The sequence below is a fragment of the Bifidobacterium scardovii JCM 12489 = DSM 13734 genome (assembly GCF_001042635.1).
In the GTDB taxonomy this organism is placed as follows: domain Bacteria; phylum Actinomycetota; class Actinomycetes; order Actinomycetales; family Bifidobacteriaceae; genus Bifidobacterium; species Bifidobacterium scardovii.
This window is the reverse complement of the sequence record NZ_AP012331.1, coordinates 230,686-288,356: the sequence shown is the minus strand read 5'-3', so window position 1 is coordinate 288,356 and position 57,671 is coordinate 230,686. Positions and strand designations below refer to the sequence as shown.

Here is a 57,671-nt window from a genome sequence, read left to right as displayed (position 1 = left end):
ATTGGCGATCATCGCCGATAGACCGACTGCATCCTGATGCACTTTATCGAGACCGGTCGGAGTACCATCATCCTCCACACCCAAATACACCGTGCCGCCATCTGAGTTCGCCAATGCCACAACTGCGTCAAGCAGGTCATCATCGGGCAAGCGCTTCAGGTCGCTCTTGAATTCCAATGATAACGTCTCTTTGCCGTATTCATGCGCCATATAGGCCCCAATCCGTCGCATTTTCTCGATACACTGAATTTTACACTGAATTCAGTGTTTGATAACTGAATTCAGTGTATTCAGTGAAAATTCAATGAAAGCAGTGCAGCAACGCCGTGATGGGCCCCGCCTATGCGAGCCGAACGCAGGTCACTCCCGGCCGGCGCGTTCCTTGACAAGCCGCACCATCATGTCCACGGCTTCGGGAGTGTTGTGGTCGAAGAATAGGCTGGTGCCGGTGTCGAGGCCGGTGATGGCCGTCATATCGTCATCGGTCAGCCGGAAATCGAAGATGTCGATGTTCTGCTCCATGCGATCCTTGTGCGTGGATTTCGGCAGGGCCACGATATCGCGCTGCATGAGCCAGCGCAGGATGACCTGTGCCGCCGATTTGCCATACCGCTCGCCGATGGCCGTCAGCGTCGGATTGGAGAACATGCCTGATTTGCCCTCGCCGAACGGCGCCCACGCCTCCTGGACCACGCCGCGCCGAACCATGTTCTCATGTGCGTCGATCTGCTGGTTGAACGGATTGGTCTCGACCTGACCGACCATGGGGGCGATCTCATTGAACGCGGCTATGTCGGCAAGTCGGTCCGGGGAGAAGTTGCTCACGCCGATCGCGCGCACGACACCCTCCCGATGCAGCTTTTCCAAGGCGTGCCATGCGCCGTAGTAATCGGAAAACGGCTGGTGCAGCAGCACAAGATCGAGATAGTCGGTCTTGAGCTTGCGCAGCGAGACTTCGACCGACTTGAGCGTGTTCTCGTAGCCGTAATTGCTGATCCAGATCTTGGTGGTGACGAACAGGTCCGCACGGTCGATGCCGGACTGAGCGATGCCGTCGCCGACTTCGGATTCGTTGAAGTACGACTGCGCGGTGTCGATGTGGCGGTATCCGGTCTCGATGGCCTCCCGCACGCACCGGGCGCAGTCGTCCTTGCTGATCTGGAAGACGCCGTAGCCGATCTTCGGCATCTCGACGCCGTTGCGCAGGGTGATGGATTCCATGATGAGTCCTTTCGTATGTTCGATGTTGTGTAATCCGTAGTTCCACAAACTATTTGCCGGTAGCTGCTACCGGTCAAATTGCGACATGCCGGTAGATACCACCGGTAGAAACAACCGATACAGTCGTGCAACGATAAGCGATATCGGGCGGACACCCGACCGCACAGAACGGAAGGACCGGTATGCCAGCAGCAACGAACGACCACGATCACCTGTTCACGATGAAACAGGCCTGCGAACGCACCGGTATGAACTACGAGGCGCTGAAGTTCTACTGCAACGAGGGACTCGTCCCCGGTATGCAACGGGACGAGCACAACCACCGCGTCTTCGCCGAACACGACATCGCATGGATCACGGGCCTCGGTTGCCTGCGCCGTTGCGGGCTGGGCATCGCGGAGATGAAGCGGTACGTGGAGCTGTGCGTGATCGGCGAGTCGTCCATCCCCGAACGCAAGCGGATGCTCGACGAAAAGCGGGACGCCCTGCTGGCCAAGCTGCAGGAGGTCAACGAGTCCATCGCCTACATCGACAACAAACAGCGTCTCTACGACGACGTGCTCGCCGGGCGCACCCCCTACCGCAGCAACCTGCTGACGACCTCGTGACCGGCCGCGGCGCCCGGCACGCGCACGGCGAACGACAGCCCTTCCGAGGCCTCCGTCTCGTAGGATGCACCGCACCCGCGGGCCCGCGCCTCGCGCCAGGCTCAGCGTTTTTTGGGTTTGCGGCTCTTGAAGTAGATGTCGAACACGATCCACGCGGATAGGATGAACGCGACCACGTAGCCCATGAACCCGACCACGGGGATACCGAAGATGATCGGCTTCATGCCGGCGAAATACACGATCGACGAGCCGACGAACAGTCCGACGACGATCAACGCCATCGTCAGTCGGTTCAGCATGTCGCTCAGCAGCTTCATCGGCTCCTGCGAGCCGACAAGCTCCATATTGACACGAAGCTGCCCGCGGGTGAGCATGCGCGCGGCCACCTTCGACTCGGTCAGCGCCGACAGCAGGCCGTGCAGCGCCTGATGACCCTCGACCCCAAGCGACTTGAGTTCGTCCTTCGCGGCCTGATCGACGCTCTTGCTGGTGGCGATGTGCTTCGAGATGATCTCGATCATATTGACGTCGGGAATGAACTCGTCGAGCAGCCCCTCAAGCGTGACCAGCGCGCGCGCCACCGTCGTCACCGTGCTCGGCACCTCGATGCCGTGCCGCTGCGCAAGCTGCGTCAACGCCGTCACGAACGCGGCGATGTCGAGTTCCGACAGGTCCACGGTGCCGTATTCGGCGACGATCACATCCAGATCGGCCAGCAGCGCCGGATAGTCCTCCGGCTCGGCCTCGGCTCCGGCGAAACGCAGCAGACCGTCGGCGAGCGCCGGCGAATCCTGCTTGGCCACCGCGAAGATCATCTGCTTGAGCACCGATCGCGTGGTGAGGTTGAGCCGGCCGGTCATGCCCAGGTCGATGAGCACGATCTGCCCGCCGGCGATGATGATGTTGCCTGGGTGCGGGTCGGCGTGGAAGAAACCGGCGTCCAGCACCTGCGTGGCGTAGTTGTCGACGAGCTTGGTGCCGATCTCCTTGAGGTCGTAGCCCGCCTCGACCAGCTGCTCCGGGTGGGATACGGAGATGCCGTCAACGTAGTCCATGACGACCACGTGCTCGGTGCACAGCTCCATGTAGGGCTTCGGGCAGTCCACGTACCGGTACGGCTCGCAGAAGCGTTTGAATTCGCTGAGGTTGCGCGCCTCGACCAGGAAGTCGGTCTCAGATTCGAAGGTGTCCCACAGCTCCTCGACCACGCCGCGCAGATCCACCACCTGCGCGCTGGGCACCATTTTGGCCGCGGCCTTGGCGATAGTGCGCATGATGGACACGTCCTGCGCCATGATCTCGCGCACGCCGGGGCGCTGCACCTTCACCGCCACGTCCTCGCCGGTCAGCAGTTTGGCCCGGTGCACCTGCGCCAGTGACGCGGACCCCAGCGGCACCGCGTCGATGTGCAGGAAAATCTCCTCGACGGGGCGGCCGTATTCATGCGTGAGCGTATCGAGCACGGTCTGGTACGGCATCGGATCGGCGTCGGCGCGCAGCTTCGCCAGCTCGTCGCAGAAGGACTGCGGCAGGATCTCCGAGCGCATCGACAGGATCTGACCGACCTTGACGAAAGTCGGACCCAACGCCTCCAGCATCAGGCGCATCTTGACCGGGGTCAGCCCGTGCACGACGTCGAATTGCCGGGCGATGCTGGTGATCTGCGCCAGCCGCTTGATCTTGCCGCGGCGCGTCAGGTGATAGCGTTCGGCGAACGTATCACGACGGGAGCCGAACAATTCGAGGGTTTCCCTCGATTGTTCGGCTCCTGCGTTCACGTCGGTACGATCGGTCACAACGATGGTTTCTTTCCGTCCCTAATCAGCGTTCGAGAATCCGTGTTCAAGCGGGCCGCGCTCAGTCCTCGGTCTTCTCGGAATCGTCCTTCTTGGACTGTTCCTTGACCTCGGCAGCCTTGCGCTTGAGCTCGGTGTTCAGCGCCTTGCCCTGCTCGACGGTCAGCTCACCCTTCTTGACGAGATCGTCGACGATCTCCTGGCTCTTCTCCACGGTCGTGGCAAGAGCGCCGACGCCCGCCAGAAACACCTTGCGCAGGCCGTCACCAAAATCGAAATCAGCCATGATACGCCTCCTTTGCTTGGATGGTCGCTTTCCAGCCTACTCTACGGTCGGAAGAAAAACACTCGGCCGCAAGGGTGATTATGCCGACGTTTCCGCGATATTCGCGCCAATCCCCGCCGATCGGCCCCAGCCTATCGCGGCCGGGACGCGGCGACGGCACGGGCCCGCTCGGCGGTCCGGTTGAGCCGGTCGAGTTCCGCCGCCAGCTCGGGGGTCTGGTACCGCTCGGGATCGAAGGCCCCGTAGCGCCGTTCGACGGCCGTGCGGATCAGGAAGTCCGCCACCGCGGGGTTCTTGGGCAGCAGCGAGCCGTGCATGTAGGTGCCGATCACGTTGCGCACGCGAGCCCCTTCGGTATGGTCCTGACCGTTGTTGCCGCAGCCTTCCGCGTCGACATGCCCGAACGGGCGCACGCCGTCGTGCAGGAAGGTCTGCCCGGAATGGTTTTCATAGCCGATCACGTCGCCGAACCCGTCGCAATGCTCGACCAGATTGCCGATCATGCGCACGTCCCGGCCGACCGTGTACGCGCCGATCACGCCGATGCCGTCGAGCCGCGCGCCGTCGACCGTTTCGAAGTACTCCCCGAACAGCTGGTACAGGCCGCAGATCATGAGCATCGGCGTGCCGTCCGCGGCGAGGCCTCGCAGCGTGTCGGCGCGGGCGAAGAAGTCGTCGATGATCTTCTTCTGGCCGGTGTCCTGCCCGCCGCCGCCGAGGATCATGTCGACGTGGTCGGGCCACGGATCGCCCTGATTGTAGGCGGTCACGCGCGGCTTGTACCCGTAGAGGGCCAGCCTGCGGGTCACGGTCAGCACGTTGCCGGAATCGCCGTAGATGTTCATGTCCTTCGGGTACAGGGACATGATGTCGATCAGGTTGCTCATATCGGCCTCCTCGCTCCCCTTCACTTGCCCACGCCGGCGTCGGATACGGCGGCGATCCGCCCGAGGGCGGCACGCGCCTTGAGCATCGCGGTGTACGTGCAGTAGATGTGCTTCGCACGCCCGGGATTCGCGCTCGCGAAGGCGATCACCGAGGACTCGAGATCCGTGTCGACCGTGCCGACCGGCACCTGGTCGTACTCGAGGCGCAGCGCCATATCCCACGCCCGCACGCCGGAGACCTGTTTCACGCCCGTTTCACGCAGGCTGGTGAAGTCCACGTCCCACAGCCAGCTCATGTCGCGGCCGTCCGCGTATTCGTCGTTGATCGCGATCATCGTATCGGCGCCCTGCGGCGGGAACGAAGCGAGCGACAGGCGGAAGCCCATCGGATTCTTGACCAGCAGCAGCTCGACCGGGCTGCCGTTCACGTCGATGACCTCGCCGCGGCCGAACGCCGGGGTGACGCGGGAGACGGCGGCGAGCAGCGCATCGCCGCCGCAGGACCGCAGGGCGCTGCCGTCGCGCGCGTCGCGCTGCACCGTGCGCACGACGGCGAGCGCCGCAGCCGCGTTGTACAGGTTGTACACGCCTTCGAGCCGGACACGCGTGGTGGCCGCCTTGCCGTCCATCAGGAAATCGGCTTCATGGTCGCCGACCCGGGTGAGCGTCACGTCGGCCGGCAGCGCGTGCCGGGCCTGAGCGGCGCCATCCGCGTCGCCGCGCCCGTCGCCGCCCTCCGTGCGCGGCGCACCCAAAGTGCACGTCTCCCCCTCCGCCGCAACGGTCGTCGCCATGTCGTCGTCGGACGGGAAGAAGGAGCGCAGATCGTCGGAAAGGCCGAAATAGCGCACCTGCGCGCCGGGCTGGACGAGCTCGGCGAGCCGCACGATGCGCGGGTCCTCGCGGTTGAGCACGACGGTGCCGGTCGTCGCCTCGGCGACATGGCCGAGCAGCCGTGCGGTGTTGTCGATCTCGCCGAAACGGTCGAGCTGGTCGCGCATCACGTTGAGCAGCAGCGCGTACCGGGGGCGGACCTGCTTCACGAAATGCACGGCGTACGCCTCGTCGAGCTCGAGCACGGCGATGTCCGCGTCGAGACGCCCGCCGAGCGTGACCTCGGTGAGCAGCGCGGACACGACGCCGCGCGTGAAGTTCGATCCGGTCGGGTTGGTGAACACCTTCAGCCCGAGATCGCGCAGCATCGAGGCGACCATGCGCGTGGTGGTGGTCTTGCCGTTCGTGCCGGAGACGAGCACCACGCCGAGCGGCAGCCGGCCGAGCGTGCGGGCGAGGAACGCCGGGTCGATCCGCTCGACGACCTTGCCGGGGAACGCGGAACCGCCGTGGCGCAGCAGCCGCGAGGCCCCGCGCACCGCCTTGCCGATCAGCGGCGTCGCGAATGAGTTCCAAGCCATGGCTTACACCCCCTGGTTGTAGTCCTGCGGCATGTCCTTGAATTTGGAGGTCGCGCCGAGGAACGCGAGATGGAATGTTTCGGTCGGGCCGTTACGGTGCTTCGCCATGATGATGTCGGCCTCGCCGGGGCGGTCCTCCTTGTCGTAGAAATCGGGGCGGTGCACCAGGAACACCACGTCGGCGTCCTGCTCGATCGAACCCGATTCACGCAGGTCGGACAGCTGCGGCTTCTTGTCGTTGCGCATCTCCGGGCCGCGGTTGAGCTGCGAAAGCGCCACAACCGGCACCTCCAGCTCCTTGGCGAGCAGCTTGAGCGCGCGGGAGAATTCGGAGACCTCCTGCTGGCGGCTCTCCACGCGCGTGCCCGAGCTCATGAGCTGCAGGTAGTCGATGACCACGAGCTTGAGATCGTTGGTCTGCTTGAGCCGTCGGCATTTCGCGCGAATCTCCATCAGGGACATGTTCGGGCTGTCGTCGATGAACAGCGGGGCGTCGTGCAGTTTGTCCCAGAAGCTGTTGAGCGTGTTCCAGCGCTCCGGCGTGATGTCGTCGGCGCGGCGCATCGCCGCGAGCGGGATGTTCGTCTCGGCGGAGATGATGCGCTGCGCGAGCTCCACCTTGCTCATCTCCAGGCTGAACACGATCGACGTCATGTTGTGGTGCAGGGCCGCGGCGCGCGCGAAGTCGATGCCGAACGTGGACTTGCCCATGGCCGGTCGGCCCGCCACGACGATCATCTGGCCGGGCTGCAGGCCCTGCGTCACGTCGTCGATGTCGCGGAACCCGGTCGGCACGCCCTTTTCCAGCTGGCCGTTCTGCAGTTTGTCGAGCTGGTCGAGCGCATCGTGCACCACGGGGCCGATCGCCGTGTAGTCCTGGCGCACCTTGCCGACGCTCATCTCGTAGACCTCGGCCTGCGCCAGGTTGACCACGTCTTCGGCCTGCGAGCCCTCGGCCGAATAACCGAGCTGCGCGATCTTGGTGCCGGCGGCGATCACGTTGCGCAGCACGGCGCGCTGATGCACGATATCCGCGTAGTACGTGGCGTTCGCGGCGGTCGGCACGGAGGCGACGAGGCTGTGCAGGTAGTCGGTGCCGCCGACCTTGTCGAGATCGCCGTCGGAGAGCAGCTGGTTGGCGACGAGCACCACGTCGACCGGCTGCGACGCGGAGAACAGGCCGATGATCGCCTCATAGATCGTCTGGTGCTTCGGCTGGTAGAAATCGGTGACATCGATCATCTGCGAGACCTCGCCGATCGCGTCCTTGCTCATCAGCATGCCGCCGAGCACGGCCATCTCCGCATCGTCGTCATGCGGGGGCACGCGGTCGAACAGCGCGTCGCGGATCTGCGCCTCGCCGTCATTGCGCGCATACGACGACCCCGAACCGCGGCCCTCCTGCGGGCGCGCACCGTCCCATGAATTTCCGTCTGCCATAGTTATCGAGTATAGGTTCACGGCCGGAAGGCGGCAGATATCGTCGCCTACCGGCCCCGAGGACGGTCTTTGCCGGGCGCAACAGGGAAGATCGAGGCATTACGGCGGCGCATGCACCGACAATAGGGGGAATGCGGTCCCGCTCCCGTCGGTTACGTGCCGTTAACCTCGCGGCTGTTTGCGCGACACGCTCGGACTGCTGCAATGTGGATAAGAAAAATGAGTTATCCACATTCTGGGGATTACACCGTGCACAATCCACCAAGTTATCCACATGATGGGGATAACTCTGTGCACAACTTGGGGATAACCTCTGGATAACTCATCGCGATCCAGCTGAATTCCCGTTTTTGTCCACACCGGGAACTTCGGCCGCGCGCCGCCCGGACCCCCGCCCCTCACGTATTCCCCCTATATCGGGGTCGGCTTCGCGGCTCGCCCGCGTGCGGCCGCCGGCACGGCTCAGCCGGGAGAATGACCGGTACGCCCCGGCGATGCGATGCTGCTAAGTTGAGGGGTATGTCTCAAGGGGAATCCACACATACGGCCGCCATGCCGGGCGGCGCATCCGGCGAGGACGGCCATCGCACCACCACCGACACCACCGACACCACCACCGACGCCCCGCTCGAACGCAAGGCGGTCAATCGGCAGATCCTCACGCTGGCGCTCCCCACCTTCGGACAGCTCATCGCCGAACCGACCTTCGTCCTCATCGACACGGCCATCGTCGGGCACATCAACGACGCGGCGCTGGCCGGGCTGTCGGTCGGGTCCACGATCATCCTCACGGCCGTCGGGCTGTGCATCTTCCTGGCCTACTCGACCACCGCGCAGGTCGCGCACCTGCTGGGCGCCGGACGCCGGCGAGAGGGGATGCAGGCCGGCGTCGACGGCCTGTGGCTGGCGCTGGGCATCGGCCTGCTGCTGGGCATCGGCCTGTTCATCGGCTCGGAGCCGCTGTGCCGCGCGCTCGGAGCGCAGGGTGAGGTCCTGACGCAAGCGGTCATCTACACGCGCACGATCGTGCTCGGCGCACCCGGCATGCTGCTGGTGTACGCGGCGAACGGCATCTTCCGCGGGTTGCAGAAGGTGCGCATCACGCTGATCGCGGCGGTCGGCGGCGCCATCATCAACACGGTGCTGGACGTGCTGTTCGTGATCGTGCTGCATTGGGGCATCGCCGGCTCCGGCATCGCCACGCTGATCGCGCAATGGTTCATGGGGCTGTTTCTGGTCGTCCCGGCGGTGCTGTGGGCCAAGGCCGACGGCGCCGATCTCAGGCCGCGGCTCAGCGGCATCGCCGCCGCGGGCGGTGACGGGCTGCCGCTGTTCATCCGCACGCTGGCGATCCGCGCGGCGATGGTGGCGACGGTCGCCAGCGCGGCTCGCATGGGCACCTCCGTGCTGGCCGGGTTCCAGGCCGTCAACTCGTCGTGGAATTTCGCCATGAACATGCTCGATTCCGTGGGGATCGCCGGGCAGACGCTGGTGGCGGCCGCCTTGGGCGCCACCAGCGTGCACCGGGCCCGCCGCCTGACCACGGCCACCGGCCGGGCCGGGCTGGCCACGGGAGCGGTCATCGGCACGGCGTTCGCTCTGGCGGGCCTTTTCGCCGGGCACTTCTTCTCGCCGAGCCCGCACATCCAGATGCTGGTGGCCGCCGGCATGGTGACGATGGGTGTGTTCTTCCCGCTGCAGGGATGGATGATGTCGATCGACGGCATTCTGATCGGCGCACGCGACTACCGGTATCTCGCCGCCACCTGCACCCTGACCGCGGTGGTCTATATCGCGCTGCTCGCGGTCCTCTCGCGCGCGGTGGCGCCGGCGCTGCCCGGCGACATGGCCCGCACGGCCATGGTCTGGATGGCGTTCAACGTCGTGCTCATGGGCGGGCGAGGCATCTGCAACGGCCTGCGCATCCGCGGCGACCGATGGATGACCGTCCGGGCCGATTGACCCCGCGCTCCCAGCGGGCTACGCGCCCGACCGGTTGAGTTTCCCTTGTCGGGCTCCCCTCATGGAGGGGAGCCCGACAAGGGAATATGCCGCGAAGCGTTATTTCATGTGGTAACGGGTGGCGGTGTAGATGGCCCGGACCAGGGATTCGCGCCATTTGCTCCAGCCGTATTGCTTGGTGATGGTCTCGCCGGCCGTGGCGCCGAGCGAGGACCCGTCGGCGCGGGTCAGATCGAACAGCATGTCGAGCAGGACCGGGTCGTGGTCGAGCCGGCCGGCCAGATCGGAACCGACCGCGGGATCGCTGGGATTGCGGCCCATCGCGAATTCGGACAGCGTCAGATGCTCGCGCACCAGCAGCGTGGCCCAGCGCACGATGTCGCGGTCGAATCCCATGCGATTCAGGATCACCGGCACATGCCGGGCGCCCTCGGCCGCGTGGTCGGCGATGAACGGGCGCTTGCCGATATCGTGCAGCAGACCGGCCAGCAGCAGCGCCGTATAGCGCTCGCCGTCGTACCGCCTTCCGCTGGCGGCCGACGTGCGGGTGAGCCGGGAGACGACCTCGACGCTGTGCCGGTCGATGGTGTACCGGTGGGCCGCCGACGCGCTCGGGCGGTTGCGGATGCCCAGCCACTCGGGCATCCAGCGGCCGGGGATGTCCACGAAATCGATCTCGTCCCACACGCGCATCAGCTCGGAGCCGCTGTCCAGCAGCCGCACGAACAGATCGCGCGATTCGTCGTTCCACACCGAATCCCTGATCGGGCTGCGCTTGAGATTGCCCAGCGTCGAGGGATTGATCGGCAACCCGGACTCGGCCGAGGCTACGGCCACCCGCAGCGGCAGCACCGCATCGGCGGCCGGATCCACGCCGGGAGCGAGCACGATCTCGTGCTCGTGCGCGACGACGCCGGGGGCGAGCGTCTCGAAGGTCGGCGCCTCGCGCCTGCCGCCGGCGCGCGGATTCATCATCTGGAAGAACGAGAACCGGGGCTTCTCGTGCGTGAGCGAATGCTCGGCGCGCGAGGCCGTGGAGTCGAGGGCGAAGGCGATCTGCCGCCCGATGCGCGCCAGCCTCGTCTGCAGATCGTCGATGGACTCCGCCTCGCGCTCGCCTTCGGGAAGCGTCGGATCGGCGAGGCCGAGCATCGCGGCGACCTTCGCCTGATAGGGTGCGAGCAGCAGGTTCGTGTCCTTGCCGGCGACCAAGTGGATGCAGTCGCGCACGTCGAGCAGCGCGTCGACGGCGTCGTCGTACACGCCGTGGGGGCGGTCGGCCAGCCATGACGCGGCGAGCGCGGAGACGAGCACCGAATCGCGCAGCCCGCCGCGCGTCTCCTTGATGTCCGGCTGGTTGATATACGGCAGGCGGCCAAACTCGTTGAGCCGGCTCTCCGCCGATTGCAGCAGCTCGGGCAGCCGCTTGCGCGCGGCCTTGCGCCACCGTTCGAGGATGGAGGTGGCCGTCGCCTCGATCAGCGCCCGGTCACCGGCGATCGGGCGCACGTCGAGCCAGCCCATCGCCGCGGGCAGGTCGTGGTCGGTCACCGACTCGCACTGCTGCCGGGTGCGCACCGAATGGTCGAGGTCGAGACCGGAATCCCACAGCGGATACCACAGCTTGTTGGCCAATTCGTTGAGCTGCCGGTCATTCAGCGCATGGGCGTCGTAGATCAGCACCAGGTCGAGGTCGGAGGACGGGCCGATCTGGCCGCGGGCGAGCGAGCCGACCGAGGCGAGCCCGATACCCGTGCCGGGCACGGCGAACGGCACGGCGTCGCACGCCTCGGCCCACAGCGCCTGCAGGCATTCCATCGCCAGTTCGGTGCGCGCCCGGCGCTTGGCCGCGCCGTTGCGGTAGATGCCGTCCGCATCCGGCCGGCTCATGTCCATGAAACGCCGCTTGAGGTTGTCCACCGCCGAAGTCATCGGGATCCTTGCCTTTGCTTGAGAGGAACTTGGGAAAATGCGAGCGCCGCGCCGCATACGATAATCCCCGCACGGCGCGAGGCACATGCGGGGATCTGTCTTATCGATAACCCGAACACGCCGGAACGCTTCGGGCCGCTTTATTGTCAGATCGCGGCGGATCCGGTCTCGCCGGTACGCACGCGGGTCACGGAGTCGAGCGGGGCGACCCACACCTTGCCGTCGCCGATCGTGCCCGAGCCGGCGGACTTGACGATCACGCCGACGAGCGTTTCGGCATCGGCGTCGTCGGACAGCACCTCGACGCGGATCTTCGGGATCAGATCGACGGTGTATTCGGCACCGCGGTAGACCTCGGTGTGGCCGCGCTGGCGGCCGTAGCCGTTGGCCTCGGAGACGGTCAGGCCGTGCACGCCAGCGGCGGCGAGCGCTTCCTTGACGTCGTCGAGCTTATGGGGCTGGATGATAGCGGTGATGAGCTTCATCTCACCTTACCTCCTTGAGAACGGAGCTGGCAGTACCAGCAAAATCGTATGCGCGTTCGCCCTGATCGGCAAGATCGATGCCACCGACCTCCTGGGCTTCGCTGACGCGCCAGCCGATGGTCTTCTCCAGGGCGAAGGCGATGATCGCGGTGATCACGCCGGAGTAGAGCATGGCGCACAACGCGATGATGACCTGCACGGCCAGCTGGCGCCAGTCGCCGCCGGCCAGCAGGCCGGTGCCCTCGCCGAAGAAGCCGATGAGGACGGTGCCGGTGAGGCCGCCGACGCCGTGCACGCCGACCACGTCAAGCGAGTCGTCGTAGCCGAACTTGAACTTGAGGCCGCAGGCGAAGCAGGTCAGCACGCCGGAGATGGCGCCGATGACCATGGCCCACAGCGGGGAGACCACATCGGCGGCCGGGGTGATGGCGACCAGACCGGCGACCATGCCCGAGGCGGCGCCCATCGCGGTGTAGTGGCCCGAGCGGATCTTCTCGGTGAAGCCCCAGGCGAGCATGGCGGCCGCGGTGGCCGCGGTGGTGCTCATCCACGCATAGCCGGCAGTGCCGTTCGCGGCGAAGGCGGAACCGGCGTTGAAGCCGAACCAGCCGAACCACAGCAGGAAGGCGCCGAGCATGACGAACGGGACGTTGTGCGGGCGGAACGGCTGCGTGCCGAAGCCCTTGCGCTTGCCGATGATCAGCACGATCACGAGCGCGGCCATTGCGGCGTTGATATGGACGACGGTGCCGCCTGCGAAGTCGTGGGCCGCGGCGCCGATCGCCTGGGAGATCGCGCCGTCGCCGGACAGCAGGCCTTTGTTCCAGACCATGTGCGCCATCGGCGCGTAGTCGAAGGTGATCCACAGCGCGACGAAGATCATCCAGGTGCTGTACTTGACGCGTTCGGCGAGCGCGCCGCAGATCAGGCCGACAGTGATCATCGCGAAGGTGACCTGGAAGGCGACGTCGATGCTGCCCGGGTAGGAGCCGGACGTGTCGGCGGCGGTGAAGACGCCGTCCTTGGCGACCATCGAGTCCTTGAGAAGGAAGCCGGTTGCGGGATCACCGAAGATTCCCCCGATCGACGTGCCCGCATAGGCGATCGACCAGCCCCACAGGGTCCAGATGACGGCGGTGACCGACAGCGCGGCCGCCTCCAGCATCAGCATGTTCAGCACGGCCTTGGCACGAACCATGCCTCCGTAGAAAAACGCCACACCCGGCGTCATGAGGAAAACCAGGGACGCGGATGTCAACATCCATGCAGCATTTCCGGTGTCCATGTCTACCTCCCTCTCTTGTATGTTTCACGCCAGCCCGTTATACGAACCGAGCGACTGAATGACTCTTGCGCCGTCCCCTGTACAGGGGCTAACACCATGGTATGGAACGCCCACCGCGTTTTCAACAAGTTACGCGAGGTTACGCGCATGTAAAACCCGGCGGGGCGCGAGGACCGCATACCATCCGGCGAAGCACCGATTGTACGCCAATTCGCCGGCATTTCCCGATATGCACCCCCTATTCCACGGCAAACGCCCGCCCCGATGAGGATCGGGGCGGGCGTTTCACGATGCGGTCAGTTCCCGTCGGCGCGCGTATGCCATCATGCCGCGGCGGGCCGGCCCGGCGTCAGGCAAGAATGCCGTCGACGAAGCCCTCCGGGTCGAAGGGGGCCAAGTCGTCGGGACCTTCGCCGAGGCCGACGAGCTTGACCGGCACCCCGAGCGCCTGCTGCACGGAGATCACGATGCCGCCCTTGGCGGAGCCGTCGAGCTTGGAGAGCACCACGCCGGTGATGCCGATCGCCTCGGCGAACACCTTGGCCTGGGTCATGCCGTTCTGGCCGGTGGTGGCGTCGAGCACGAGCAGCACCTCGTCGACGGGCAGGTTCTTTTCGGTGACGCGGCGGATCTTGCCCAGCTCGTCCATCAGATTCGCCTTGTTCTGCAGGCGGCCGGCCGTGTCGATGATGAGCACGTCGGCGTTCTCCTCCTTGGCCCGGGAGGCGGCCTCGAACGCGACGGACGCCGGGTCGGCGCCACCCTTGTCGGAACGGACAACCGGCACGTTCACCTTCGCGCCCCACGTTTCGAGCTGATCGGCCGCCGCCGCGCGGAAGGTGTCGGCGGCGCCCATGATGACCCGCTTGTCCTCGGAGACGAACAGGCGCGCGAGCTTGCCCGCGGTCGTGGTCTTGCCGGTGCCGTTGACGCCGACCATGATGATGACGGAAGGCTTGCCGGCGCCCTCCTTGCTGGCGTTGAGCCGGCGGTCGGTGTCGCGGCCGACCAGATCGAGCAGCTTCTCCTTGAGGCTGGCGCGCACCTCGGCCGGGTCGGCCTTGCCGGTGATGCGGGCGTCCTTGCGCAGTTCCTCGACGAGCCGCTCGCTGGCCTCGGCGCCGACGTCGGCGAGCAGCAGCGTGTCCTCGACGTCCTCCCAATCGGCTTCGGTGAGGTTGTCCTTGGTGAGGATGTTGAACAGCGCCTTGCCGAACGGGTTGGAGCTGTTGGCGAGCTTCGCCTTGAGGCGGGTGATGCGCGATGCGGAGGATTCCGGCTTCTCTCGGGTCGGAGCGGGAGTGGGGGTCGCGGGCTGCTTCGGCGCCTCGGGGGTCTTGGGGGCTTCGGGAGCTCCGGCTGCTTTATCCGCTTCCGCTTTAGCCGCTTCAGCCGCCGCAGCTGACGGGGCGGGCACCTCTTCGGCGGCACCGGCCTGGGCGGCGGCCCGTTCCTGCGCGATGCGCGCATCGGCCCTGGCCTTGGCCTCCTCCTCGGCCTTGACGAGCGCGCGCTTGCGCGAGCGGTCGAACAGCGAGCCGATCACGATCAATACGACGGCGATAACTACAACGGCCACAATGCCGATCATCACATTGGTATCCATATCTTCAGCCTAAAAACCGCAACGGACAGCGCCGCCTCATGGCGCGGCCGGGCGCCGGGCCGGCCATTAGGCAATCCGCCCCCGACTGACCGGATACGCGCCGCCACGCGTTCCGGCCATGGCGCAATCGGCCCCATACGCCGCCGAACATCCGGCGGCGGTGCCAAACTGGTGCCATGGCCAATGCTTCACGAATGACATCACTGCAACGCCGCGAACAACTGATTCAGGTTGGTCGCGCGCTGTTCGCGTCCAAGGGGTTCGAAGCGGTGAGCGTGGAGGAGATCGCGGCCAGCGCGAAGGTCAGCAAGCCGATCGTGTACGAGCATTTCGGCGGCAAGGAAGGCCTGTACGCGGTGATCGTGGATCGCGAGATGCGCGCGCTGACCACGGTGCTGACGAGCGCGCTCAACGATTCGACCGCGCACCCCCGCCAGATCGTGGAGCGGACGGCGCTGGCGCTGCTGAGCTACATCGAGCAGAACGCGGACGGGTTCCAGGTGCTGGTGCGCGATTCGCCGAGCACCGATCCGGCCGGCTCGTTCAGTTCGCTGCTGGGCGACGTGAGCCTGAAGGTCGAGAATCTGCTCATGGAGGCGTTCAAGCGGCAGAAGCTGCCGGTGAAGGGGGTGCCGTACTACGCGCAGATGCTGGTTGGCATGACCGTGTTCACCGGCCAGTACTGGGCGGACCGCCCGAAGGTCAGCAAGGAGCAGCTCGCCGCGTACATCGTCGATCTGGCATGGCACGGGCTGTCCCGGCTGGATGCCAAGCCGGAACTGCGGTTCGAGGGCCGCAAGGCCCGACAGTCCGCGAAGCGCGGGGCTCCCGACGACGACGCACGGCGCCGGGAGGCGCAAGGGGGCGAGACGGCCTCGCAAGACACGGCCTCGCAAGACTCGGCCGCCGCATCGCGCGAGGACACGGCACGGGACGGGGCGCCGGAAGCGGAAGCAGGCGACGACTCGAGGCCTGACGCGGCATAGTCCCGCAGGCCGCGGACCGTCGGTAAGCCGCGCATCGGATGCGGCGTATCACACGCTGCGTCACATCGCACGCTGCGTCACATCGGTCGCAGCGCCGCACGCCACGTCGCGTCGCCCACAGTCCGGACACGGGTCGTGGCACATATCAGCCGACATTCCCCCGAATCATGCCGTGCGTCGTCGGCGAGCAAAATCGGCATCGGCGATCCGCATACGGCAAGGAGATGCCCCCGAACGGCACCGATCCCACGGCGATCAGGGGAATATCAGGGACTCCGATCATGCGTTCAGGGATGCAGAACGTGTACAAACCACCTATCGATGCCCGCTAGGTGCTAGGTTTGGGGAAGGAAAACAGATGACCCGCCCTGGGCGGTACCGGTAGGTTAACGAGGAGCGTATGAAGCAGAACACCCCGGCAACACTGACGTTCGTGGTGCCCGCATACAATATGGAGACCTATCTTGAGCGCTGCATTTCCTCGCTGCTGTCGGCGAGCGACACCAGCGACATCGAGGTGCTGATCGTCGACGACGGTTCCTCCGACTCCACTCCCCAGCTGGCCGACACGTACGAGAAGCGCTGGCCGAGCGTGCGCGCGATCCATCAGCAGAACAAGGGGCACGGCGGCGCGGTGAACACCGGCATCGCCAACGCGCGCGGCACGTACATCAAGGTCGTGGACGCCGACGACTGGGTCGACCCGCAGTCGATCGACACGATGATGGCCACGCTGCGCGAGCAGCGCGCGTCCGGCGACCCGGTCGATATGGTCGTCACCAACTACGTGTATGACAAGGTGAGCAAGCGCCGCAAGCACGTCGTCAATTTCCGCCGCGCCATGACGCCCGGCGAAATCCAGGGATGGGACGATCTGGGCCGGTTCGGCATCGCCGAGTACATCCTCATGCACGCGCTCATCTTCCGCACCGAGGTGGTGCGCGCTTCGGGCATGCGGCTGCCGGAGCACACCTTCTACGTGGATTTCATCTACGCCTATCAGCCGTTCACCCAGGTGCGGACGATACTGTACCTGGATATGCCGTTCTACCACTACTTCATCGGCCGCGAGGGCCAGAGCGTGCAGACCGACGTGATGATCCGCCGCGTCAACCAGCTGCGGCTCGTGAACCGCCGCATGGTGGAGGCGACGCCGGAACCGGGCACCGTGCCCGACGGGCTGTACCGCTACATGATCCATTTCCTCGCGATCGAGAGCTCGGTCACCAGCGTGTTCCTGATCCTGTCGCGCGATCCGGAGAACTACAAGCTCAAGGACCAGCTGTGGGCCGACCTCGACGCCGCGTCCCCCGCGATCAGCCATGACGTGCGCAAGAAGCTGATCGCGCGTGCGATCAATCTCCCCGGTTCCGTCGGCCGCTGGATCATCCGCCAGGGCTACCGCATCGCGGAAGGCATCGTCGGCTTCAACTAGCCGCGGCTCTCCCGGCATCCCAAACCGACCGTATGTCAGCAGCCTGCTGGCATACAGCCTTCCCGACATCCCAAATCGGCCGTATGCCAGCATGTACTCATGCGCTTCTGCAGCGTATGAGCGCGCGAGCGTATGAGTGCGTAAGTACGTGCACGCGCTGTTAATGCATATGTTGTTAACAAATAGAGCGTATGCTTCACTCCTTGCAGACGGTGCGACACCTATGCGATCCCCGATCCATAAGGCCGAACCGATACAATGATGCCGGCAGTGCAGCACGATGCGCGATATGGCGCAACGGCCCCGGTATGCAGGGCACAACAGCAAGGGAGAGATATGCAGTTCGAATGTTCCGGCACCACGGTGCTGTTCGACGAGGATACGCTGAAGCTCACGTTCCGCCGCGACGAGGCGACATGGGGCTGGCGCGACGGCTTCGAGCCGACACTGGTCTGCGAACAGGGCACCTTCCCGTTCACCCAGGCGGCGAAGATCACGCACGAGAGCCGCGAGACCGGCACCGGAGTCGGCGTGTACAGCACCTTCGCGGGCTTCGGCGGCACGCCGTACACCTTCGCGACCTACATCTGGATCGAGCGCTCGTCCGGCGACGTGCTCTTCGAATGGATCCCGCTCAACGAGGACGGGCTCAGCGCCACCATGCTGAACTGGCCCGGCGAAATGGCGTTCGACGACGCCGACGGGCACTGCGCCACGCTCATCAACGACGAACAGGGCGTCATGATCCCCAACACCTGGCCGGCGCCGGTGACCACCGCCGACGTCACCTTCGAGGGGCGCTTCGACACCGCGGGCAGCTACATGCCGTGGTTCGCGCAGCTGCGCGGCGACGCGCACGCCTACATCGCGATCTGCGAGACGCCGTGGAACGCCGGCTACGCGATCGACCACCCCGCCAACGGCCCCTACACGCACGTCGGCATGTGGTTCGACCCGAGCCTCGGCACGATGGCGTACCGCCGCGTGGCGCGCTATCGCTTCCTCAAGGACGCCGATCACACCGCCATCTGCAAGACGTACCGCGCGTACGTCAACGAGCGCGGGCGCCTGCGCACGCTGGCCGAAAAGGCGGCGCGCAACCCCTCGATCCACCGGCTGATCGGCTGCTCGTGGATGCACGTCGGCATCAAGACCGTGGTGCAGCCCGAATCGTCGTTCTATGACCACGAGCACCCCGAGAACAACAACTCGCTGGTCACCTTCGCGGCGCGCGAGCGCCAGCTGCGCACGCTGCACGAGCTGGGCGCCGGCCGCATCTACATGCATCTGGACGGTTGGGCGCAGCCCGGCTACGACAACGAGCACCCGGACTACCTGCCCGCATGCCGCGAGGCCGGAGGCTGGGAGGGCATGAAGTCGCTGGTCGACACCTGCCATGGCTACGGCGACCTGTTCGGCACGCACGACCAGTACCGCGACTACTACTTCACCGCGCGCACCTTCGACAAGCGCAATGCGGTCCGTCTGGCGGACGGCACCATGCCCGAGCACTCGCGCTGGGCCGGCGGCCACCAGACCTACCTGTGCGCCGAGCTCGCGCCGGATTACGTGCGCCGCAACTTCGCCGAGATCGCCGCGCACGGCATCACGCTGGACTGCGCGTATCTGGACGTGTTCACCTGCAATGAGGGCGACGAATGCTCGAACCCCGACCACCGCATGACCCGCCGCGAGTGCTACGACCGCCGCGCCGAATGTTTCGAGTACCTGCTGTCGCACGGCATCCTGTCCTCGTCCGAGGAGGTGTCCGACTGGGCCGTGCCGAGCCTGGTGTTCTGCCACTACGCACCCTACGACTTCCAGATGCGCTCGCCCGAGGCGCCGCGCCACGGCATTCCGGTGCCGCTGTACAACCTCGTCTACCACGACTGCGTGATCCAGCCGTGGATGATGGAGCGCGTGGTCAACGGCGACGACTACATGCTCTACGCGCTGCTCAACGGCGGCGCGCCGTACCTGATCCGCGACGCCGCGTATGTCGGCGTGGACGGCGATATGGACGACGCGCAGCGCGCCCAGGCCGAGAACGACATCGAGCGCTGCCAGATCGTGGCCGCGCTGCATGAGCGCGTCGGCATGAGCGAGCTGGTGCGCCACGAGTTCGTCGACGGCGATCCGCTCGTGCAGCGTTCGACCTTCGCCGACGGCACGAGCGTGACCTGCGACTTCCACACGCAGGAGTACCGCATCGAGCAGTAGCCGGCGGCGGCGCCGAGAAGCGGGCAAACGCGGATGTGCCGAGGGGCCGGGCCACGAAGGTCCGGCCCCTCGGCACATGTCGTCATATCCGCGTTTGCGATCGTTTGCATGCGGCCATGCACCCGGCCAATGCGCGCTACTGTCGAGTTGTCGGTGCATGGGTCTGTAGTGAAACCGGTTGCCATCCGGTATTATGCCCTCAAAATGGCTTCATACCGTCGGCGTCTCCGACCCCACGCACCGACAACTCGCGTCCACGCAACAATCGCCGGCCTGCAACGGCCGCGACAGGCGAATCCGACGGGCGTCTCACACCCATCGGTCGGACATGGCAAAGGAATTGCGCATCAGGTTGCTGGCCGTATAGAGCACGTCGCCGAGCAGCTTGGTCGTATGCGTGCGCAGATAATCCGCCATGGTCCCATTCGCCGCTTCAAGGCGCGCACGAACCGAATCGATATCGCCGGCGTCTTCGCCGCCGCCGGCGAGAGACGCATCCGTATCGGCGACCAGACGATGGCCGAACACGCGCACCTGCTCCGCATACCCTTCGATCGCGTTGTTGGTGTCGAACCAATGCGCGTCCGCCAGCGCGGCGATCAGCCGATTCGTCCAGTACAGGTTGTCGGTGGACACTTCCGGAGTGGTGTCGCGCAGGTAGGCCGGCGTATCCGCGACGTTCGCGTAGAACGGCGCAACGGCGGTGAACGGGCCCGAGCCGTAGGCGATCCACATCACCGCGCGGCTGGATTCCGGCGCATACGGGCGCAGCTGCATGGCGACCATATGCCCGGTGCGGTTGATGCCGATCGGGCGATAGCGGTGCCGCGATTCGGGCGTGCCCAATGTGCCGTACGGGTCGTACGGCGTGTCCTCGAAGTGGGACGACATCAGGAAATCCACGTCCTCGATGGTCACGGCGTTTTCGGGCACGCGGCACCACGGGATGTCACCGGATACCGGCGTATAGCGCGCGGAAGGCGAATCCCAGTCCTCGCTCGGGTTCAGATGGCGCTGCATGTACCAAGCGCGCGGCGTGTTGTAGATGCGGTCCTTGGGCGTGCTCGTGCCGAAGGCCATGCGCGGGTTGAACCGGTCGCCGGAAGCGGCGGAGGAGCCGGCGGCGAACCCGGCGGCCCCCACAGCGGCGGGGCGCACCGTGCGGGAGAGGTGGTTGTCCGCCATGAACCCGCGCAGATCGGCGCTGCACAGATACTCGCGTTGGGCGCCGAAGGCGTCGGCCAGATCGAAGTCGTCGATGCCGAGCTGGTTGGGAATCGTCGCATAGCAGTCGTCGGGCACGCGGCGGGCGATCCAATGGTGGCCGCCGATCGTTTCGACGTACCAGATCTCGTCCACGTCGGAGATGATCACGCCGTTCGATTCGTATGTGCCGTATTGCTCGAGCAGCTCGCCGAGCCGCCGCACGCCTTCGCGCGCGGTGCGCACGTACGGCAGCACGAGGGTGATGATGTCCTCCTCGCCGATGCCGCCCGGCTGCTCGGCGCGGTACCCGGCCTCGCCGGCCTCGCCCGAGGACGGCCGCAGCGCCACGAGCGGATCGGCGGCCAGCACGCGCTCGTTGACGGCTATGGTCTCGGTGGCGCTCATCGCCACGTTATGCTCGTTGACGCCGGCCTCGGCGAGCACCCCGCGATTGGGCAGCACGTTCGGCACGATCGAATACCGACAGGGATCGTCCGGCAGATCGATATCGACGTGGCTGAGCGTGCTGCGGTAGCGCCGCGGCTGATCGGCCGGGTCCACTGCCACGAACCGCTTGGGATCGTAGCGCCCCGAACCCGAATCGTCATTGCGGGCGATGATGGTGGAGCCGTCGTAGCTGGCGGCCTTTCCGACAAGTATGGTGGTGCATGACATGCTGCCCAACTCTAGAAGCAGGGGTGACTTTCGAGGGGCGCGCATGGGCCGTCGGCATTTTCGCGAAGGGCGAGTTTATGCCGGATAATGCGGCCGATCGTGAGACAGTAGGGTAAGGCGAATGAAAGGAGCCGAAAATGACCGATACCACCAACAGCGCATCCAGCAGCATCGACGTGTACGGGGCCGACTGGTGCGGCGACTGCAAGCGCGCGAAGGCCGCGCTCACCCGTCTTGGGGCGGCGTACACCTGGCACAACATCGAAACCGAGGACGGCGCGGCCGACCGGGCCGTCGAGATCAGCGGCCAGAAGCATATTCCGGTGGTGCTGTACGGCGATGGCGCGTTCCAGGTCGAGCCGTCCGCCACCGACATCGAGCAGAAGCTCAAGGAACTGGGCGTCATCGACTGACGCACCAGGGGCCGGAGCGCGAGTCCCGAGATCGCACGGAGCCGCCGTGTGGCTGGCGACGGATCCGCAAAGGCACAGGGGATGCCACGGATGCCCGCGATTCCCACTGATTTCCCAGATAACACACACGATATCCCGAAGGAAGCGGCGTTATCGTTGTTTCAGGCCGCAAAGCCGATATAACTTAACCCTTCCTCTCTCTTCTTCTCAAGCCCGGTTCACGCCGGGCTTTCTTCGTTTTCGCCACGTCATTGTCGCCGCGCCAGGCACGATGCGATACACCCGGCACCATGGCGTTCGCGGGGGCTCCTCCCCTCAGGCCGCTTTGTGTCTGGCTCCCCTCTTGGAGGCTGAGCCAGAACTACTCAACGAATTAACGACTCGGGATGCTAGAATCTGAAGCAACAGACCGCACTATCGGAGGCGTAACAATGACCGCATCACAGACTGCTTCGTATATGGAAGGTGAGGATCGCTAACCGCTGTCAAGCGGCTGAAGTATTCATCAGACTCAACGCATGGATGGTCATCCGCGTGGCCGCACGGCCCAGGATGATGGCGTGAGCGTGTCTTGCGTGCGGTTAATGGTCCTTTCGGCGGCATGATCGGTCAAGGCGGCCGGGCATGCCTTAATGAAAGGTTTGTTACGGTGCATAGCGCCAATACTCTCAATATCCGCAATACCATAGCCCGCTTCCGCACCCTCGGCGGTTGCGGTTCCATCAATGCCATCAGCGCCATCGTATCCAGCGGCGACGGGGTCGGAACCGGCTCGGGTTCCCGCGCCGAATCCGGCGCGACACCGAGCGGACGGCATACGGACCAGCCCGCAGTCGGCGATCCCGTGTTGCGGCTCGACCATGTCTCCCGCTCCTTCGGCCGGGGCAACGGGCGGCACCAAGCCGTGCGCGGCATCTCACTGACCGTCGACGCCGGGCGCATCGTCTGTCTGCTGGGGCCGAACGGCGCCGGCAAAACCACCACGATGAAGATGATCGCCACGCTGCTCACGCCGGATGGCGGGTCGATCAGCGTCTGCGGCGTGGACGCGGTACGGCGGCCGCGTGACGCCCGTCGCCATCTGTCGCTGCTGCTGGGCGGCGACCGCGGGTTCTATCTGCGGGTCAGCGCCATCGAGAATCTGCGATATTTCGCGCAGCTCGCCGGCGTGCCGAGCAGCGTGCGCGAGACGCGCATCGCCGAGGCCCTGGACTGGGTCGGGCTGGCGGATGTCGCGAACAACCGCGTGGAGACGTTCTCCCGCGGCATGACGCAACGGCTGCACATCGCCCGGACGATGCTCAACCATGCGCCGCTGCTGCTGTTGGACGAGCCGACCAACGGGCTCGACCCGGAAAACGCGCATGCGGTCCGGACCTTGGTATCGCGGCTGCGCGGTCAGGGAACAGGCATCCTGCTGACCACCCATGCGCTGGCCGAGGCCGAGGCTCTGGCCGACCGCACCGACATCATCGACGGGGGCCGCATCATCGCCTCGGGCACCACGGCGGACCTGTCGGAGGCGATGGACATCGACGGCGTGACCATGTGGACGGCCGAATCGTTCGGCGAGCGCGACCGCGAACGGCTGAACCGTCTGGATGGCGTGCGATACGTGGACGCCAACGAACGCAACGGCCTGTGGACGGTGAACGTCGCGTGGTCGCATCGGGAGCCGGAGCTGCCGGGCGCCGGCGTGGCGAGGCTCGGCATCCGGGCGGCGACGTTGGAGGAAACGTATCTGGCGCTGCTGGAGGCGCGGCACGAACGCGAATCCGCAGCCGGCGGATTCGACGGCGACATCGGCGACGGAAAGGCACGGTGAGCGGCATGCTGCGTGAGAGTTGCGCCGCTATCTGGTTCCATATGCGCGCTTTGTGGGCCACGTCATTCTTCCTCGGCACCGCCGTCGTCACGCCGATCAGCTTCGCGCTGCTCCGGCTGATCGCCGCGCATTGGCAGGTGACGCCGGACCTGTGGTTCGCCGCGTCGGTGAGCGGGCTGTGGGCCACCACTACCACTGCGGTCGGCATCATCGGATATCAGCGGTTCCAAGGGGTTCTGCAGTATCAGGTGATGAGCGTGCATCCGGCGGGCGCGGTGTTCCTGCCGCCCGTCGCCGCATCAGCGTTGATCGGCATCATCGGCATGCCGATCGCGTTTGCGCTGGCCTCATTGTTCGCCGGCCGTCCGGTAACGGTGACGCCTGAGCAGGTCGCCGGACTGGCGCTTGCGCTGCTCGCCTGCGTGTCCAGCGCGGCCGGCCTGTCCGCGTTCTTCGTGCTGTCGCGCGGGGCGATCGCGTTCGAGCCGCTGGTGCTGATTCCGGTGTGGCTGCTGAGCGGCATCGTGATGCCGGTCGACCGTTTTCCGCTGCCTCTGCGGGTGCTGGCGTTCGCGCATCCGCTGACGTCTGCGGTCTGGGTGGCCGGACGCGCCTCATTCGACGGCGCGGTGTGGCTGGCCGGAGCCGGCTGCATCGCGCTGTCGGCGCTGCTGCTGGGCGCGGCGGCGATCGGCTTGCGGCATGCGCTGACGCGCGCTTGCGTGGAAGGAACGCTGGACCTGGCATGAACGATATGAGGAATATGGATACGACGGATAAGTCAGCCAAGACGGATAAGACGGTCAAGAGGCCTGGGCCATCGGCGTTCCGCACCGCGTTCATGATCGCTTTCAGGTCGATGCCTGACTGCGGCTCGCTGCCGGCGCTGCTGGTGCAGATGGCGGCGGCTCCGGCGTTCACTGCCCTGTTCTACCTGATGCTGACCGAAGCGGCTCCGCGTGTCGGTGCCGCCGCCGGCGCCGCCGCGGCCTCGACGGCCATGGCAACGGCTTTGGTCCCGGCTATCGGGGCCTGTTCGGCGCAGGCGAGCGTGGCCATGGCCTCGCTGTTGGCGGAGGACCGGTTCACGGGCGTGCTGCCGTACATGATGCTCGGTTCCGGATCGCGGATCGCCCCATGGGCTGGCCGGCTGTGCGCCGGGCTCGGAGTGTCGATGGCGAGTTCCTGCTGCGCGATGCTCGTCTCGCTGCTGGCCACCGGAGCACTGCCCGCTGCGGGACTCTGGCCGTCCATGCTGCTGATGATGGCGGTGTCGCTGGTCGCATCGCTGGGTGTCGGTCTGCTGACGGCCGTATTGAGTCTGATGTTCGACGACGCCTTGCTGCTCACCAACCTAATCGGCTATGTACTGCCTCTGGTCGGCGGCGTGGTGGCTCCGGCGAGCGTGTTCCCCGCGCCGGTGGCCCGTACGGTCCACGCGCTACCGATCACGTGGATGACCGACGCCGCGCGCGCCCTAACCGCCGGGCATCCCGCCACGGCCTTCGCCTGTATGGGCGCGGGGTTGGCGGTCGGTTTGGGTTGGGCCGTCTCGGCGCTGGTGTGCTGGCGCATGTGCATGGCGCTGAGCCGCAGGCGCGGCACCGTGACCGGACTGGGCATGTGAGGCTTACGGGAAGCGGGCCCCGCACCGCGCGATAACGCAAAAGTCCTTGGAATCATTGCGATTCCAAGGACTTTATCGCACCTTGGTTGATTTCATTCCGTTGACTTCATTAGGGTCAAGGGATGTCTGCCACGAGGGTCGACGCCACCTGCCGTTCCATTATTTTCACCCACCATCACTTACCCTATCACTCACCTTGTCACTTATATTCAAGGGTAAGTGACAGGGTAAGTGATAGCGAGTGAAGAAAGATATACTGAAGAGTGATGATGGCAAATGACCCGCTATGACAAGAAGTTGGGATGACGATGTGGACCGATGACGAGATCAGGCGAGTGCTGGAGCGTCTGCGTCGTCAGGGCAATGATGACGGGCGTTTCGAAGCGAAATCCTGCGCGACGGATATCGGCAGCAGCGTATGGGAGAGCGTCAGCGCGTTCGCGAACACGTCAGACGGCACCTTGTTGCTGGGCATAAGCGAGGAGGACGGATTCCGACCCGTCAACGGGTTCGATCAAAATCGCATTGCCGCAAAGTTCATGGAGGGTATGGGGGACGGGAACCCGCAGGGAGTCCGGCTGACGAATCCGCCGCAATACGAAATCTCACGTTGCGAATACGCGGATAAACCATTCCTCGCGATCGATATCCACGAGAATCCGATCGAGGACAAACCCTGCTACGTGACGGCGAAGGGCCCAAAGTCGGGCGGGATACCGGCGTATGGACGACAAGGACATCCGCTTGTCCGCCACGGAGGTATTCGAGTTCGAGAACGCCGCGCTCCCAAGCCCGGCGGATCGCGGCATCGTTCCTGAATCCACATTGAACGATCTGAACGACGAAGTCGTAGAGCGCATCATCATGATCCACCAAGGGTCCAAAGCGCTGCGCGGGACCATTACCCGCACCGATCAGATGGCGCGGTTGAACATGACCGACAACAGCGGCCGGGTTCGTCTCGCGGGCCTGCTGGCTGCGGGCCAATACCCGCAGCAGTACTATCCCAAACTGCTCATCGACGTGTCGGTGCATCCCGACGTCGAGAAATCGGATCCGGACGGGCCCCGTTTCCTTGACCGTGTGCTATGCGACGGCAACATGCCCGAGGCCATAGACCAGGCCGTCGAGACCGTAGCCAAGAACCTGCGTACGCCCACGTTCGTGGTCGGCGCCGGCGCCAGGACGGACACGGAAATCCCCAAAGAGGTGCTGCGCGAGGTCATCGCGAACGCGGTGATCCACCGCGAGTACGATTCCCGGTTCACAGGCGAAGCCGTCGCGGTCGACGTGTATCCCGACCGCGTGGAGGTGTCGAACCCCGGCGGCCTGTGGGGCGGCGTGACACTGGAGAACATCGCGAACGGCATATCACGATGCCGAAACACCACGCTTGTCCAACTTATGCACAAGATACCGTATTCCCGTGAGGACGCCGTGACCGTGGAGGGCGGCGGCACGGGAATCCCCCTAATCATCAGGGAGATGGCGTCGCGGGCGCTGGGCGAACCGAAATTCGTGGCCAGCCCTGATCGCTTCACGGTGACATTGGCCCGCTATGGGGTCGAATATCAGCAGAACCACCAGTGGCTGGAGCATCTGCAAACCGGACTGGATCGGCACGAGCAGACCATCCTGCTGATGCTCCGACGTCAGGGAACGATGAATGTGAAACAACTCCACACGTCATTGCGTATCGATTCCGACGATATCCGCAAGATACTGACGACCCTAATCGCCAAAGGGCTGGTGCGAAACAGCGACAACGGTGCATACACACTGACGAACGACAATACGACCTCGGCCGGGGTCGAGCCGCTCACACTTACTCGCAGCGACACTCTGACCGTGGCGGAACGCCAATTGCTGAAGACGCTATCTCCCTCGGAAGCCATGAGCGCCAGAAAAATCAGCGAGATGACCGACAGGAGCCTGCCGTCAGTACGCAAACTCCTGCGTCGCCTTGTCGGTGCCGGCATGGTGATTGCCACCGCACCTCCGTCCAGCAAAAACCGTCAATACAAGCGCGCATCATAACAATAGCAGCGACTACCGTTTCCGCGGAGGGATTTGCTACTAAGTGGTTGAAGTGAGTAGAGAAAAGCACCTACCGATTAGAGTACTACTCGCTCAAACAGGACGGGCAATAATTCAATGGTGGGAAGCACTTCCCACTAGGTTCCCACTACTTCCCATTAGAATCATTCCGAGGCCCAGTTCGACGGCGCCCTAACACGCGCAAAACGGACTTTCAACGATCCAGCGGACTTCCCACTAGGTTCTCACTACTTCCCACTAGGAGCTCGCCAGTAGAACAGAAAAACCCTTGGAAACTTGGTTTCCAAGGGCTGGACCGTGCCCCCTGTGGGATTCGAACCCACAACCCACGACTTAAAAGGACGCTGCTCTAACCGTTGAGCTAAAGGGGCAACATTACTAAAATACACGCGGCTACCGGACAAACCAAATCCGGTGTCTCGAAAGTGCAACGGACACCAAGCCGGTTGTAGATGTCGCGCTCTGTTCTGGCTGTATCGGGAAACGCCTGCGTCCCCACGATCTTCTTATCGTCGGTGACGCCGAACACCATCTCACCGCCGCCCTCGCAGCTCAACGCGCAGCAGTACTTCATGAGTTTGTCGGAATCGAACTGCTTCGATGCCGTTTTGAACTCCAGACGACGAGACTCGCTGCCAGAAAGGAACTGCCGAAGCCCATCAATACCGGGAACAGTCATCCGAGTCTACCGCTTTAAATAAAGAAACCTTGAAAAATCAACGTTTCTCAACGAAGAGAGCTTCCAATAGTCTACCAGCTGAAATAAAAACCGCCCCAAACACCCATTAAGCCCCAAAGGCTTGAATGACGCCATGCACCCATAGGCCCGCCAGCCTTTCCCCGAAAAGAAAAACCCGGCGGGCGGCCGGGCTTTGAGAGAAGGAAGAGAAGAAGAAAGGGGTTCAATTATCTGCGACCTTGCGGCCGTGGTTACATATAACAACGCCAGTCTCGGCACCGTGTGTGGATTGGCTGGGAATTGCATGTGAATCCCGGCTCGGATCGGATTGCCGCGTTGTATCGTAGAGTCGATCGAGTCGTCGAGGAAGAGGAGCGCGCACCGTGAGCACGACCGCAGCAGCACAGCAGCACCAGGGACTGTATCAGGCACAGACCAGCCGGACAGACCCGAAAACCCCAGCCACGGAAGCGCAATCGCCCGCCGCCAAGGCATCCCCGCGCAAGCCCAATATCGCCATCGCCGGTTTGGCGATCGAGGCGAGCACCTTCTCCCCCGCCCGCACCGGCGCGACCGCATTCCATCCGCGCCGCGGCGCCGAAGTCTTCGACGCGTACCCGTTCATGGCCCCCGGCCAGCCGCTGCGCGAAGCCGCCAACTGGTACCCGACCCTGGTCGGGCGCTCCCTGCCCGGCGGCATCGTCACCGCGGAGGCGTTCGAGAGCCTGACCGAGGAAACCATTGAGCGGCTGCAGGCCGTCGTACGCGAGACGCCCCACTTGGACGGCCTGTGGTTCGACATCCACGGCGCGATGACCGTCGAAGGCATGGACGATTCGGAAACCGTGCTGCTGCAGCGCATCCGCGACGTGATCGGCCCCGACGTGCTCGTGTCGTCGTCGATGGATCTGCACGGCAACGTCTCGCGCGAGTTCGCGCATCTGACCGATCTGATCACCTGCTACCGTATGGCGCCGCACGAGGACGAGCTGGACACCAAGGAGCGCGCCGTGCGCAATCTGGTCGACCGTCTGGTCTCCCATCCGGCCGGACAAGCGCCCCGCAAGCCGATCAAGGCGTGGATTCCCGTGCCGATCCTGCTGCCCGGCGAAAAGACCTCGACGCGCGTCGAACCGGCGCGTTCGATCTATGCGAAGGTGCCGCAGGTCGAGGCGCGCGACGGCGTGCTCGATGCGGCGATCTGGGTCGGCTACGCGTGGGCCGACGAGCCGCGCAATCAAGCTGCGGTCGTGGTGACCGGCGACGACCGGGACGCCGTCGCGCAGGGGGCCGAGGAGCTCGCCGCCGACCTGTGGGCGGCACGCGACGACTTCGAGTTCGTCGCGCCGACCGGCACCTTGGACGAGTGCGTCGACGCCGCGCTGCGGAGCCCCGTCACGCCGTATTTCATCAGCGATTCGGGAGACAATCCGACCGCCGGCGGCGCGGGCGACGTGACCTGGACGCTGCGCCGGCTGCTGGACGATCCGCGCATCACCAACGGCGGGAAAACCGTGATCTACGCGTCCCTTCCGGCACCGGAAGCGGTGGCGGAAGCCGTCGATGCCGGGGTCGGCTCGACCGTCACCGTGACCGGCGGGGCCGCAGTCGATAACCTGCACGAGGGACCCGTCACCATGACCGGCGTCGTGCATGCGATACGGCATGGCGACCGCGACGCCGAAACCGAAGTCGTGCTGCACGTCGGCGGCACCCCCGCCGACCGGTCGAGCGGGCTGTACGTCATCCTCACGGCGCTGCGCAAGCCCTACCATCACGAGCATGATTTCACGGATCTGCAGCTCAAGCCGCGCTCCGCCGATATCGTCGTCGTGAAGATCGGCTATCTGGAGCCCGAATTATTCGACATGGCGGCCGACTGGATGATGGCGCTCACCCCCGGCGGCGTGGACCAGGACCCGATCCGGCTCGGGCACCACCGCATCCAGCGGCCGATGGTACCGTACGATCCGAGCGATTTCACGCCGGATCTGCACGCGCGCATCGTCGCGCCGGCCGACGAACCGGACGACGACTGAGCGGCACCGGCCAAGCAACGCTGACCGGGCAGCGCCGCGGATCTCGGTATCGCATTCCCGTCAATGTGATTAATCTGACATTTTTCCCAAACCCCGTTCCGCGGCCCGGCCCAGAAGCGGCAATCCCTACTGCCACCACGGTTTCAAACACTACATCTAGTGTCAACACGCCCAACACGCCACAATACCTAGTGGCGCGAGGCAAATCACAAGGATGTAGTCTGTACTCTCAGATCGCGTTCAAGCGATCGCGCGACCACGACAGAACCAACAGGAATCGACCGAGGAGGCATCATGACCATCACTGTGTTCACCAAACCGCGTTGCCCTCAGTGTGAAGCCACCAAGCGTCAGCTCACCAAGCTCGACATACCCTTTGAGACTGTGGATCTCACCGAGAACCCGTCCACGCTCGAGCAGCTGCATCAGGCCGGATTCCGCCAGGCTCCCGTCGTCATCACGCCCGACAACTCCTGGACCGGCTACCGCCCCGATCTCATCCGCGAGCTGGCGGCCAGCATCACCGCCGACGCCGCGCAGCACGCGATGGCCCGCGCATGAGCGGACCGGACGGCAATCTGCAGACGGCGATCCCGGACTCAGGCCAATCCGGCGGAACGCACACCGGTGCGGTCGTGTACTTCTCCTCGGTATCGGAGAACACGGCACGGTTCATCGACAGCTGCGACCTGCCCGGCCTCGGCATCACGCCCTACCGCATCCCGCTTCGGCCGAACGATCCGCCGCTCCATGTACGCGAGCCCTATGTGCTGATTGTGCCGACGTACGGCGGCGGCAACGTACGCAAGGCCGTGCCCATCCAGGTCAAGCGGTTCCTCAACGATCCCGACAATCGGCAATGGATCCGCGGGGTGATCGCCTCCGGCAACACGAACTTCGGCGAGGCGTACGGCGCGGCGGGGCATATCATCTCCGCGAAATGCAAGGTGCCGCTGCTGTTCGTGTTCGAGCTCATGGGCACCCCGGAGGACGTGCGCAAGACGCGCGACGGCCTCGCCCGGTTCTTCGCGAACGACCGCCGCTGACACCGGCGCCGCACCGACATCAGCGCCATAACAGAACACTTGGCTGGCAGCCCACCGAATAGACGTGCCCGACAGGCCCCTCGGATATGCCAGCCCAACCCAGATCGTCCCGCCGCCCGGGTGCGTGCATGCACTGCGCGCACCCGCACAGGCCGCCCTGCCGCCTCATGGTCAGGGCGGCCGGCGACGGGAACGGGGCATGCGGAACCGGGAGGGGGTTCGGTTCCGCATGCGTCACCCCACCCCACCGACCATCCCGGCGCGCCCACGGGTTTCCCGCAGCGCCGGCAACACAGCACCATGAAAGATCGCAGCATGACCAACACCACCGCTTACGACCCGTCGACGGATTACCACGCGCTCAACGCGATGCTCAACCTGTACGACGAGAACGGCAGGATCCAGTTCGGCAAGGACAAGGAAGCCGAGCGCGCGTTCTCGACCACCGAGGTCGCCGAGCATACGATGCGCTTCGCCTCCACCGCCGAGCGCCTCGCCTACCTGATCGACAACCAGTACTACGACGGCTCCGTATTCTCGAAGTATTCCGCCGAGTTCCTCGACAAGCTGTACGCGCACGCCGAGTCCTCCGGCTTCGAGTTCGAGACCTTCCTCGGCGCGTTCAAGTTCTTCCGCTCCTACGCACTGAAGACCTTCGACGGCAAGCAGTACCTCGAGGACTTCCCGCAGCGCTGCGCGGCGGTCGCGCTCGACCTGGCCGCGGGCGACGAGCAGGCCGCGATCCGCTACCTCGACGAGATGATCGCCGGCCGCTTCCAGCCCGCGACCCCGACCTTCCTGAACCTTGGCAAGGCCCAGCGCGGCGAACCGGTCAGCTGCTTCCTCGTGCGCATCGAAGACAACATGGAGTCGATCTCCCGCGGCATCAACGCGGCCCTGCAGCTGTCCAAGCGCGGCGGCGGCGTGGCGCTGCTGCTGAGCAACCTGCGCGAGGCTGGCGCGCCGATCAAGCACATCGAAAACCAGTCCAGCGGCATCGTCCCGGTCATGAAGCTGCTGGAAGACAGCTTCTCGTACGCGAACCAGCTCGGCGCGCGCCAAGGCGCCGGCGCGGTGTATCTGAGCGCCCATCACCCCGACATCATGCGTTTCCTCGACACCAAGCGCGAGAACGCCGACGAGAAGATCCGCATCAAGTCGCTGGCCCTTGGCGTGGTCGTACCCGACATCACCTTCGAACTCGCCAAGCGCAAGGAGCAGATGGCGCTGTTCAGCCCCTACGACGTGGAGCGCGTGTACGGCAAGCCGTTCGCCGACATCCCGATCACCGAGCACTACGACGAGATGGTCGCCGACAGCCGCATCAAGAAGACGTACATCGACGCGCGCAAGTTCTTCACCACGCTCGCCGAGCTGCAGTTCGAATCCGGCTATCCGTACATCCTGTTCGAGGACACGGTCAACCGCGCGAACCCGATCGACGGACGGATCACCATGTCGAACCTGTGCTCGGAGATCCTGCAGGTGCAGGAGCCGAGCGCCTACAACGAGGATCTGACCTACGCGCATGTCGGCCGCGACATCTCCTGCAACCTCGGCTCGCTCAACATCGCCAAGGCGATGGACGGCGGGCTCGCCGGCACCGTCGAGACGGCGATCCGCGCGCTCACCGCGGTGGCCGAGCACACGAGCATCAACGCCGTGCCGTCGATCCGCCGCGCCAACGAGGAGGGCCACGCGATCGGTCTCGGGCAGATGAACCTGCACGGATTCCTCGCGCGCGAGGGCATCCAGTACGGCAGCGAGGAGGCGCTGGACTTCACCGACATCTACTTCATGACCGTCGCTTTCCACGCCTACCACGCCTCGCACGAGCTGGCGGTCGAGCGCGGTCGCTCATTCGTCGGCTTCGAGCGTTCCGCCTACGCGAAGCCGGCCGGCAAGGGCAACTACTTCGACAAATACACGGACGGCCGCCGCTCGCTCGAGCCGCGCACCGAGCGCGTGCGCGCGCTGTTCGACCGGTACGGCATCACGATCCCGAGCGTCTCCGACTGGGAGCGGCTGCGCGACGCGATCCTCGCGGACGGCATCTACAACCAGAACCTGCAGGCCGTGCCGCCGACCGGCTCGATCTCGTACATCAACCACAGCACCTCGTCGATCCATCCGATCGCCTCGAAGATCGAGATCCGCAAGGAAGGCAAGATCGGCCGCATGTACTACCCCGCCCCGTACATGACCAACGACAATCTCGAGTATTTCAAGGACGCCTACGAAATCGGATGGAAGGCGATCGTCGACACGTACGCCGAGGCGACGCAGCACGTCGATCAGGGCCTGTCGCTCACGCTGTTCTTCCCGGACACGACCACCACCCGCGACGTCAACAAGGCGCAGATCTACGCTTGGCGCAAGGGCATCAAGACCCTGTACTACATCCGCATCCGCCAGCAGGCGCTCGAAGGCACCGAAGTGCAGGGCTGCGTGAGCTGCATGCTGTAGAAGGCCGGGATTCGACGTAAAGGAACACCCCCATGTCACGCGCCACCTCCCGCCAGCGGGAGGGAGACCTCCGAACCACACCAAAACCACAAACCACAAGGAACACCCCCATGGCACCGATCTCCGTCCCCCGCAAACCCCTGAAGCTCATCGACCGCGTGAGCGCGATCAACTGGAACCGCCTCGAAGACGAGAAGGATCTCGAGGTCTGGGACCGCCTGACCGGCAACTTCTGGCTGCCCGAGAAGGTCCCGGTCTCCAACGACCTGCCCAGCTGGCAGGCGATGAGCGAGGAGGAGCACACGCTCACCATGCGCGTGTTCACCGGCCTGACCCTGCTCGACACGATCCAGGGCACGGTCGGCGCGGTGTCGCTGATCCCCGATGCGCTGACGCCGCACGAGGAGGCCGTGTACACGAACATCGCGTTCATGGAGTCCGTGCATGCCAAGTCGTATTCGAGCATCTTCTCGACGCTGTGCTCGACCGAGCAGATCGACCAGGCGTTCGCGTGGAGCGAGGACAACGAGTACCTGCAGAAGAAGGCGCAGATCGTGCTCGACTACTACGAGGGCGACAGCCCGCTCAAGCGCAAGGTCGCCTCCACGCTGCTCGAATCGTTCCTGTTCTACTCCGGCTTCTACCTGCCGATGTACTTCTCCAGCCACGCCAAGCTCACCAACACGGCTGACGTGATTCGCCTGATCATCCGCGACGAGGCCGTGCACGGCTACTACATCGGCTACAAGTACCAGAAGGGGCTCGAGAAGGTCTCCGACGTCAAGCGCGAGGAGATGCGCGAGTACACCTACGAGCTGCTCAACGAGCTGTACGACAACGAGGTGGAGTACACCGAATCGCTGTATTCCGGAGTCGGCCTGGTCGATGACGTCGAGAAGTTCCTGCGCTACAACGGCAACAAGGCGCTGATGAACCTCGGCTATCCGGCGCTGTTCCCCGCCGAGATCTGCGACGTGAACCCCGCGATCATCGCCTCGCTGTCGCCGAACGCCGACGAGAACCACGACTTCTTCTCCGGGTCGGGGTCCTCCTACGTGATGGGCAAGGCCGAAGACACCGACGACGAGGACTGGGACTTCTGACGGGTCCTGGACGGACATGGCGGACGCGATCGCGGCTCATAACGCCCCGATTGCGTCCGCCTTTGCATTTCTTAGGCACATTGTGCGTTTCGTAGGCAGGCCTCCGCGCGGGCGCGTTCCAGAAACGGCCGGAATGCTGCGGTTCAGATTGTGCGTCTCGCCGGATACCTGCCTACGAAACGCACAATGTGCCTAAGAAGCGAGATCGGGCAGGCTTGGCCACGCCGGCAGCTTGTGCAGGGCGCGCACGATGTTGCACTGGGCGAGCAGATCGCCTTCGGCCGAGCACATCGTGGGATACCACATGCGGTTGCGGAGCTTGGCCTGTTCCCCCGTGCCCTTGAGCAGCTTGTCCTCGCTGCTCGCGTACTGGAAATGCAGGTGGCTGGCCAGGCCGCCATCCGCCAGAGCGGCGCGCTCCGGCATCGGGTCCATGGAGACGAGCACGCGGAACGGGCTGTCAGCCGGCGCGGCATCGGCGCGGAACACATAGCACGGCTTGCCCTCAAGCCCCTTGGCCAGCATATGGTCCAAGTGATAGGCGAACGTGGCGATGACCGTGGCATCGGTGCTGAGCCACGACAGCGCGAAGCCGTCCTGGTCGCCGAACACCAGCGGCTCGATGTGCCAGCCGGCGATCGGCACGCGGTTGTCGCGGCTACGGGTCCGGCACGCCCAACGCCAGAACCGGCGGATGCTGAACCCGAAGAACGGCAGCATGATCGAGAACGCCGAACGATTCGCACGCATCGCCGCATCGGCCTCCCGCCACGCACGTTCCAGATATGGGTCGTCGCTGTCGATCAGCCGCTCGAAGCTGATCCAATCCCCGGCCCATTCGGTCACGGTGAAGGTCATGGTCGGTCCTTTCTCATATAAATCAATCGGCACGGTCCAGATCAAGAATGCGATCGCACCACAGCGCGGCAAGCTCCTCATCGTGGGTGACGACCAGCACGGCCTTGCCGCTGTCGGCGAGCTGGCGCAGCAGCGTGCCGACCTGCATCATATGCGCTCGGTCGAGTCCGCTGGTCGGCTCGTCGAGCACGATCAGCTCCTTGCCGCACATCAACGCGGACGCGATCGCCAACCGCTGCTTCTGCCCGCCGGACAGGCTCATCGGATGCCGATCCGCGAACTGCAGCAAATCCAGGCTGCGCAACACCGCATCGGCTTTCTTCCCGAACGTCGTGGGCCCCGGGAACCTCGTCGGAGCGTCAGACCAGGTCGTGCCGGATCCGGCCGAACCGGCGCCATCGCGGATCGCCTCGTCCGCCTCGCCCAGGCCAAGCAGCAGTTCTTCGCGGACGCTGTCGGCGAACAGCTGGTAGTTCACGTCCTGCATGACCAGGAATCCGGCACGGGTGAGCGCCGCCGGCCTGGCCGCTTCCCCGTGCAGCAGCACGCTGCCCGAGATCGGCCTGATCAACCCGCACAGCGTACGTACCAGCGTGCTTTTCCCGGCGCCGTTATGCCCCATCAGCCCGGTGATCTCGCCGCCGCGCACTTCGAAGTCGTCGATATCGCGCGAAAACGCCCGGCGGTATCCAACCGTCAACCGCCGAGTGGCGATGCAGCACGGCGTCCCTTCATTCTTTCCGGCGGCGCTTATCGTGCGTGCGCCTGCGTTGTTTCGCGCCGAATCGGGTGCGGGGCCTTCCACCGAAGCGGAATGATCGGAATGATCCATATGGCTCTGGCCGCGTTCGCCGCTCTTGGCCAGCAGCTTGGCACGGTACGGAGCCAGGTCGAGGGCGCGCAGGCCGAATGATTCGATCCGGGCGGACGGCATGGCGTTGAATTCGGCGGCCGAGTATTCGCCGGCGATCGCACCGCCGTCGAACAGTATGTAGCGGTCGACGAGATCGGCGCACCATGCGAGACGATGCTCGGCGATCACCACGGTCACGCCGGAAGCCTTCAGGTCGACGACCATGTCATGCAGGTCGCGCATGGCGCTGGCGTCGAGATTGCTGGTCGGCTCGTCCATGACCACCAGCCGCGGATGCAGCATGGTGGCCGCGGCGACGGCCAGCCGCTGCTTCTGCCCGCCGGACAGTTTGAATACGCTGCGATCCAGCAGCGGCTCGATGCCGAAGCGTTCGGCGACCTCGTCGACCCGCTCGCGGATCCTCTGGGATGGCCATCCGAGATTCTCGCACGGGAACGCGAGCTCGGAGGTCGTGTCCGCGTTGAAATACTGGGTTTTCGGATTCTGGAACACGCTGCCGACCAGCGGCACGTACGCTTCGACAGGCGTGCCGCCGGGAAGGCCGCATACGGTCTGACTGCCGGCCAGTTCGCCGTGGAAGAAGCCCGGAATCAGGCCATTGAGCAACCGGGTGACCGTGGTCTTGCCGCAGCCGCTCTGGCCGCAGAGCATCACGGTCTCGCCGGGGCGGACGGTCAGATCGATGTTGGACAGGGCGGGCGCAGTGGGCGGGAGAGGAGCCGCGGCAGTACCGGAGTCGTCCCGGGAATAGCGGAACGAGGTGCCGGTGAGCCGGATGACCGGCTGAACAGCGGTATCGGCCTGAGCGGGATTATCGCTCGCCCCACTCGCTCCGCTCCGAGTGCCCGGTCCGGCGGCCGGCGACATTGCATCGGTCATAGCACGCCTCCAATGCTCAGGGCGAGGGGAACCGTGCAGACGAGCATGAACGACCAGTCGAACCAGCGCATGCGGATCGTCGTCATGCAGGTGTGCTCGCCGCGCACGCCAAGCCCCTTGGCGAGCGCCGCGACGGACAGGTCGCGCGACACGAACGTCGCGTTCATCAACAGCGGCACAAGAATGAACTCCAATGACTGCATCGGGTGCCTGACCAGCGCGAATCGGCCGGTCGCAATCCCGCGCAGCGCCATCGCGTTGCGGATCTGGCGGTAGTCGTGCGTGATCGTCGGGAAGAACCGGATCACCACCATGCACGGGATCACCACCGCCTCCGGCACACGCATGCGCCGCATCGCGCACACGAACTCGCTGATGCCCGTCGTGGTGAACGCATACGCGCCGGTGATGAAACATGGCATCATCATGCGGATGCCGACGCAGAACAAGCCGATCGCATGCATCCACACACCGCCTCCGGCCGCTGCGGCCCCGGACGAAGCGCCCGCGACGGCGCCCGTCGCGCCGGCCGAGCCGGAGCCGTCCAAGGTGGCCGCGTCCGACCACAATCCGAGGGCGAGCAGCACCGCGTACAGAACGACAAGCCGCAGGCCGACCCTCCACTTGCCGGCGGCGAAGATCGGCAGCACGAACAGCGTGACCATCACCGCCTCGCCGCGCGTATCCACATGGAAGAACAGCAGCAGATTGGCGAGCAGCAGCAGGTACAGCTTCGCCCGCGGATCGAGACGCAGCGGCGCAGGATGCATCAGACGATACCGGCCTTGACGAAATGCTTCTCCAGCAGGCGCTGGCCGAACCAGCCGCCGATCAGGCCGAACACCAGAATCGCGCCCATCGCAAGGAAGAACGAGCCGACGCTGATCTGCGAGAACAGCGCATCGATGTAGGCGGCGTCCTTGCCTCGCGCCTGCAGCGACGCGACATACGCGTCCTTCATGAACCACAGCGGCAGGATCGGGCCGGTCAGTCCATAGCAGAACACCACATAGCTGATAAGGATGCCGACCTTGTTCTTGTAGCGGCCGGCGCGCGCGATCAGATCGGCCGCAACCGGGAACACCACGCTGGCCGCGAACGACAGCGCGAAATGGCCTGACACGAACAGGAACAGCCCGATCACCACGCCCATGACGGTGATGCCGCCGAACTTGCCGACGCGGGCGACCGACAGCATGAACACCGGGCCGCAGATCAGCGCCGCGACGGCCGGCAGGAAAATCGTGCCGGCGCCGGCGACCAGCGTGCTGATCAGCGTGGCGACGCACACGCATACGAAATACAGCGCAGTGAAGATGCCGATCGAGATCAGGTCAGGAACCGTCAGGCGGGTACTTGTCACGGGCTGCGTTTGGACGGTCTGAGTAGCCGGCTGATTCGTCGGATCGGCGGTCGGCTGGTTCGATACGGGCTGCTGCTGGCTCATGCGATCTCCATCAAATAGTGCTTGCAGGGCAAGGGTAATCAGCCTTCAATGTATCGGCGATCGCGCCGCAATGCAATACCCCCCTAACAGAAAAGTGGCGAATCTGACAATTGCGGCACACCGTCGATCCCCGGCATGGATTGGATGATCTGCAAGCACCGTCCGGGAGCCTGACGGGCCATTCGCACGGCTCACATGCGGCCGGCGCGCGAGGGGTCGATGTTCATGGTCTGGAAACGGTTGGCCATGAAATCGTCGTTGTAGTGGGTGGCGAAGAAATTGTCGACCGGCGAGTCCTGCGCGATGCCGGCCAATCGCGAATACCACGCGTCTATCGCCATCAGCGTCATCGTCGCGTCGACCACCATGAACACGAGGCACACCAGGGTCAGCGAGTAGCGCACCCTCCATGGGATCCGCTGGATCAACGCCAGCAGATGCGGCAGGATCAGTTTGATCCATGCCAGGCCGAGAATGCCCCAGAAGAACATGAACTTGCCCGAGGTGCGCCCGTCGATCGACAGCCACTGGCCGGTGTAGTCCCACGCCTTGATGCTGAACGCCACCTCCATGAACCAGCTGGTCAGGTATTCGAACGTGCCGCCGATCACCGCGCTCGAGCAGAAGATCAGCAGCCAGTTGGCCCGCCACAGACGGTTGAGCAGCACGGTCAGCAGCACCGCGCCGAACCCGTAGATCGGCGAGAACGGCCCCCACAGCAGCCCGGCGCGGTCCTGCCATTCGCCGTACATCGCAAGGTGGTAGATGGTTTCGATCACCAGTCCGAACACACAACCGACCACGAACAGCCAGAAGATGTTGAAGAAGTCCAGCGAGATGTAGCCCTTGCCGCTCAAGTCACGGCCGGGCATGCCCTTGGCGAGCGCCTTCTCATAGGCGGTGCGGTTGTCCATGTGCCAGAGCGCGGTTTTGAGCCGGCGCTCCTCGCGCAGCGCCGGGTCGACGGTGACCGACAGGGTGATCAGGATCACGATCTGGACGATCGGGGCGAGCAGGTTGAGGCCGATGCCGTCGAGCATCACCACGAACAGCCCTTCGGCGATGGTCATGGGGATGAGCACGTAGGTCCAGCGCGCGGCGTGCTTGCGGCGGTTGAAGCTCAGCAGCCCGCCGAACACCATGAGAACGACGGTCGTGACGGAGCTGAGCATCGCGGAGGTCCAGCTGATGATGGTGGTCAGACCGGCCTTGTCGAGCGCCGCATCGCCGACGATCAGGGCGCGGATCGCGTAGGTGAAGGCGATGACGATCATGGGGATGGTGAGCAGCCCCTGAACCAGCAGGATGATGCCGTAGATACGGGTGACGAGCGGCAGGCGCTTGTCGTCGATGTCGACGACGCCGTCGCCGTTGGTGTCGCCGGGAACGGGCTCGGCGGAGGCAGGCTCGGCGGAGGCGGCCGACTTATGTTCAGCCGTGTCGATCGGCTTGCGTGTCTCTTCGGTCTCTTCGGTCATGGTCCCACGCTATCAGCGAATGCGGGAAAAACCCAACGGGGCGGCGACGCTCTACTGGATCGAGGCCTCCTGGCGGGCCACTTCCAGCGCCGCGTTGAACGCATCGGAAGTCCAGCTGGCGCCGGCGACCACATCCACCTTGAGTCCCTTGAGCGGCTTGCCGTCGACCACGCCGTTGATCGCCTCGGCGAATTCGTTCTGGTGTTTCTTGGAGATGCTGGTGAACGGATGCCCGACGATCTCCACCTTTTCGACGTTCTGGTCCTTGACCGTCAGATGCACGTCGATCGTGTCCTCGCCGATCGGCCCGTACTGGCCGTTGACCGAATAGGTGCCGTCCGCGTAGTTGCCGGTGTCCTTCTTGTCGGAGGTGGTTCCGGTGCCGCGGCTGCCGGCCCCGGCGTCCGACGACGAACCCGACGAACCCGACGAACCGGACTCGGACTGGTTCTCCTGGGACTGCTGGGTCTCCCCCGAATTGCCGGAGTACTCGTCGTTCATCGGCGTGGCCTTCGGTTCGCCGCAGCCGGCCAGCAGGGCGCCGGCCGCAACCAGCCCGGCCGCCGCCAGCGTCGCGGTTTTCTTCAACGTGCTTGTATCGCCCATAATTCCCTGCCCATCCATGTGTAACGGCATTGTACCGGTATCCCGCCAACAACCAGTATTCTGCGCTATTGCTGCGGTGTCTGGCTCCCCTCATGGAGGGGAGCCAGACACAGTTCGACCCAGCTCCCGCGCGCGGCGACCGATTGCGGCTCAGTCCTCGCCGCCGGTTTTGGCGGCTTTGGTCGGGTCGGCGAAGCCGATCGCGGCTTCGCCGGTCTGCGCGCCTTCGACCTCGGCTCCCGTGGACGCGGGCTTGCCACCGGCCTCCTCATACGCGGCGCGCGCCTTGTCGTCGTTCCACTTCTCGCCGACGAGCACGCCGTGGTTGAGCATGATCTCGCGCTGCGCGCAGCTGGCGACCAGCGCATCGTGCGTCACCACGATGATCGTCGTGCCCTGATCGTGCAGCTGGCGGAACAGGTCGAGCACGATCTTCTCGTTCTTCTCGTCGAGGTTGCCGGTCGGCTCGTCGGCGAGGATCAGCTTCGGATCGTTGATCAGCGCGCGGGCGACGCACACGCGCTGCTGCTCGCCGCCGGACAGCTGCCCGGGCAGGTGGTGCGCGCGGTCCTTGAGCCCGACGCGTTCCAGCGCCTCGAGCGCCTGCTTCTCGTCGACGACCGAATGGTAGTACTGCGCCACCATCACGTTCTCCACGGCGGTCAGATGCGGCACCAGATAGAACTTCTGGAACACCAGGCCGATCATGTTCTTGCGCACGTCGGCAAGCTGCCCGGCGTTCAGATCCTCCAGCTTGCGCCCCTCGAGCTTCACGGACCCCTTGCTCGGCGTGTCCATGCATCCGATCATGTTCATCAGCGTGGTCTTGCCGGAGCCGGACGAGCCGACGATGGCCAGCCACTCGCCCTGCGGCACGGTCAGGCTCAGATCGTCGACGGCATGCAGATCGCCGTAGATCTTGGAAATATGGTCGAGTTCAAGCAGCATATCCATCATTATTCCTTACCTTGTATCCGACTATTCCTCGCGCAGCACGACGGCCGGGTCGATGCGGGTGGCGCGGTGGACCGGCGGGATCGACGCGACGACCGCGACCACGGCGCTCAGCGCCACCGAACCGATGCCGAGCAGCCAGTTGAACCCGATCGATCGTTCGAACACGGCCATGCACAGCCACTGCGCCAGACCGTAGCCGATGGCCGTGCCGAGCAGACCGCCGAGCAGGCCGTAGATGGCCGATTCCACGTAGAATTCCGTGCCGATCGCGCCGGAGCTGGCGCCGAGCGCCTTGCGCAGGCCGATCTCGTTGCGGCGCTGCGAGACGATGGAGCTGATCGTCGTGCCGACGCCGACGAGCGTGAGCACGAGCACCACCAGCGAGACGATCCAGAACAGGGTCTGCAGCATGGTGATGATGCGCGTGTCGGACGAGGTGATCTTGGTGACCTGCTGCGCCTTGACGTGCATCGACGTCATGTCGTTGATGCTGGCGACGAGCGCGTTGAGATCGTCCGTGCCGGAGGAGTATTCGATCACGTCGACGCCTCGCGTGACGCCGGTGAGCTTGTCCACGTCGTTGCTGGTGGCGTAGATGATCGAATCCTCGCTGCCGCCCGTGTCGACGATGCCGCCGACGCGGAACTCGGTGCCGGAGGTGTCCATGATGTCGCTGGAGACGCGGCCGTCCTGCGTGGGCTGGTCGGACGGGGTCTGCTCAGCGGAGGACTGACCAGCTGACTGTCCGGCTGAAGACTGACTCGAGGAAGTGCCTGCGGACTGGCCGGTGGACTGACCGGCGTTGTCGGAGGCCCGGTACCCGATGGTGATGGCCGAGCCGACCTGAAGGCCGATCGCGTCGGCGATGTCACGCCCGACGAGTACCTTGCCAGCGCTCGGCCAGTTGCCCTCGACCACCCAATGGTGATTGAGGTTCTTGACCTGCTTGGCGTCGACGCCCGCCATCACGTATGGCGCGGCGTTGACGCGCACGTTCTCGTACCGGTAGGTCGCGTGCTTTTCGGAGCCTTTGGCCGAAACCATCTCCGTGGTGTGCTTGACCATCGCATCGTCGATGCCGGCCTTGTCGCCGGTCGATTCGAGCGGCGTGACGATGAGGTTCGCGCCGTACGCGCGCATCTCCTCGTTCATCTGCTGCGGCACGGCGATGCAGATCATCGCCAGGCAGAACAGCGTGGCCGCGCCGACCAGCGAGGCGACCACGGCCATCACCGCGCGGGACCTGCGGCGGAACACCGCGCTGAGCAACATCCTCAGGAACATACCCGTGTTGGTCATCGTTCCTCCCCTTCCACGGTTACGAGGCTCCCCTCCCCGAGGGGAGCTGTCGGCGAAGCTGACTGAGGGGAGCACAGCACGGCGAGCCCGCGACTCCCCTCAGTCCGCCTCCGGCGCCCAGCTCCCCTCAAAGAGGGGAGCCAAGAAAAGGCATACAACTCACCGGCCATGCAGCACCTCCGCGGGCTTCAGGCTCAGAATCGAGCGGATCGACGACGCGGAGGCCACCAGCACGGTGATCGCCAGCAGCACGAACACCAGCACGAACACCATGGGGCGCATCGTGATGCCCGAACCGAACACCACCTGGCCGATCAGCTGCGCCACGCCGGAACCGAGGCCCGCGCCGACGACCGCGCCGAGCAGTGCGATCGCCGCCGTCTCGGCCATCATCAGGCGCGACACCGCGCCGTCCGTGGCGCCGAGCGCCTTGAGCAGCGCCAGCTCGGACGAGCGCTCGCCGATCGAGGCGACCATCAGGTTGGCCACGGCTACGGCGGCCGCGATCAGGCTCAGCACCGTCATCAGGATCATCACGGCCTGGGTCTTCTGCAGCACATTGCCCTGCAACGCGGCGACCTGGCGCACCTGCTTGGCCACGGCCCCCGGAATCACCTCCTCGATCTGGTAGGCGATGGAGCTCGGGTACGCGGTGCAGTACCACGTCTCCCAGTCGTCCTGGCTCAGCGCCGCCGGGTTCTGCGCGGCCTTGCGGGCCAGATCGTTTTCCGGCGTGGTCAGCGCCTTGACCTCGATCTTGTCGACCGAATCCGGCAGATCGGCCAACACCTGGGCCACGGAACTGGACAGGTACAGCGACCCGTTCTCGTCGTCGCCCGAATCGTAGACGCCGGTGATCGTGATCTTCTGTCGGTTGTGCTTGCCGGATGCGGTGTCCTTGTCCAGCGTGATCGTATCGCCGGTCTTCACGCCGAGTTGGGCCGCCAGCGTCTTGCCGATGACGCCCTGATCGGTGTCGTCCTTGGGCCACTTGCCATCCAAGGTCCACCACGAGCGCATGCCGTCGACGCCGACCACCGTGGTCTCGCCGGAGGCGAGCTTCAGCTCCTTGTTGAACCATGTGCCGACGATCGGCACGGACGTGCCGTCAACCTGCGCGTGGATGTTGAGCTGGGGCGCGAAATTGGTGATGTTGAACGCCCAGAAGATGGTCTTGATCTTGGCCGCGTCCGACTCCTTGAGGAACGCGGTCGGGTCGGACTGCGTCGCGGCGCCGGACACGCCCTCCGTGTTGTACAGGTCGGAGACGACGGCATCCGCCTTCGGCTGCACGACGATGTTCGAACCGTACGTCGACAGCTCGGCGTTGAGCTTGTCTCCCACGTCGAACACCACCCCCAGCATCGAAACACTCACCGTGGCCGACAAACACACGGTAAGCGCGATGAGCAGCCGCCTGCGCAGCTGGCGCGTGAACGAGCGCGCAATCATTCGCAGAAAGAACAACGGTTCCTCCTTTCGCCGTCATGGTCCGGTTCCCTGGTGCGGGAAGCCGGAAAAGCCTTACTGGAAGTGGGCGCTCAGCGCGTCCAGATCGGCGGTCTGAATCGTGATCTCGCCGTTGCCGATCTTGTAGTTGAACGGGATCGGGTTGCATCCGCCCTTGAAGCCGATGGTCGCCAGATTGATCGCGACCTCGCACTTCTTGCAGATGATCTTGCCGTCCTTCTCGTAGTAGCCAGCGTCGCCGCAGTTCTCGCAGGCATCCAGGCCGATGCCGTACGCGCCGCCGTTCTTCTTGATGATGATGAAGCGCATGACCGTGCCGTCCTTCGCCTTGTACTCGAAGCGGTGCAGATGGCCGTCCTGGACCTGGGTGAAGGGGATCGTCGCCACGCCGTCCTTGAGCGAATACGCTTCCGGCGGCGACAGGGTGATGGTCTGCTGTGTCGCGGCGACGCCAACGGTGAGGGTCAGCGTGACGCCGATCATCGCCACCAGGCTCCATACGGCCGCGGCCACGGCGCGGCGGCGGAACGCCTTGTGCTGGCGTCCGATGGCTTCGTTCGCGCCGGTCAGCGGCATGCGGAAGCCGGCGACCACGGAGGCCACGGCGGGAATCAGGAACACGAACGCCTGCGCCATGATCATCCAGCTGTTGTGGTTGATCGACCAGGCGAGCGCGACGAAGCCCGTATGCCCGATCGGGAAGCCGCGCGCCTGCAGGATCTGCATCAGCCCGGTCAGATGTTGGACGAACAGGATCGTCATCACCGCAAGGACGGCGATGGTGAACGACAGCCGCACCGCCGTGGAGCGCATCGTGCGGAAGATCGCGGCGACGATGATCGACATGGTCAGGCCCAGCGCGAAGCCGAGCGCACGGAGCAGCATATCCGAGGTGAAGATCGGGGCGCCGGGCTCGACCCAGATCGTCAGCTGCAGGATCACGTCGGGCAGGGCGTAGAACAGGGTGAGCGCGATATCGACGGCCGCGATCGCGTTCGCCACATGCATGACGGCCTTATGGCGCTGCCAGTCGGCAGTGATGCGCCGGGCGAACACCAGGACCACGAAGGTCAGCACGTCGACGACGATGGCGCACCACAGCACCGGATAGTTGACGAAGGTGCGCTGGTTGATCACCGCCGAGGCGCGCAGGGATGCGAACACGATAGCGGCGACCAGGCCGATCAGGAGTCCCCACAGCCGCCAATGGGCGCTGACCGGCTTGTCCCGGCCCTCGCCGACGGTGAGCATCACGCTCAGGCACATCACCAGCAACGCGGGGGCCAACGTCCCCGGCATCACCGCCACGAATTGTTCAAGCATTCGCATCCCTTCCGTACAACTTCGTTACAAATGCGTATAAAGACAGCAAAAGCTCCCTCCACGCAGGAGGGAGCGATTCGCCGGGCTATATCACCACTGACGCGGGGTGTAATCCCAGTTGTCGAAGGTGACCTCGATGGGCTCGGTCCAGAACTGGTGGTTCTTCACACCGGTCTCCGGGTCGACGTGGAGCATCCAGCCCTTGGCGGCCGGGGACTCGATCGACAGCTTGAGCTGGTAGGTGCCGGCCTTGTCGAGCTTGACGTTGGCGCCGTAGTGCGGGCCGTCGGAGGCGTTCATCTGCATGAAGGTACCGGAGGTGGCCTTGCCGCCCTCGACCTCCTTGCCGGTGGACTTGTCGATGATGGTGTAGTTCACGGTCAGGTCAGGCACGAAGTCGCCCTTGCCGTAGCCGTAGTCGGTGCCCTCCTGGGAGGCGTGGATGTCGGCCTCGAGGTGGAAGCTCGCGTCGGCGGCCTTCAGGCCGGAGGAGGCGGGCTCCATGTCGATCGGCTGGAAGTAGACGGCGCCGACGGTCAGCGGGCCGGCGGGCTTGTCCTGCTCCTCGGCGGTGCCGGAGGGGCCGACCGGAACCTCTTCGAAGCCGGCGGTCTCGGTCGGGGCGTCGGCCTTGGAGGAGTCGTCCTTCTTGGTGTCGGACTGCGAGGTGTCGGACTTGGTGTCGGACGCCGAGTTGTTGGAGCTGCCGCAGGCGGACAGCGAGAAGGCCATCGAACCGGCGAGCAGCACGCCGAGCAGAGCGGCGATCTTCTTGTTCTTCATTGTTTCTCTTCCTTTGTGTGGGTTGAATTTGGGAAAATTCGGACAAATCTGGTTGTTTAGTTGGCCGCGGAGGCCTGTACGGCAGCGGCGGCCTTGGCCTTGCGCTGCTTGATGAAGCCGACCACGAACAGGGCGATCACCGCGATGGCCGCGATCACCTGGGCCACGATGCATTCGACGTACGGGTAGAAGCCGAGCCAGTCGTTCGTCGGCACGCCCGGCAGGTACATGGCGGGCAGCAGGTCGCCCTCGATGAGCGCGTGCACGCCGCCGCCGGCGAAGACGACCACGAGCACCGACATGAGGATCGAGGTGACGAGGAAGAACGGGCCGATCGGGATCTTCACGGAGGTGAAGCGGATCACGAGGAAGATGATCACGAGCACCACGGCGGCGGCGAGCGCGCCGACCACCATGCCGTGCGTGTCACGGCTCATCGTGTAGATCGACTGGTAGAAGATCACGGTTTCGGCGCCCTCGCGGAACACAGCGAGGAAGCTGAGCATGGCGAGCGAAATCACCGTGCGGGAGGCGACCTTCTCGCCGGATTCGACCTGCGAGGAGACGGAGGCGACCGCGGCTTCGGTCTTCTCCCGGATGTAGCGGTTCCATGCCTCGACGCTCGACTTGTTGAGCATCCAGTTGCTGGTCCACAGCAGCATGCACATGGCGACGAGCGCGCACACGCCCTCCATGATCTCCTGCAGCGGGCCGGAGCCGCCGAACGCGAGCATGAAGATGATCGCCACCACGCCGGCACCGGCGAGGCCGGCAGCCACGCCGACGTAGATCCACTTGGTGAAGCGCTTGTTGCCGGACTTGACGAGATACGCCACCACGGCCGCGACCACGAGCAGCGCCTCGAGGCCCTCGCGGATGAGGATCAGGAACGCCTGGCCGACGGAGCTGGTGATGAACTTGACGAAGCCGCCCTCCTCATCGGCGGCGCCGCCGTCGAGCTTGGCCGCATCGGTGACCAGCATGGTCTTCAGGTCTTCGATGTGCTTCTTGACCTCGGAGACGGGCTTGCCGGTGTTCATCGAGGAACGGCACAGCTTGAACTGGTATTCGACCTCGGAGACGCGGTTGCCGCTGATGGCGCTCAGCACGGTCTTCTCGAAGCCGAGCTTCTCGTAGTGCTGGTAGTAGGCGTCGTTGACGAGCGTGGCGCCCTTGGCGGCGTCACCGTCCTGGTACGCCTTGAGGGCGTTGTCCAGGATCGGGGTCATCGCGGCGGCGACTTCCTTCCACGTCTTGGCGGTGCTCTTGGTGCGCTTCTTCTTGGCGTCGAGCTCCTTGCGCTCCTTGGCGATCTGCGCCTGCAGGGCTTGCGCGTACTGCTTCGGATTCGCCACCTGGGTGTTGGAATCGAGCTGTTTGGCGCTGTCCTGCAGGTCGGCGGAGAGCGCGTTGATCTGTTCCTCGAGCTTGCCGTCGTTGCCGGCCGTGTAGGAGAGGTTCTGGATGCCTTGGAACGCCTGCTGCTGGCTGGCCTGCTTGTCGGAGCTGATCGAGTCGCGGACCACGGCGGTGAAGTTCGACGCGATGTAAATCGTGTTGTATGCGGACATGAAATCGGAGGTGGAGCCCGCGGTATTGCCGGACTTGTACTCCTTGAGGCCGGACTGCAGCTGTTCGCCGATCGCGTCGGCGACGGCGGACCACGTCTCGTAGTCTACGGACGAGTCGGAACCGCTCGACGAGCTGTCGTCGCCCTCGGCGAACGCGACCGGAGTCGCGGCGACGAGGCTGAGCCCCATAAGCATCGCCACGAGGAACGCGATCATCACGGCGAACCCGCTGATCGCGGAACTACGACGATTCCTCGTCATGGCGCGAACCGACATTCCTGGTTTCCTCTCGTTGTCATGCACCGCTTGTTCGGTGGGCTTTTGCCCACTGCGTCACTAACGTACGAGGAAACTTCCAGAAAAAACAGTCTTGATTTTTAGGTTTTTTGTGGTAATGGGAAATACAGGGCAGAAAATAGGCGCTTTCACACGGTCGACTGTCCGCCGATATATCTCACCATGCGAAATCACGTCGTTTTTTTGCCGCTTGGCACGCCGGCGGCACGCCGGGAGGAGCGAAAAATAATGGAATGCGGGATACCGGATCGTGGAATCCTGGGACCTCGGGATCGCGGGATCCTCGCGCTCCGAACATCCGATTCAGTTCCCGGCCGACGGCCACCCGGCCGTCGCTCACGGTTCGAGCACGGCCAGCACCTTCTTCTCGTTGTAGAACGCGAAAATCACGCCACCGACGCCGCACAGCACCGCGGCGCAGATCGCGGCCGCGCGGTAGCCGGTGCCGGACGCGGCGCCGATCGTGCTCAGGCCGGTGAACAGCAGCATCGACAGGCTCTGGCCCATCTTCATCGCGAAGGTGCGCGCCGCGTAGAACATGCCCTGTCGGTCCTCGCCGGTGGATTTTGAGCTCGCGCCAGCGATGTTCGCGACCACGGCCTGCGGCAGGATGCCGAAGATCGCCATCGGAACCGCGCACGCGACCGACAGGATCGCGCCCTGCGCCATCGCGGGAATGCCGGCGAGCGCACCGGAGCCGAGCAGGGAGGCGAAGACGTACGCGCAGGTGAAGATCGCGAATCCGACCAGCATCAGCCGCTTCTTGCCCACGCGGCCGGCGAAGATGTTGACCGGCAGGTAGAACAGCACGGACACCCCCGTCATGAGCACGAAGTAGATAGTCGTGCTCGTTTCGGGCAGCTTGAGCAGGCTGGTGACGAAGAACGGCAGCCCGGTCTGGAACATCGTGATCGCGACCCAGTACACGATGTCGGAGCTAACGAACTTGACGAACTCGCGGTCGCGGAACGTCTCCTTGAGCGAGGTGAGCGTATCCTCGCCGGTCGGCTTGGAGTCGACGTATTCGCGCTCGTCGATCGCGAGCGCCGGCACGAGCATGCAGACGAAGGCGACCGCCGCGAGGATCGTGAACGTGACGCGGATCGCGTTGACCCGGCCGAGGCCGGGCACGAACGCGCCCCAGATCACCGGCGCCACGTAGGCGACGGCGGTGCCGGCGATGAAGGTGAACGAGATCGTGGTCGAGATGTTGAGCTGCTGCTTGGAGTCGTGGCCCAGCTCGGCGATCAGCGCGTTGTACGGCGTGCAGTAAAACGTGAGCGCGATGTAGTAGCCGATCACGGTTACGAACAGGAACGCGGCGTTCACCCAGCTGGTGCCGTTGATCGGACTCCAGAACACGAGCACGGTGACGGCGGCCAGCGGCAGGGCCGCCCGCTGCAGGAAGGGGATGCGCCGGCCGCGCGGCGACGTGCTGCGGTCGGACAGGCTGGCGACGGCCGGGTCGACGAAGGCGTCGAAGAATCGCGCGAACGCGGTGATGCCGCCGACGACGGTGACGATGCCCAGAATCACCAGGCCCTGCGGCACGAACACGGTCTGCCCCTGGTCGATGGTCTCCTGATCGGGCTGGTAGAAATACACAAGCCAGTTCGAGATGATGCCGCTGAGCAGCGCCCATCCGAACTGCCCGACCGCGAACGCCCAGACCTTGGATGTCGGCAGATCCTTGATCGCCGGCCTCGCCGGCGCTTCGGTGCAGGCGCCCATCGCTGCGCCGCCTGTGGTTCCGGCCATCACTCAACCTCCGTGACTGCTTTGACACTATGTCAATACTATCATCGCCGAATCCCCCTTCAACACCCGATGTCACCCCACCAACGGACCGTGTTCGCCTCGGCTGCCACAATTGGGGATATGGCCGAACTGAACGAACGCATGCCGTACCGGATGGCATTCCCCGGAGCACTGGGCACGGGAATCATCGTGCAGACCTCGCAACCGGATCCGGGCAGCGAGCGGATGCGCACGTTCATCGACGGCTACGAGGCGGCGCTGTCGCGATTCCGCGCCGATTCGACGGTATGCGCGATGAGTCAGGCCGCGCACGGCGGCCACTTCGATTTCCCCGATTGGGCGGCCGGCCTGTTCGATCTCTACGACCTGCTGTTCGACGCGACGCAGGGGGCGATCGACCCGTGCGTGGGCGAGGATCTGATCCGTTTGGGCTACGATGCCCGGTACTCGTTCACGGTCGACGCGGATGCGTGGGATCATCTGGGATCCGCGCACGGGCGGGCCGTCTGGCGCGACGCCGTGGAACGGCACGGTTCCACGCTGATCACCAGCCGCCCGGTATCGCTCGATTTCGGCGCCTGCGGCAAGGGGTATCTGGTCGACCTGCTGGGAAGACTGCTGCTGGCGGGGAGCAGCTCGCGGAACGGCACGACGGCCGGTGCGGGGATGCGGTTCCTGATCAACGCGGGAAGCGACCTGCTTAGCCATGACGACCAGCCCGTCGCCATCGCGCTCGAGGACCCCGGCAACCCGGCCAACGCCGTCGGCACGGCAAGTGTCGACCGCGGTTCGTTCTGCGCGAGCGCGCCGAGCCGCAGGCGCTGGGGCGAGGCGGCCGGGCATCGGCTGCACCATCTGCTCAACGCGATCGATGGACTGCCCGCCGACGATGTCATGGCCACATGGGTGTACGTGGCGGATTCCACTGGCATGGTATCCGGTTCCGACGCGCCCCTCCCCCGGTCCCAGGCCTCGGGGACACCCACCCCAAACCGATATCCGACCGCCACGGCCGACGGAGTGGCCACGGCGCTGTTCACCACGCCAGCCGAACGATTGCGGGAGCGCTGCACCTTCGCATGCGCGATACTGAACGCCGACCGCACCGCCGCGAAATCAGCCGGCTTCCCCGGCGCGTTCTTCACGAAGTAATGGCCACGACCCCGTTTTACCTCAGGTTTGACGCTCGTCCGATGGGCGGAAGGCCACACGCTCCCCGCCGGCGGGAGCCGGCTCGCGAAACGGGCTCCCACCTTGGCTCCCTCTATGAGGCTGAGCCGTGAAGCAAACGCCGGAGGCGTTTGCAGGCGAAGGCGAACGACAGTGAGCAGATAGGACTGCGGCCGCAAGGCCGTCCTTGATTGCGGACGAGCTGGCCGCGAAACGGACTGAGGGGAGCATTCCCGTAAATCGCCTGACACTGCGCCATGCGTTGACTCCCCTCAGTCGGCTGCGCCGACAGCTCCCCTCAGCGAGGGGAGCCAGAGTGACGACTCGGCGCCGCGCTGTTCACTTAACGGCTCCATCCGCAACTACGGACGGCCTACGGCCGACTCAATATCCCCTCGCGGCCACCGCCGCTCGGCGGAGCCTATAGACAGTCCACAGGACTGTCTACTTAACGGCTCCGCCCGTGATGCCTCCGATGATCTTTTTTTGGAAGAAGGCGAAGATGAGCAGCAGCGGCAGGCTCATGAGGATGATGTAGGCGAAGATGAGGTGCCAGTTGTTGAGGTACAGGCCGGCGGAGGCCACGTTGTACAGGTTCAGCGGGAGCAGGTCCATCTTGCCGGAGAGGATGAAGAGCGAGTAGAACACGTCGTTCCAGATGTACAGGGTCACGAGGATCGTCGCGGTGGCGAGGGTCGGGCCCAGCAGCGGCAGGATGATCGTGAAGAAGATGCGCATCGGCTTGGCGCCGTCCATGCGCGCGGCCTCTTCCAGCGAGATCGGAATCGTGCGGATGAAGCCGGTCACGAAGAAGATCACCGTCGACATGTAGATGCCGATGTACACGCCGACCATGCCGGGCGCCGTGCCCGACAGGCCGATCATCTTGAGCAGCATCATCACCGTGACCACGGCCGGCGGCAGGATCAGGCCCGAGATGCCCAGCGCGTACACAACCGACATCGGTTTGGTCGCGCGGCGCGCCAGAATCCATGAGGCCATCGAGCCGAACAGCAGCGCGAGGAACACGGAGGGCACGGTGACCAGCAGCGAGCCGAAGAAGGCGAGCAGCATCTTACCCTGCGTCAGCACCGTCACGAAATTCTCGATCAGCTGCCAATGCTCAGGCAGGCTCATATTCGGCACGATCGCCTCGGACTGGCTTTTGCCGGCCGTGACGACGAGCAGCCAGAACGGCACGCCCAGCAGCACGACCATCACCAGCACCACCAGGATGGCGTGGATGACGCCGCCCGCGACCGAACGGCGGTTGACGGTGACCGATTCATTGGTTTTCGGCGCTACGCCGTATGTTGCGGAAGTCATAGGATCTTCGATTCCCTTCTGCGCAGGTACCAGATCAGCGGCACCGCGATGGCCATGACCATGATGAACAGCACCAGGCTCATCGTGGTCGACTGCGAATACAGGCCCTGCCCGAAGGTGCGCCACACGAAGATGTTGAGGATCTCCGTGGAGCCGCCCGGGCCGCCGGCCGTGGTGGACTGCACGATATCGAAGCCGTTCATCGAGCCGAGCAGCGACGTGGCCACGTTGAACGTGAACGCTGGCGCCAGCAGCGGGAACTTGATCTTCCAGAACACCTGGCGGCGGTTCGCGCCGTCGATCGCGGCGGCTTCCAGCACATCGGCGTCGATGGTCTTGAGACCGGCGAGGAACACCAGCATCGACAGGCCCATCCACTTCCAGCCGTGGATCGCGGCGACCAGCACGATCGTCCAGGTGGTGGAGCCGAGCCACGCCACGTCGATCTGGTGGCCGGTGAAGAACGACAGGATCTGGTTGAATGCCCCGTCGGGCTTGAGCACCGCCTGCCAGATGTAGCCGACGGCCAGCGCCGACATGATCACCGGCACGAAGAACATCACGCGGGCAAAGCGGTTGATGCGCGTGTCGTCCTCGAGGAACACGGCCAGCAGCAAGCCGAACCCGTTCTGGAAAACGGCCACCAGCAGCGCGTAGATGATCGTCGTGCGCAGGTCGCGCACCAGCGTGCCAGACTGGAACAGGTCGAAGAAATTATCGAGCCCGTTGAACTCGATGGTCTTCGAGAACGCCGACCAGTTGGTGAAGGCGTAGACGAAGTTCAGAACGGTCGGGACGAAGAAGAACACCAGCAGAATGGCGAACGCCGGCACGATGTACCGCAGCGGGTAGTTCTTCTTCAGTATCGACTGGGCCAGGCCGCCGGATCGACCGGCCCCGCCCGCCCGTCTTGGGGCGTTCGCACCGCCCTCGAGCGCATGTGATGATGTCATCGTATTCCTCTCCAAATCCGCTGGTGGCTTGCGCCGCAAGTTCGTCGAACATTTCGGCTCCCCTTTATGGGGGGGAGCGCATGCGAATCGGCTTGATGCAGGCGTTCGCGGCAATGCTCCCCTCAGACCGCTTCGCGGCCAGCTCCCCTCCGAGAGGGGAGCCAGCTTATGGCGCGGGATAACTAGAACCCCTTGGCGCCCTGCGCCTTGGCGAGCTGGGCGAACTGATCCTGCGTGGCCTTGGTCACGTCTTCCGGCTTCTTGGTGCCGGTGATCATCTCGGCCAGGTACAGGTACAGGTCGGGGTTGGCGATGGCGAGCGACTGCATGGAGCCGACGCCGGTCTTGATGGAATCGGCGGCGTCCAGCAGCGCCTGCGGGATTGTGTCGGGGGACTTGACGTCCTTGAGCACGGAGATGACGTTCTGGTCCTTGACGAAGTCGGCATAGCCGTCGCTCATCCAGTAGTTGATGAACTGGCGGGCAGCGGCGTCCTTCTTGGCGTCGCCGGACTTGAAGGAGATGACGGCGTTCGTCTGCTCCGGGATGATCGTGCCGATGTTGCCCTCGGTCGAGATCGGGAAGAAGCCGATCTTCTCGTCAAGCGCGGTCTTGTCGTTCTTGGCGAGCGCGGCCACGGAATTGAACAGGCCGCCCACGGCGATGAACATGCCGGTCTTGCCTTCCCACAGGGCCGCGGCCTCGTCGGAGTCCTTGGCGGTGGTGGCGTCCTTGTTGTACAGGCCCTCGTCGAACAGCGCCTTGTAGTTGTCCACCGCGCCCTGCACGGTCTTGTCGGTGAACTTCTCCTCGCCGGTGTTGATGCGGTCCCACAGTCCCTTCTTGGCGGCATCGGCCAGCTGCACGCTCACCGCGTACTGCGTGGTCCACTGCGAACCGCCGGCCTCGAAGAACGCGGAGTCGGCGGCGCCGGTCGACTTGATCTTGCGGGCGGCCTCGACCATCTCGTTCCAGTTCTTCGGCATGTCGGTGACGCCGGCCTTCTTGAAGACGTCCTTGTTGTAGAAGACGCCCTGCACCGACGGCATCGACACCATCGCCGCATAGCGGGTGCCGTCCACAACGCCGCCAGCGTCGGCCACGCCCTCGACATAGTTGCCGACCCACGGCGCCTTGTCGAGCTTCTGCAGCTTGTCCTGCGCGATGAATCCGGCGAGCATCGACTTGGTCGGCTGCCACATCGCAAGGTTCGGCACATCGCCGGTGGTCACCTTGGTCTGCACGTTCTGCTCATAGGGGTCGGGAATGGTCTCGACCGAAACCTTGGCCCCGGTGGCCTTCTCGAATCCTTCGATCACCTTGGCGGGAATCTTGTTCGAGGTCTGGGCCGCCCACATCTTCAGCTCGACGCCGTCAAGCTTGGCGGTGGCCGACGGCCAATAATCGGCGGACGAAGGATCCGCCCCCGCACCGGCGCCGCCGCCCGCGGTGGGATTGGAGCACCCGGCCAGGGCCATCGAGGCCGCGGCGACGGCCGCGACGGCCGTAATCGTCTTCCTGACAGTGAGAATCTTCATTGATTGACCTTTCTCTCGGTATGAACCGTTATGACGAACCGCTCGCATGAACCGTCGTCCCCATGGCCGCGCGTGGTCGGCACGGCGCCCGGCGCCCATGCCGCTACCGCGCGGAGGGCCCCGCATCAATGCACCGTGCACTTGCAGCGATTGCCTCCGTTTCCCTAGCGGCCTCGCGCCCGTGCCATGCGAAAACTCTATCATGGTATCGGTTCCATGACAACTTCCCAAACGGCTTTCGCGCGTGTCACCCATTCGGAACCATCGCCAAATTCCGGCGTACAATTATCCATAATCGTTGATATTCCAACAAAAATCACCGCATCAATCCAGTCAGCCAACAGACCGAGCGGCACGGCACACACACCGCAAATATGGCCCATTGCGGGATTATATGGTATCGTATCCATGCACCCATGTGGTTGCCCGAGCAGTGTCGCATCGTTATACTTAGGGGCATATAGCGTCCCCTCAATCACCCTTCGGCACTCTGCATGGGCGATGCAGCACGGCGTAATCGCACAAGAAATGAATGGGAGAACCATGCCAAAGGAACCGACGAAACGCACCCCCACGATCAAGGACGTCGCCGCCCTTGCCGGGACCTCGGTGTCCACCGTCTCCCGCTATCTCAACCATTCCTCGCATATCAGCGAAGAGGCGAGCGCCAGCATCGCGAAGGCCATCGCCCTGCTGGAGTACCGCCCCAGCGGCATCGCCCGAGGACTGGTCACCGCCTCGACGAAGAGCATCGCCGTATTGTCCAGCAACACCACGCTGCTCGGGTCGGCGGTCACTATTCAAGGCATCGAAGACCGCGCCCGGGAACTCGGCTATGCGGTCACGATCTCCAAGCTCGACGAGGAATCGACCGAATCCGGCAAGGCGGCGGTCTGCATGGCGCTGGACCAGCATCCCTGCGGCATCATCGTACTCAAATACGACGATACGGCCATCAAGGCCGTCACCTATATCCCGGAATCCATGCCCTGCGTGGTGATAGGCGGCGACTTCGACCCCTACCATGCGCATATCTCGCTCGACGAATACCAAGCGGGGCTGCGCCTGACCGAATACCTGCTGCGCACCGGGGCACCGACCGTGCACCACGTTTCGGTCCCCGGAGCCGGCGGCGGGCGGAACCGCTCCAGCGGCTGGCGGGCGGCACTGCGCAACCGCGGCCTCGACATTCCGGAATCATTCACGGTCGGGTGGTCGCCCGACAAGGCGCGCGATCTCGGGCGCCAATTCGCCCATCGGCCGGATATCACCGCCATTTTCGCCGGCAACGACGAGATCGCCATGGGCCTGATGAGCGGTCTTATGGACGAGGGGCGGCGCATCCCGGGCGACGTTCGCGTCGTCGGCTTCGACGACCATCCGCTGTCGGCGATCTGGAGACCGGCGCTGACCACCTACCGGCAGGATTTCAGAAGGGCCGGCATCACCTCCGTCGACATGCTGCTGCGGCAGCTCGACGACGGCAGGGATACCGGCCCCGATTCCATAACGCTCACCGGCGAGCTTATCGTGCGCCAGTCAGCGTGAACTGGCTGTTGTACAGATCGGCGTAGAAGCCGCCGGCCTTGAGCAGCTCATCGTGCGTGCCGCGCTCGATCACGTCGCCGTGGTTCATCACCAGGATCATGTCGGCGTCGCGGATCGTGGACAGGCGGTGGGCGATCACGAAGCTCGTGCGCCCGACCGTCAGCGCGTCCATCGCCTTCTGGATCAGCTCCTCGGTGCGGGTGTCGACGGAGCTGGTGGCCTCGTCGAGAATCAGGATCGGAGCGTCCTGCACCATCGCGCGGGCGATGGTGAGCAGCTGCTTCTGCCCCTGCGACAGGCTCGACTTGTCGTCGAGCACGGTGTCGTAGCCCTGCGGCAGCGAGCGGATGAAACGGTCGAGGCCAACGGCCTTGCAGGCGTCCTCGATCTGCCTGTCGGTCACGCCCGGCTTGGAGTAGGCGATGTTCTCGCGCACGGTGCCGCGGAACACCCATGTATCCTGCAGCACCATCGAGAACTGGTCGTGCACGTTCCAGCGCGGCACGGACTTGGTGTCCACGCCGTCGATCGAGATCGAGCCGCCGGAAATCTCGTAGAAGCGCATGAGCAGGTTGACCATGGTGGTCTTGCCGGCGCCGGTCGGACCGACGATGGCCACCTTCTGGCCGGCCTTCACGTCAGCCGAGAAGTCGTGGATGATCGGCTTGTCCGGCTCGTAGCCGAACCGCACATGGCTGAATTCCACGTTGCCCTTCACCTCGTGGCCGTTTGCCCCGAGCAAGGCGGACTTGCCGGATTCGTCCTCCATCTCCGGCTCCTCGAGGAAGCCGAACACGCGCTCGGCGGCGGCCGCGCAGCGCTGCAGGTTCTGGAA

Annotated in this window: 49 protein-coding genes and 1 tRNA gene (2 of these 50 only partly in view); 18 read left to right on the top strand and 32 right to left on the bottom strand. The window is 64.7% G+C overall.

The window, feature by feature from the left end; genetic code table 11:
- Together BBSC_RS01115 and BBSC_RS01110 are read right to left on the bottom strand one after the other, a co-directional pair.
- On the bottom strand, positions 1-210 hold the 5' end (the start) of the coding sequence (locus tag BBSC_RS01115) for an RNA-binding domain-containing protein (protein ID WP_033516849.1). Its footprint begins 1,440 nt before the window's first position; only the first 210 of its 1,650 coding nucleotides appear in the window; the start codon lies at positions 208-210; its stop codon lies beyond the left edge, outside the window.
- Between the two features lie 150 nt (positions 211-360).
- Positions 361-1,221, bottom strand: coding sequence for an aldo/keto reductase (locus tag BBSC_RS01110; RefSeq protein ID WP_033516750.1), 861 nt, complete (start codon positions 1,219-1,221; stop codon positions 361-363).
- A 182-nt stretch (positions 1,222-1,403) separates the two neighbouring features.
- On the opposite strand from BBSC_RS01110, the gene BBSC_RS01105 reads away from it, so the two are divergent.
- Positions 1,404-1,829: a MerR family transcriptional regulator gene (locus BBSC_RS01105; RefSeq protein ID WP_033516752.1), complete on the top strand. Its 426-nt coding sequence runs from the start codon at positions 1,404-1,406 to the stop codon at positions 1,827-1,829.
- A gap of 101 nt (positions 1,830-1,930) precedes the next feature.
- Here the strand turns inward: BBSC_RS01105 and BBSC_RS01100 are convergent, their stop codons facing one another.
- From BBSC_RS01100 to dnaB, 5 genes are all read right to left on the bottom strand, one after another.
- A complete protein-coding gene (locus BBSC_RS01100) occupies positions 1,931-3,625 on the bottom strand; it encodes an ABC1 kinase family protein (RefSeq protein ID WP_231649165.1) in 1,695 nt (564 codons plus the stop codon).
- A gap of 61 nt (positions 3,626-3,686) precedes the next feature.
- On the bottom strand, positions 3,687-3,911 hold the full coding sequence (locus tag BBSC_RS01095) for a phasin family protein (protein ID WP_033516754.1): 225 nt from the start codon (positions 3,909-3,911) through the stop codon (positions 3,687-3,689).
- 131 nt (positions 3,912-4,042) lie between these two features.
- Positions 4,043-4,798: a type 1 glutamine amidotransferase gene (locus BBSC_RS01090; RefSeq protein ID WP_033516756.1), complete on the bottom strand. Its 756-nt coding sequence runs from the start codon at positions 4,796-4,798 to the stop codon at positions 4,043-4,045.
- A 20-nt stretch (positions 4,799-4,818) separates the two neighbouring features.
- Positions 4,819-6,213: a Mur ligase family protein gene (locus BBSC_RS01085; RefSeq protein ID WP_033516758.1), complete on the bottom strand. Its 1,395-nt coding sequence runs from the start codon at positions 6,211-6,213 to the stop codon at positions 4,819-4,821.
- Between the two features lie 3 nt (positions 6,214-6,216).
- Entirely contained in the window at positions 6,217-7,653 is a 1,437-nt protein-coding gene (gene dnaB, locus BBSC_RS01080) for a replicative DNA helicase (protein WP_081892959.1), read from the bottom strand.
- 519 nt (positions 7,654-8,172) lie between these two features.
- Between dnaB and BBSC_RS01075 the strand changes: the two genes are divergently transcribed.
- Complete coding sequence (locus BBSC_RS01075; protein ID WP_081892960.1) at positions 8,173-9,615, top strand: MATE family efflux transporter; 1,443 nt, start codon at positions 8,173-8,175, stop codon at positions 9,613-9,615.
- A 99-nt stretch (positions 9,616-9,714) separates the two neighbouring features.
- On the opposite strand, the gene BBSC_RS01070 is transcribed toward BBSC_RS01075, so the two are convergent.
- The 4 genes from BBSC_RS01070 to ftsY form a co-directional block, all read right to left on the bottom strand.
- Positions 9,715-11,547, bottom strand: coding sequence for a [protein-PII] uridylyltransferase family protein (locus BBSC_RS01070; RefSeq protein WP_033516760.1), 1,833 nt, complete (start codon positions 11,545-11,547; stop codon positions 9,715-9,717).
- 146 nt (positions 11,548-11,693) lie between these two features.
- Positions 11,694-12,032 carry a P-II family nitrogen regulator gene (locus BBSC_RS01065; protein ID WP_003814240.1) on the bottom strand — a complete coding sequence of 113 codons (339 nt, stop codon included), beginning with the start codon at positions 12,030-12,032 and terminating at the stop codon, positions 11,694-11,696.
- A 1-nt stretch (position 12,033) separates the two neighbouring features.
- On the bottom strand, positions 12,034-13,317 hold the full coding sequence (locus BBSC_RS01060; protein ID WP_033516764.1) for an ammonium transporter: 1,284 nt from the start codon (positions 13,315-13,317) through the stop codon (positions 12,034-12,036).
- 349 nt (positions 13,318-13,666) lie between these two features.
- Positions 13,667-14,923: a signal recognition particle-docking protein FtsY gene (ftsY, locus tag BBSC_RS01055; RefSeq protein ID WP_033516766.1), complete on the bottom strand. Its 1,257-nt coding sequence runs from the start codon at positions 14,921-14,923 to the stop codon at positions 13,667-13,669.
- A gap of 194 nt (positions 14,924-15,117) precedes the next feature.
- On the opposite strand from ftsY, the gene BBSC_RS01050 reads away from it, so the two are divergent.
- From BBSC_RS01050 to BBSC_RS01040, 3 genes are all read left to right on the top strand, one after another.
- The gene (locus BBSC_RS01050) at positions 15,118-15,909 is read left to right on the top strand and encodes a TetR/AcrR family transcriptional regulator (protein WP_046726157.1); all 792 of its coding nucleotides are present in this window, start codon (positions 15,118-15,120) and stop codon (positions 15,907-15,909) included.
- A 400-nt stretch (positions 15,910-16,309) separates the two neighbouring features.
- Positions 16,310-17,344: a glycosyltransferase family 2 protein gene (locus tag BBSC_RS01045; protein ID WP_033516768.1), complete on the top strand. Its 1,035-nt coding sequence runs from the start codon at positions 16,310-16,312 to the stop codon at positions 17,342-17,344.
- Positions 17,345-17,680: 336 nt separating this feature from the next.
- Positions 17,681-19,564 carry a DUF5696 domain-containing protein gene (locus BBSC_RS01040; RefSeq protein ID WP_033516770.1) on the top strand — a complete coding sequence of 628 codons (1,884 nt, stop codon included), beginning with the start codon at positions 17,681-17,683 and terminating at the stop codon, positions 19,562-19,564.
- 309 nt (positions 19,565-19,873) lie between these two features.
- On the opposite strand, the gene BBSC_RS01035 is transcribed toward BBSC_RS01040, so the two are convergent.
- Positions 19,874-21,445, bottom strand: a complete 1,572-nt coding sequence (locus BBSC_RS01035) for a C69 family dipeptidase (RefSeq protein WP_033516773.1) — start codon at positions 21,443-21,445, stop codon at positions 19,874-19,876.
- Between the two features lie 137 nt (positions 21,446-21,582).
- Here BBSC_RS01035 and BBSC_RS01030 point away from each other — a divergent pair, with 137 nt between their 5' ends.
- The 6 genes from BBSC_RS01030 (at position 21,583) to BBSC_RS01010 (ending at position 27,347) form a co-directional block, all read left to right on the top strand.
- Positions 21,583-21,858, top strand: coding sequence for a mycoredoxin (locus tag BBSC_RS01030; protein ID WP_033516775.1), 276 nt, complete (start codon positions 21,583-21,585; stop codon positions 21,856-21,858).
- A gap of 649 nt (positions 21,859-22,507) precedes the next feature.
- A complete protein-coding gene (locus BBSC_RS01025; protein ID WP_161787629.1) occupies positions 22,508-23,683 on the top strand; it encodes an ABC transporter ATP-binding protein in 1,176 nt (391 codons plus the stop codon).
- A complete protein-coding gene (locus BBSC_RS01020) occupies positions 23,680-24,432 on the top strand; it encodes a hypothetical protein (protein ID WP_051923208.1) in 753 nt (250 codons plus the stop codon). The genes BBSC_RS01025 and BBSC_RS01020 overlap by 4 nt, the downstream gene beginning before the upstream one ends.
- Positions 24,429-25,310 (top strand): ABC transporter permease, encoded by an 882-nt coding sequence (locus BBSC_RS01015; RefSeq protein WP_033516777.1) that lies wholly within the window; start codon positions 24,429-24,431, stop codon positions 25,308-25,310. The genes BBSC_RS01020 and BBSC_RS01015 overlap by 4 nt, the downstream gene beginning before the upstream one ends.
- A gap of 302 nt (positions 25,311-25,612) precedes the next feature.
- Positions 25,613-26,128 (top strand): AlbA family DNA-binding domain-containing protein, encoded by a 516-nt coding sequence (locus BBSC_RS14120; protein ID WP_231649168.1) that lies wholly within the window; start codon positions 25,613-25,615, stop codon positions 26,126-26,128.
- Complete coding sequence (locus BBSC_RS01010; RefSeq protein WP_231649172.1) at positions 26,034-27,347, top strand: ATP-binding protein; 1,314 nt, start codon at positions 26,034-26,036, stop codon at positions 27,345-27,347. Before BBSC_RS14120 ends, BBSC_RS01010 begins: the two co-directional genes overlap by 95 nt.
- Before the next feature lie 319 nt (positions 27,348-27,666).
- Here the strand turns inward: BBSC_RS01010 and BBSC_RS01005 are convergent.
- A tRNA-Lys gene (locus BBSC_RS01005) sits at positions 27,667-27,739 on the bottom strand.
- Positions 27,730-28,047, bottom strand: a complete 318-nt coding sequence (locus tag BBSC_RS12980) for an AlbA family DNA-binding domain-containing protein (protein WP_065422484.1) — start codon at positions 28,045-28,047, stop codon at positions 27,730-27,732. Before BBSC_RS12980 ends, BBSC_RS01005 begins: the two co-directional genes overlap by 10 nt.
- A 383-nt stretch (positions 28,048-28,430) precedes the next feature.
- On the opposite strand from BBSC_RS12980, the gene BBSC_RS01000 reads away from it, so the two are divergent.
- The 5 genes from BBSC_RS01000 (at position 28,431) to nrdF (ending at position 34,701) form a co-directional block, all read left to right on the top strand.
- Positions 28,431-30,086, top strand: a complete 1,656-nt coding sequence (locus tag BBSC_RS01000) for a M81 family metallopeptidase (protein WP_231649174.1) — start codon at positions 28,431-28,433, stop codon at positions 30,084-30,086.
- 294 nt (positions 30,087-30,380) lie between these two features.
- On the top strand, positions 30,381-30,647 hold the full coding sequence (locus BBSC_RS00995) for a glutaredoxin family protein (protein WP_033516779.1): 267 nt from the start codon (positions 30,381-30,383) through the stop codon (positions 30,645-30,647).
- On the top strand, positions 30,644-31,132 hold the full coding sequence (nrdI, locus tag BBSC_RS00990) for a class Ib ribonucleoside-diphosphate reductase assembly flavoprotein NrdI (protein ID WP_081892962.1): 489 nt from the start codon (positions 30,644-30,646) through the stop codon (positions 31,130-31,132). The genes BBSC_RS00995 and nrdI overlap by 4 nt, the downstream gene beginning before the upstream one ends.
- A 315-nt stretch (positions 31,133-31,447) precedes the next feature.
- The gene (gene nrdE, locus BBSC_RS00985; RefSeq protein ID WP_231649185.1) at positions 31,448-33,598 is read left to right on the top strand and encodes a class 1b ribonucleoside-diphosphate reductase subunit alpha; all 2,151 of its coding nucleotides are present in this window, start codon (positions 31,448-31,450) and stop codon (positions 33,596-33,598) included.
- A 110-nt stretch (positions 33,599-33,708) separates the two neighbouring features.
- On the top strand, positions 33,709-34,701 hold the full coding sequence (gene nrdF, locus BBSC_RS00980; protein ID WP_033516782.1) for a class 1b ribonucleoside-diphosphate reductase subunit beta: 993 nt from the start codon (positions 33,709-33,711) through the stop codon (positions 34,699-34,701).
- Between the two features lie 192 nt (positions 34,702-34,893).
- Here the strand turns inward: nrdF and BBSC_RS00975 are convergent, their stop codons facing one another.
- The 13 genes from BBSC_RS00975 to BBSC_RS00915 form a co-directional block, all read right to left on the bottom strand.
- Complete coding sequence (locus BBSC_RS00975) at positions 34,894-35,559, bottom strand: hypothetical protein (protein WP_033516783.1); 666 nt, start codon at positions 35,557-35,559, stop codon at positions 34,894-34,896.
- A 22-nt stretch (positions 35,560-35,581) separates the two neighbouring features.
- The gene (locus tag BBSC_RS00970) at positions 35,582-37,312 is read right to left on the bottom strand and encodes an ABC transporter ATP-binding protein (RefSeq protein ID WP_231649187.1); all 1,731 of its coding nucleotides are present in this window, start codon (positions 37,310-37,312) and stop codon (positions 35,582-35,584) included.
- The gene (locus tag BBSC_RS00965) at positions 37,309-38,082 is read right to left on the bottom strand and encodes an energy-coupling factor transporter transmembrane component T family protein (protein ID WP_033516785.1); all 774 of its coding nucleotides are present in this window, start codon (positions 38,080-38,082) and stop codon (positions 37,309-37,311) included. The genes BBSC_RS00970 and BBSC_RS00965 overlap by 4 nt, the downstream gene beginning before the upstream one ends.
- Positions 38,082-38,759: an MptD family putative ECF transporter S component gene (locus BBSC_RS00960; RefSeq protein ID WP_081892963.1), complete on the bottom strand. Its 678-nt coding sequence runs from the start codon at positions 38,757-38,759 to the stop codon at positions 38,082-38,084. The genes BBSC_RS00965 and BBSC_RS00960 overlap by 1 nt, the downstream gene beginning before the upstream one ends.
- Before the next feature lie 191 nt (positions 38,760-38,950).
- On the bottom strand, positions 38,951-40,237 hold the full coding sequence (locus tag BBSC_RS00955) for a putative ABC transporter permease (RefSeq protein ID WP_033516787.1): 1,287 nt from the start codon (positions 40,235-40,237) through the stop codon (positions 38,951-38,953).
- Positions 40,238-40,288: 51 nt separating this feature from the next.
- Positions 40,289-40,843: an FMN-binding protein gene (locus tag BBSC_RS00950; RefSeq protein ID WP_033516788.1), complete on the bottom strand. Its 555-nt coding sequence runs from the start codon at positions 40,841-40,843 to the stop codon at positions 40,289-40,291.
- Between the two features lie 150 nt (positions 40,844-40,993).
- Positions 40,994-41,791 carry an ABC transporter ATP-binding protein gene (locus BBSC_RS00945; protein ID WP_144414500.1) on the bottom strand — a complete coding sequence of 266 codons (798 nt, stop codon included), beginning with the start codon at positions 41,789-41,791 and terminating at the stop codon, positions 40,994-40,996.
- A gap of 30 nt (positions 41,792-41,821) precedes the next feature.
- Entirely contained in the window at positions 41,822-43,099 is a 1,278-nt protein-coding gene (locus BBSC_RS00940) for an ABC transporter permease (protein WP_033516791.1), read from the bottom strand.
- 159 nt (positions 43,100-43,258) lie between these two features.
- Positions 43,259-44,566, bottom strand: a complete 1,308-nt coding sequence (locus BBSC_RS00935) for an ABC transporter permease (protein WP_033516793.1) — start codon at positions 44,564-44,566, stop codon at positions 43,259-43,261.
- 57 nt (positions 44,567-44,623) lie between these two features.
- Positions 44,624-45,892: a DUF2318 domain-containing protein gene (locus tag BBSC_RS00930; RefSeq protein WP_033516795.1), complete on the bottom strand. Its 1,269-nt coding sequence runs from the start codon at positions 45,890-45,892 to the stop codon at positions 44,624-44,626.
- Between the two features lie 90 nt (positions 45,893-45,982).
- Positions 45,983-46,675: an iron transporter gene (locus BBSC_RS00925; protein WP_033516797.1), complete on the bottom strand. Its 693-nt coding sequence runs from the start codon at positions 46,673-46,675 to the stop codon at positions 45,983-45,985.
- Positions 46,676-46,731: 56 nt separating this feature from the next.
- The gene (locus BBSC_RS00920; RefSeq protein ID WP_033516799.1) at positions 46,732-48,462 is read right to left on the bottom strand and encodes an FTR1 family iron permease; all 1,731 of its coding nucleotides are present in this window, start codon (positions 48,460-48,462) and stop codon (positions 46,732-46,734) included.
- Between the two features lie 417 nt (positions 48,463-48,879).
- Entirely contained in the window at positions 48,880-50,274 is a 1,395-nt protein-coding gene (locus BBSC_RS00915) for an MFS transporter (protein ID WP_033516870.1), read from the bottom strand.
- A 147-nt stretch (positions 50,275-50,421) separates the two neighbouring features.
- On the opposite strand from BBSC_RS00915, the gene BBSC_RS00910 reads away from it, so the two are divergent.
- Positions 50,422-51,453, top strand: coding sequence for an FAD:protein FMN transferase (locus BBSC_RS00910; RefSeq protein WP_033516801.1), 1,032 nt, complete (start codon positions 50,422-50,424; stop codon positions 51,451-51,453).
- Positions 51,454-51,915: 462 nt separating this feature from the next.
- Here the strand turns inward: BBSC_RS00910 and BBSC_RS00905 are convergent, their stop codons facing one another.
- The 4 genes from BBSC_RS00905 to BBSC_RS13835 form a co-directional block, all read right to left on the bottom strand.
- Complete coding sequence (locus tag BBSC_RS00905) at positions 51,916-52,797, bottom strand: carbohydrate ABC transporter permease (protein ID WP_033516804.1); 882 nt, start codon at positions 52,795-52,797, stop codon at positions 51,916-51,918.
- The gene (locus BBSC_RS00900; protein WP_081892965.1) at positions 52,794-53,750 is read right to left on the bottom strand and encodes a carbohydrate ABC transporter permease; all 957 of its coding nucleotides are present in this window, start codon (positions 53,748-53,750) and stop codon (positions 52,794-52,796) included. Before BBSC_RS00900 ends, BBSC_RS00905 begins: the two co-directional genes overlap by 4 nt.
- A 182-nt stretch (positions 53,751-53,932) precedes the next feature.
- On the bottom strand, positions 53,933-55,288 hold the full coding sequence (locus BBSC_RS00895) for an ABC transporter substrate-binding protein (protein WP_033516806.1): 1,356 nt from the start codon (positions 55,286-55,288) through the stop codon (positions 53,933-53,935).
- A gap of 200 nt (positions 55,289-55,488) precedes the next feature.
- Positions 55,489-55,698 carry a hypothetical protein gene (locus tag BBSC_RS13835; protein ID WP_161787630.1) on the bottom strand — a complete coding sequence of 70 codons (210 nt, stop codon included), beginning with the start codon at positions 55,696-55,698 and terminating at the stop codon, positions 55,489-55,491.
- Positions 55,699-55,831: 133 nt separating this feature from the next.
- On the opposite strand from BBSC_RS13835, the gene BBSC_RS00890 reads away from it, so the two are divergent.
- On the top strand, positions 55,832-56,836 hold the full coding sequence (locus BBSC_RS00890; RefSeq protein ID WP_033516807.1) for a LacI family DNA-binding transcriptional regulator: 1,005 nt from the start codon (positions 55,832-55,834) through the stop codon (positions 56,834-56,836).
- Here BBSC_RS00890 and BBSC_RS00885 read toward each other — a convergent pair.
- Positions 56,814-57,671, bottom strand: partial view of an ABC transporter ATP-binding protein gene (locus BBSC_RS00885; protein WP_033516809.1) — the final stretch only. 978 nt of this gene lie beyond the right edge of the window; the window shows 858 of its 1,836 coding nt (coding positions 979-1,836); its start codon lies off the right edge, out of view; the stop codon is at positions 56,814-56,816. The genes BBSC_RS00890 and BBSC_RS00885 overlap by 23 nt on opposite strands.

Excerpts from the sequence above, each read along its gene's own strand:
- BBSC_RS00995 (WP_033516779.1), top strand. The coding sequence starts at position 30,381 with ATGACCATCACTGTGTTCACCAAACCGCGTTGCCCTCAGTGTGAAGCC.
- BBSC_RS01085 (WP_033516758.1), bottom strand. The coding sequence starts at position 6,213 with ATGGCTTGGAACTCATTCGCGACGCCGCTGATCGGCAAGGCGGTGCGC.
- BBSC_RS01045 (WP_033516768.1), top strand. The coding sequence starts at position 16,310 with ATGAAGCAGAACACCCCGGCAACACTGACGTTCGTGGTGCCCGCATAC.
- BBSC_RS00890 (WP_033516807.1), top strand. The coding sequence starts at position 55,832 with ATGCCAAAGGAACCGACGAAACGCACCCCCACGATCAAGGACGTCGCC.
- BBSC_RS00945 (WP_144414500.1), bottom strand. The coding sequence starts at position 41,791 with ATGCTGCTTGAACTCGACCATATTTCCAAGATCTACGGCGATCTGCAT.
- dnaB (WP_081892959.1), bottom strand. The coding sequence starts at position 7,653 with ATGGCAGACGGAAATTCATGGGACGGTGCGCGCCCGCAGGAGGGCCGC.
- nrdI (WP_081892962.1), top strand. The coding sequence starts at position 30,644 with ATGAGCGGACCGGACGGCAATCTGCAGACGGCGATCCCGGACTCAGGC.
- BBSC_RS12980 (WP_065422484.1), bottom strand. The coding sequence starts at position 28,047 with ATGACTGTTCCCGGTATTGATGGGCTTCGGCAGTTCCTTTCTGGCAGC.
- BBSC_RS13835 (WP_161787630.1), bottom strand. The coding sequence starts at position 55,698 with ATGGATACGATACCATATAATCCCGCAATGGGCCATATTTGCGGTGTG.
- BBSC_RS14120 (WP_231649168.1), top strand. The coding sequence starts at position 25,613 with ATGACGATGTGGACCGATGACGAGATCAGGCGAGTGCTGGAGCGTCTG.
- BBSC_RS00950 (WP_033516788.1), bottom strand. The coding sequence starts at position 40,843 with ATGGGCGATACAAGCACGTTGAAGAAAACCGCGACGCTGGCGGCGGCC.
- BBSC_RS01050 (WP_046726157.1), top strand. The coding sequence starts at position 15,118 with ATGACATCACTGCAACGCCGCGAACAACTGATTCAGGTTGGTCGCGCG.
- BBSC_RS00930 (WP_033516795.1), bottom strand. The coding sequence starts at position 45,892 with ATGCTTGAACAATTCGTGGCGGTGATGCCGGGGACGTTGGCCCCCGCG.
- BBSC_RS00905 (WP_033516804.1), bottom strand. The coding sequence starts at position 52,797 with ATGACTTCCGCAACATACGGCGTAGCGCCGAAAACCAATGAATCGGTC.
- nrdE (WP_231649185.1), top strand. The coding sequence starts at position 31,448 with ATGACCAACACCACCGCTTACGACCCGTCGACGGATTACCACGCGCTC.
- BBSC_RS00895 (WP_033516806.1), bottom strand. The coding sequence starts at position 55,288 with ATGAAGATTCTCACTGTCAGGAAGACGATTACGGCCGTCGCGGCCGTC.
- BBSC_RS01060 (WP_033516764.1), bottom strand. The coding sequence starts at position 13,317 with ATGGACACCGGAAATGCTGCATGGATGTTGACATCCGCGTCCCTGGTT.
- BBSC_RS01065 (WP_003814240.1), bottom strand. The coding sequence starts at position 12,032 with ATGAAGCTCATCACCGCTATCATCCAGCCCCATAAGCTCGACGACGTC.
- BBSC_RS01035 (WP_033516773.1), bottom strand. The coding sequence starts at position 21,445 with ATGTCATGCACCACCATACTTGTCGGAAAGGCCGCCAGCTACGACGGC.
- BBSC_RS01110 (WP_033516750.1), bottom strand. The coding sequence starts at position 1,221 with ATGGAATCCATCACCCTGCGCAACGGCGTCGAGATGCCGAAGATCGGC.
- BBSC_RS00975 (WP_033516783.1), bottom strand. The coding sequence starts at position 35,559 with ATGACCTTCACCGTGACCGAATGGGCCGGGGATTGGATCAGCTTCGAG.
- BBSC_RS00920 (WP_033516799.1), bottom strand. The coding sequence starts at position 48,462 with ATGATCGCGTTCCTCGTGGCGATGCTTATGGGGCTCAGCCTCGTCGCC.
- BBSC_RS00960 (WP_081892963.1), bottom strand. The coding sequence starts at position 38,759 with ATGAGCCAGCAGCAGCCCGTATCGAACCAGCCGACCGCCGATCCGACG.
- BBSC_RS00940 (WP_033516791.1), bottom strand. The coding sequence starts at position 43,099 with ATGACCAACACGGGTATGTTCCTGAGGATGTTGCTCAGCGCGGTGTTC.
- BBSC_RS00915 (WP_033516870.1), bottom strand. The coding sequence starts at position 50,274 with ATGGGCGCCTGCACCGAAGCGCCGGCGAGGCCGGCGATCAAGGATCTG.
- BBSC_RS01010 (WP_231649172.1), top strand. The coding sequence starts at position 26,034 with ATGGACGACAAGGACATCCGCTTGTCCGCCACGGAGGTATTCGAGTTC.
- BBSC_RS01105 (WP_033516752.1), top strand. The coding sequence starts at position 1,404 with ATGCCAGCAGCAACGAACGACCACGATCACCTGTTCACGATGAAACAG.
- nrdF (WP_033516782.1), top strand. The coding sequence starts at position 33,709 with ATGGCACCGATCTCCGTCCCCCGCAAACCCCTGAAGCTCATCGACCGC.
- BBSC_RS00910 (WP_033516801.1), top strand. The coding sequence starts at position 50,422 with ATGGCCGAACTGAACGAACGCATGCCGTACCGGATGGCATTCCCCGGA.
- BBSC_RS01015 (WP_033516777.1), top strand. The coding sequence starts at position 24,429 with ATGAACGATATGAGGAATATGGATACGACGGATAAGTCAGCCAAGACG.
- BBSC_RS01070 (WP_033516760.1), bottom strand. The coding sequence starts at position 11,547 with ATGACTTCGGCGGTGGACAACCTCAAGCGGCGTTTCATGGACATGAGC.
- BBSC_RS00965 (WP_033516785.1), bottom strand. The coding sequence starts at position 38,082 with ATGCATCCTGCGCCGCTGCGTCTCGATCCGCGGGCGAAGCTGTACCTG.
- BBSC_RS01040 (WP_033516770.1), top strand. The coding sequence starts at position 17,681 with ATGCAGTTCGAATGTTCCGGCACCACGGTGCTGTTCGACGAGGATACG.
- BBSC_RS01075 (WP_081892960.1), top strand. The coding sequence starts at position 8,173 with ATGTCTCAAGGGGAATCCACACATACGGCCGCCATGCCGGGCGGCGCA.
- BBSC_RS01030 (WP_033516775.1), top strand. The coding sequence starts at position 21,583 with ATGACCGATACCACCAACAGCGCATCCAGCAGCATCGACGTGTACGGG.
- ftsY (WP_033516766.1), bottom strand. The coding sequence starts at position 14,923 with ATGGATACCAATGTGATGATCGGCATTGTGGCCGTTGTAGTTATCGCC.
- BBSC_RS00925 (WP_033516797.1), bottom strand. The coding sequence starts at position 46,675 with ATGAAGAACAAGAAGATCGCCGCTCTGCTCGGCGTGCTGCTCGCCGGT.
- BBSC_RS00955 (WP_033516787.1), bottom strand. The coding sequence starts at position 40,237 with ATGACCGAAGAGACCGAAGAGACACGCAAGCCGATCGACACGGCTGAA.
- BBSC_RS01095 (WP_033516754.1), bottom strand. The coding sequence starts at position 3,911 with ATGGCTGATTTCGATTTTGGTGACGGCCTGCGCAAGGTGTTTCTGGCG.
- BBSC_RS00970 (WP_231649187.1), bottom strand. The coding sequence starts at position 37,312 with ATGACCGATGCAATGTCGCCGGCCGCCGGACCGGGCACTCGGAGCGGA.
- BBSC_RS00900 (WP_081892965.1), bottom strand. The coding sequence starts at position 53,750 with ATGACATCATCACATGCGCTCGAGGGCGGTGCGAACGCCCCAAGACGG.
- BBSC_RS01090 (WP_033516756.1), bottom strand. The coding sequence starts at position 4,798 with ATGAGCAACCTGATCGACATCATGTCCCTGTACCCGAAGGACATGAAC.